This is a genomic window from Micromonospora sp. WMMD1076 (genome assembly GCF_029581475.1).
Classification (GTDB): Bacteria; Actinomycetota; Actinomycetes; order Mycobacteriales; family Micromonosporaceae; genus Micromonospora; species Micromonospora aurantiaca.
This window is the reverse complement of sequence record NZ_CP120862.1, coordinates 1,625,556-1,682,740: the sequence shown is the minus strand read 5'-3', so window position 1 is coordinate 1,682,740 and position 57,185 is coordinate 1,625,556. Positions and strand designations below refer to the sequence as shown.

At 72.9% G+C, this 57,185-nt stretch carries 54 protein-coding genes (2 of these 54 cut by a window edge); 31 read left to right on the top strand and 23 right to left on the bottom strand.

The genetic code is table 11. The annotated features are described in order from the left end of the window. Positions 1-93 carry the 3' end of an acyl-CoA carboxylase subunit beta gene (locus O7622_RS08340; RefSeq protein WP_282312697.1) on the top strand. The gene continues 1,491 nt to the left of window position 1, outside the view, so 93 of the gene's 1,584 nt are visible here — the last part of the coding sequence; its start codon lies off the left edge, out of view; it ends in the stop codon at positions 91-93. A 43-nt stretch (positions 94-136) separates the two neighbouring features. Here the strand turns inward: O7622_RS08340 and O7622_RS08335 are convergent, their stop codons facing one another. The 4 genes from O7622_RS08335 to O7622_RS08320 form a co-directional block, all read right to left on the bottom strand. Further along, complete coding sequence (locus O7622_RS08335) at positions 137-1,009, bottom strand: hypothetical protein (RefSeq protein WP_282312696.1); 873 nt, start codon at positions 1,007-1,009, stop codon at positions 137-139. Then, positions 1,002-1,502, bottom strand: a complete 501-nt coding sequence (locus O7622_RS08330; RefSeq protein WP_282312695.1) for a SigE family RNA polymerase sigma factor — start codon at positions 1,500-1,502, stop codon at positions 1,002-1,004. The genes O7622_RS08335 and O7622_RS08330 overlap by 8 nt, the downstream gene beginning before the upstream one ends. 62 nt (positions 1,503-1,564) lie before the next feature. Continuing rightward, positions 1,565-2,548 carry a 2-dehydropantoate 2-reductase N-terminal domain-containing protein gene (locus tag O7622_RS08325; RefSeq protein ID WP_282312694.1) on the bottom strand — a complete coding sequence of 328 codons (984 nt, stop codon included), beginning with the start codon at positions 2,546-2,548 and terminating at the stop codon, positions 1,565-1,567. A 56-nt stretch (positions 2,549-2,604) separates the two neighbouring features. Beyond that, positions 2,605-3,348 (bottom strand): M50 family metallopeptidase, encoded by a 744-nt coding sequence (locus O7622_RS08320; protein ID WP_282312693.1) that lies wholly within the window; start codon positions 3,346-3,348, stop codon positions 2,605-2,607. A 223-nt stretch (positions 3,349-3,571) separates the two neighbouring features. Here O7622_RS08320 and O7622_RS08315 point away from each other — a divergent pair, with 223 nt between their 5' ends. Beyond that, on the top strand, positions 3,572-4,324 hold the full coding sequence (locus tag O7622_RS08315; protein WP_282312692.1) for a GH25 family lysozyme: 753 nt from the start codon (positions 3,572-3,574) through the stop codon (positions 4,322-4,324). A gap of 64 nt (positions 4,325-4,388) precedes the next feature. Here the strand turns inward: O7622_RS08315 and O7622_RS08310 are convergent, their stop codons facing one another. Beyond that, positions 4,389-4,601 carry a hypothetical protein gene (locus O7622_RS08310; RefSeq protein ID WP_282312691.1) on the bottom strand — a complete coding sequence of 71 codons (213 nt, stop codon included), beginning with the start codon at positions 4,599-4,601 and terminating at the stop codon, positions 4,389-4,391. Between the two features lie 87 nt (positions 4,602-4,688). Continuing rightward, on the bottom strand, positions 4,689-6,656 hold the full coding sequence (locus O7622_RS08305) for a serine/threonine-protein kinase (RefSeq protein WP_282312690.1): 1,968 nt from the start codon (positions 6,654-6,656) through the stop codon (positions 4,689-4,691). Between the two features lie 91 nt (positions 6,657-6,747). On the opposite strand from O7622_RS08305, the gene O7622_RS08300 reads away from it, so the two are divergent. From O7622_RS08300 to O7622_RS08275, 5 genes are all read left to right on the top strand, one after another. Next, positions 6,748-6,960 (top strand): acyl-CoA carboxylase subunit epsilon, encoded by a 213-nt coding sequence (locus tag O7622_RS08300; protein WP_282312689.1) that lies wholly within the window; start codon positions 6,748-6,750, stop codon positions 6,958-6,960. A gap of 99 nt (positions 6,961-7,059) precedes the next feature. Further along, positions 7,060-7,512, top strand: a complete 453-nt coding sequence (locus O7622_RS08295) for a hypothetical protein (protein ID WP_282312688.1) — start codon at positions 7,060-7,062, stop codon at positions 7,510-7,512. Positions 7,513-8,893: 1,381 nt separating this feature from the next. Beyond that, a complete protein-coding gene (gene mycP / locus O7622_RS08285; protein ID WP_282312686.1) occupies positions 8,894-9,961 on the top strand; it encodes a type VII secretion-associated serine protease mycosin in 1,068 nt (355 codons plus the stop codon). A 10-nt stretch (positions 9,962-9,971) separates the two neighbouring features. After that, complete coding sequence (locus O7622_RS08280; protein WP_282312685.1) at positions 9,972-10,628, top strand: Maf family protein; 657 nt, start codon at positions 9,972-9,974, stop codon at positions 10,626-10,628. 9 nt (positions 10,629-10,637) lie between these two features. Continuing rightward, a complete protein-coding gene (locus O7622_RS08275; protein WP_282312684.1) occupies positions 10,638-11,291 on the top strand; it encodes an O-methyltransferase in 654 nt (217 codons plus the stop codon). A gap of 77 nt (positions 11,292-11,368) precedes the next feature. Here the strand turns inward: O7622_RS08275 and O7622_RS08270 are convergent, their stop codons facing one another. The 4 genes from O7622_RS08270 to O7622_RS08255 form a co-directional block, all read right to left on the bottom strand. Beyond that, positions 11,369-12,841, bottom strand: coding sequence for an MFS transporter (locus O7622_RS08270; RefSeq protein ID WP_282312683.1), 1,473 nt, complete (start codon positions 12,839-12,841; stop codon positions 11,369-11,371). Positions 12,842-12,904: 63 nt separating this feature from the next. After that, positions 12,905-13,660, bottom strand: coding sequence for an ABC transporter permease (locus tag O7622_RS08265; protein WP_282312682.1), 756 nt, complete (start codon positions 13,658-13,660; stop codon positions 12,905-12,907). Between the two features lie 16 nt (positions 13,661-13,676). Further along, complete coding sequence (locus tag O7622_RS08260; RefSeq protein WP_282312681.1) at positions 13,677-14,636, bottom strand: ATP-binding cassette domain-containing protein; 960 nt, start codon at positions 14,634-14,636, stop codon at positions 13,677-13,679. A gap of 127 nt (positions 14,637-14,763) precedes the next feature. Further along, positions 14,764-15,354 (bottom strand): PadR family transcriptional regulator, encoded by a 591-nt coding sequence (locus O7622_RS08255; RefSeq protein ID WP_282314086.1) that lies wholly within the window; start codon positions 15,352-15,354, stop codon positions 14,764-14,766. Positions 15,355-15,486: 132 nt separating this feature from the next. Between O7622_RS08255 and O7622_RS08250 the strand changes: the two genes are divergently transcribed. Together O7622_RS08250 and O7622_RS08245 are read left to right on the top strand one after the other, a co-directional pair. Further along, entirely contained in the window at positions 15,487-17,238 is a 1,752-nt protein-coding gene (locus tag O7622_RS08250; RefSeq protein ID WP_282312680.1) for a biotin carboxylase N-terminal domain-containing protein, read from the top strand. 126 nt (positions 17,239-17,364) lie between these two features. Beyond that, entirely contained in the window at positions 17,365-18,804 is a 1,440-nt protein-coding gene (locus O7622_RS08245; protein WP_282312677.1) for a GuaB1 family IMP dehydrogenase-related protein, read from the top strand. A 13-nt stretch (positions 18,805-18,817) separates the two neighbouring features. On the opposite strand, the gene O7622_RS08240 is transcribed toward O7622_RS08245, so the two are convergent. Then, the gene (locus O7622_RS08240; protein WP_282312676.1) at positions 18,818-19,357 is read right to left on the bottom strand and encodes a TetR/AcrR family transcriptional regulator; all 540 of its coding nucleotides are present in this window, start codon (positions 19,355-19,357) and stop codon (positions 18,818-18,820) included. An 84-nt stretch (positions 19,358-19,441) separates the two neighbouring features. Here O7622_RS08240 and O7622_RS08235 point away from each other — a divergent pair, with 84 nt between their 5' ends. The 4 genes from O7622_RS08235 to O7622_RS08220 all read left to right on the top strand — a co-directional run bounded on the left by O7622_RS08235 (position 19,442) and on the right by O7622_RS08220 (position 24,332). Then, positions 19,442-19,885, top strand: coding sequence for a DoxX family membrane protein (locus O7622_RS08235; RefSeq protein ID WP_282312674.1), 444 nt, complete (start codon positions 19,442-19,444; stop codon positions 19,883-19,885). A 78-nt stretch (positions 19,886-19,963) separates the two neighbouring features. Further along, positions 19,964-20,527: a MarR family transcriptional regulator gene (locus O7622_RS08230; protein WP_282312673.1), complete on the top strand. Its 564-nt coding sequence runs from the start codon at positions 19,964-19,966 to the stop codon at positions 20,525-20,527. Next, positions 20,521-22,254 (top strand): ABC transporter ATP-binding protein, encoded by a 1,734-nt coding sequence (locus O7622_RS08225; RefSeq protein WP_282312672.1) that lies wholly within the window; start codon positions 20,521-20,523, stop codon positions 22,252-22,254. The genes O7622_RS08230 and O7622_RS08225 overlap by 7 nt, the downstream gene beginning before the upstream one ends. 107 nt (positions 22,255-22,361) lie before the next feature. Beyond that, positions 22,362-24,332, top strand: coding sequence for an ABC transporter ATP-binding protein (locus O7622_RS08220; protein ID WP_282314085.1), 1,971 nt, complete (start codon positions 22,362-22,364; stop codon positions 24,330-24,332). Between the two features lie 70 nt (positions 24,333-24,402). Here O7622_RS08220 and thrS read toward each other — a convergent pair whose 3' ends face one another. Together thrS and O7622_RS08210 are read right to left on the bottom strand one after the other, a co-directional pair. After that, positions 24,403-25,632: a threonine--tRNA ligase gene (thrS, locus tag O7622_RS08215; protein ID WP_348774070.1), complete on the bottom strand. Its 1,230-nt coding sequence runs from the start codon at positions 25,630-25,632 to the stop codon at positions 24,403-24,405. A gap of 204 nt (positions 25,633-25,836) precedes the next feature. Continuing rightward, positions 25,837-26,115 carry an excalibur calcium-binding domain-containing protein gene (locus O7622_RS08210; RefSeq protein ID WP_282312671.1) on the bottom strand — a complete coding sequence of 93 codons (279 nt, stop codon included), beginning with the start codon at positions 26,113-26,115 and terminating at the stop codon, positions 25,837-25,839. 391 nt (positions 26,116-26,506) lie between these two features. On the opposite strand from O7622_RS08210, the gene O7622_RS08205 reads away from it, so the two are divergent. Together O7622_RS08205 and O7622_RS08200 are read left to right on the top strand one after the other, a co-directional pair. Continuing rightward, positions 26,507-27,130 (top strand): DedA family protein, encoded by a 624-nt coding sequence (locus tag O7622_RS08205; RefSeq protein ID WP_282312670.1) that lies wholly within the window; start codon positions 26,507-26,509, stop codon positions 27,128-27,130. Between the two features lie 127 nt (positions 27,131-27,257). Continuing rightward, complete coding sequence (locus O7622_RS08200; RefSeq protein ID WP_282312669.1) at positions 27,258-27,929, top strand: DUF998 domain-containing protein; 672 nt, start codon at positions 27,258-27,260, stop codon at positions 27,927-27,929. Positions 27,930-27,955: 26 nt separating this feature from the next. On the opposite strand, the gene O7622_RS08195 is transcribed toward O7622_RS08200, so the two are convergent. Next, complete coding sequence (locus O7622_RS08195; RefSeq protein ID WP_282312667.1) at positions 27,956-29,359, bottom strand: NAD(P)H-quinone dehydrogenase; 1,404 nt, start codon at positions 29,357-29,359, stop codon at positions 27,956-27,958. Between the two features lie 106 nt (positions 29,360-29,465). Between O7622_RS08195 and O7622_RS08190 the strand changes: the two genes are divergently transcribed. Beyond that, entirely contained in the window at positions 29,466-29,921 is a 456-nt protein-coding gene (locus O7622_RS08190; protein WP_013284020.1) for a gamma-glutamylcyclotransferase, read from the top strand. Positions 29,922-29,995: 74 nt separating this feature from the next. On the opposite strand, the gene O7622_RS08185 is transcribed toward O7622_RS08190, so the two are convergent. Genes O7622_RS08185 through O7622_RS08170 form a run of 4 tightly spaced genes read right to left on the bottom strand, consistent with a single transcriptional unit; the run spans position 29,996 to position 33,355 of the window. After that, positions 29,996-30,970 (bottom strand): GNAT family N-acetyltransferase, encoded by a 975-nt coding sequence (locus tag O7622_RS08185; RefSeq protein WP_282312664.1) that lies wholly within the window; start codon positions 30,968-30,970, stop codon positions 29,996-29,998. A 42-nt stretch (positions 30,971-31,012) separates the two neighbouring features. Next, positions 31,013-31,753: a hypothetical protein gene (locus O7622_RS08180; protein WP_282312663.1), complete on the bottom strand. Its 741-nt coding sequence runs from the start codon at positions 31,751-31,753 to the stop codon at positions 31,013-31,015. Between the two features lie 43 nt (positions 31,754-31,796). Beyond that, positions 31,797-32,723: a hypothetical protein gene (locus O7622_RS08175; protein ID WP_282312662.1), complete on the bottom strand. Its 927-nt coding sequence runs from the start codon at positions 32,721-32,723 to the stop codon at positions 31,797-31,799. Positions 32,724-32,725: 2 nt separating this feature from the next. Further along, entirely contained in the window at positions 32,726-33,355 is a 630-nt protein-coding gene (locus O7622_RS08170) for an MBL fold metallo-hydrolase (RefSeq protein ID WP_282312661.1), read from the bottom strand. Between the two features lie 124 nt (positions 33,356-33,479). Between O7622_RS08170 and O7622_RS08165 the strand changes: the two genes are divergently transcribed. Next, on the top strand, positions 33,480-34,457 hold the full coding sequence (locus O7622_RS08165) for a DUF4349 domain-containing protein (protein ID WP_282312660.1): 978 nt from the start codon (positions 33,480-33,482) through the stop codon (positions 34,455-34,457). On the opposite strand, the gene O7622_RS08160 is transcribed toward O7622_RS08165, so the two are convergent. Then, positions 34,414-35,673 (bottom strand): amidohydrolase, encoded by a 1,260-nt coding sequence (locus O7622_RS08160; RefSeq protein ID WP_282312659.1) that lies wholly within the window; start codon positions 35,671-35,673, stop codon positions 34,414-34,416. The two genes, O7622_RS08165 and O7622_RS08160, sit on opposite strands and share 44 nt — an antisense overlap. 470 nt (positions 35,674-36,143) lie before the next feature. Next, complete coding sequence (locus O7622_RS08155) at positions 36,144-37,727, bottom strand: methylmalonyl-CoA mutase family protein (protein WP_282312658.1); 1,584 nt, start codon at positions 37,725-37,727, stop codon at positions 36,144-36,146. Positions 37,728-37,927: 200 nt separating this feature from the next. Between O7622_RS08155 and O7622_RS08150 the strand changes: the two genes are divergently transcribed. Together O7622_RS08150 and O7622_RS08145 are read left to right on the top strand one after the other, a co-directional pair. Beyond that, positions 37,928-39,949, top strand: coding sequence for a serine/threonine-protein kinase (locus O7622_RS08150; RefSeq protein ID WP_282312657.1), 2,022 nt, complete (start codon positions 37,928-37,930; stop codon positions 39,947-39,949). Between the two features lie 49 nt (positions 39,950-39,998). Then, positions 39,999-41,663, top strand: a complete 1,665-nt coding sequence (locus tag O7622_RS08145) for a phospho-sugar mutase (RefSeq protein WP_282312655.1) — start codon at positions 39,999-40,001, stop codon at positions 41,661-41,663. An 87-nt stretch (positions 41,664-41,750) separates the two neighbouring features. Here O7622_RS08145 and O7622_RS08140 read toward each other — a convergent pair whose 3' ends face one another. Together O7622_RS08140 and upp are read right to left on the bottom strand one after the other, a co-directional pair. Next, complete coding sequence (locus O7622_RS08140; protein WP_282312653.1) at positions 41,751-42,425, bottom strand: GPP34 family phosphoprotein; 675 nt, start codon at positions 42,423-42,425, stop codon at positions 41,751-41,753. Between the two features lie 109 nt (positions 42,426-42,534). Beyond that, positions 42,535-43,167, bottom strand: a complete 633-nt coding sequence (gene upp, locus O7622_RS08135) for a uracil phosphoribosyltransferase (RefSeq protein WP_013284009.1) — start codon at positions 43,165-43,167, stop codon at positions 42,535-42,537. A gap of 136 nt (positions 43,168-43,303) precedes the next feature. Here upp and deoC point away from each other — a divergent pair, with 136 nt between their 5' ends. From deoC to O7622_RS08085, 10 genes are all read left to right on the top strand, one after another. Continuing rightward, positions 43,304-44,263 (top strand): deoxyribose-phosphate aldolase, encoded by a 960-nt coding sequence (gene deoC, locus O7622_RS08130; protein WP_282312652.1) that lies wholly within the window; start codon positions 43,304-43,306, stop codon positions 44,261-44,263. A gap of 5 nt (positions 44,264-44,268) precedes the next feature. After that, positions 44,269-45,699, top strand: coding sequence for an aldehyde dehydrogenase family protein (locus O7622_RS08125; protein WP_282312651.1), 1,431 nt, complete (start codon positions 44,269-44,271; stop codon positions 45,697-45,699). Next, the gene (locus tag O7622_RS08120; RefSeq protein WP_282312650.1) at positions 45,692-46,516 is read left to right on the top strand and encodes an aldehyde dehydrogenase family protein; all 825 of its coding nucleotides are present in this window, start codon (positions 45,692-45,694) and stop codon (positions 46,514-46,516) included. Before O7622_RS08125 ends, O7622_RS08120 begins: the two co-directional genes overlap by 8 nt. Before the next feature lie 726 nt (positions 46,517-47,242). Next, positions 47,243-47,689, top strand: coding sequence for a BlaI/MecI/CopY family transcriptional regulator (locus O7622_RS08115; protein WP_282312649.1), 447 nt, complete (start codon positions 47,243-47,245; stop codon positions 47,687-47,689). Between the two features lie 10 nt (positions 47,690-47,699). After that, positions 47,700-48,605: a M56 family metallopeptidase gene (locus O7622_RS08110; RefSeq protein ID WP_282312648.1), complete on the top strand. Its 906-nt coding sequence runs from the start codon at positions 47,700-47,702 to the stop codon at positions 48,603-48,605. Between the two features lie 103 nt (positions 48,606-48,708). Then, positions 48,709-49,956, top strand: a complete 1,248-nt coding sequence (locus O7622_RS08105) for a cytochrome ubiquinol oxidase subunit I (RefSeq protein ID WP_282312647.1) — start codon at positions 48,709-48,711, stop codon at positions 49,954-49,956. Between the two features lie 11 nt (positions 49,957-49,967). After that, on the top strand, positions 49,968-50,975 hold the full coding sequence (locus tag O7622_RS08100) for a cytochrome d ubiquinol oxidase subunit II (protein WP_282312646.1): 1,008 nt from the start codon (positions 49,968-49,970) through the stop codon (positions 50,973-50,975). Continuing rightward, on the top strand, positions 50,972-52,651 hold the full coding sequence (gene cydD, locus O7622_RS08095) for a thiol reductant ABC exporter subunit CydD (protein ID WP_282312645.1): 1,680 nt from the start codon (positions 50,972-50,974) through the stop codon (positions 52,649-52,651). The genes O7622_RS08100 and cydD overlap by 4 nt, the downstream gene beginning before the upstream one ends. 97 nt (positions 52,652-52,748) lie before the next feature. Beyond that, positions 52,749-54,524, top strand: a complete 1,776-nt coding sequence (cydC, locus tag O7622_RS08090; RefSeq protein ID WP_282314083.1) for a thiol reductant ABC exporter subunit CydC — start codon at positions 52,749-52,751, stop codon at positions 54,522-54,524. A gap of 61 nt (positions 54,525-54,585) precedes the next feature. Continuing rightward, positions 54,586-55,269, top strand: a complete 684-nt coding sequence (locus O7622_RS08085) for a permease prefix domain 1-containing protein (RefSeq protein WP_282312644.1) — start codon at positions 54,586-54,588, stop codon at positions 55,267-55,269. Positions 55,270-55,348: 79 nt separating this feature from the next. Here O7622_RS08085 and O7622_RS08080 read toward each other — a convergent pair whose 3' ends face one another. Further along, complete coding sequence (locus tag O7622_RS08080) at positions 55,349-55,690, bottom strand: helix-turn-helix transcriptional regulator (protein ID WP_013473973.1); 342 nt, start codon at positions 55,688-55,690, stop codon at positions 55,349-55,351. Between the two features lie 145 nt (positions 55,691-55,835). Here O7622_RS08080 and O7622_RS08075 point away from each other — a divergent pair, with 145 nt between their 5' ends. Continuing rightward, positions 55,836-56,792, top strand: a complete 957-nt coding sequence (locus O7622_RS08075; protein WP_282312643.1) for a DNA primase — start codon at positions 55,836-55,838, stop codon at positions 56,790-56,792. Between the two features lie 40 nt (positions 56,793-56,832). Further along, positions 56,833-57,185 carry the start of a transposase gene (locus tag O7622_RS08070; RefSeq protein WP_282312642.1) on the top strand. 2,053 nt of this gene lie beyond the right edge of the window, so the window shows 353 of its 2,406 coding nt (coding positions 1-353); the start codon lies at positions 56,833-56,835; its stop codon lies off the right edge, out of view.

Genomic DNA, 57,185 nt, shown 5'->3' with positions numbered 1-57,185 from the left:
GAGACGCGCACCCAGATCGTGCGGGCGCTGCGGGTGCTGCGCACCAAGCGCGAGACGCTGCCGCCGAAGAAGCACGGCAACATCCCGCTGTAGCGCGTCGGTTGCCCCCGCCGGGAGATCGGCGGGGGCACCGGCGTCAGCAACCCGGGTTCGCGGCCACGCACATCCGCTCGGCGGCGACCCTTGCCAGATCCCGCAGGACCACCTCGTCGCCGCCCGAGCCGGTGCGCAGCACCGTGACGAGGTCACCGACCCGCACCACCGCCTGCTCCCTCGGCGGGCTCCCGGCACCGAGCGGCGCTCCGGTGTCCAGCCGCCGGCCCTTCCCGACGGTGTGCCGCACGAGCACCGACTCGTCGCCGGCGAAGCCGCTGTCGACCGTCTGCCAGGAGTGAACTACCTCCGCCTGGATCCGCTTGCCTTTCACCTCCACCTGGCCGGCGGATCGCCACGTGCGGCAGGGCGCCAGCAGCGCGGGCAGCCCGTCGAACAGCCGCTCGCCGTCCTGCGCCGCGAGCCGGTAGACGTCCTGAAGGGCCACCGGCTGCCGGTCCGACGGGTCGCTGGTGCCCGGCCGCTGCCGCAGGAGCGTCACCGACCGCGAGTAGCGGGACTTCACCCACTCCGTCCGCAGGCCCTGATCCTGCCGGCAGACCTCCAGCAACTGGTCCAGCCGGATCTCCTCGCCGAGGCCGGCGTCGTTCCACGGCGTCGTGCCGGCCGGCCGCAGGTCGGACGGTTGCAGCAACGCTTCGGTGGGCACATCCGTGGCGCTCCACGGGGTGACCGACGGACTGGCGGCGATCGGAGCAGGTCTCGGTGAGGCGGCACGGCCGGCCGCCACGAACGCGGTCCCGGAGGTGAGCGCGAGCACCGCCACCGCCGCGGCGGCCACCGCGCGGCGGCTGCGACGCCGGGCACGTGCCCGCAGTTCGGCCGGCTCCGCCCACCGGACATTGCGCAGGTCCCGCCGCATCACGTCGATGAACGCCAGGTCGTCGTCACGCATCGGCGGGCTCCTCCAGATCCACGACCGCGAGCAGTTCGGCCAGGGCGGCTCGGCCCCGGGACAGCCGCGCCTTGACCGTGCCGACCGGCGCGTCGGTCTCCCGGGCGACCTCGGCGACCGGCATGCCGAGCAGGTAGTACAGCGCGAGGGCGACGCGTTGTTCCTCGGGCAGCCGCCGCAACGCCGCCACCACCTCGACCGTGTCGGTACTCGGGGCCGGCATGCTCTCCTCGGCGCCGTGGCGCAGGTAGGCGCGCGCCCGGCTGCGCAGGCTCCGCCAGCGGCTCACCGCGATCCGGCTCGCCACCACACGTACCCATGCCTCCGGGTCGTCGTATCCGCGCACTGTGGACCACCGCTGCCAGGCCCTGATGTACGCCTCCTGCACGGCGTCCTGCGCCTCGGCGAGGTTGCCGGTGAGCACGTAGACGAACCCGAGTAGCCGTTGCCGGCTGCCCCGGTAGAACTCGTCGAACCCGTCGACGTCCGGCACCTGCTACCTCCCGAGTGGCGGTCGCAGGGGAGACGCCTGCCGTACCGGGTGCGGTTGCCCGCTCAGCCGACCAATTTCTCCAGTTCGCCGGGCGGGAAGCCGCCGGCCGGGATCCGGTCGCGGACCGCCCGGCGGACCGCGGTCTGCACCGCCGCGTTGGCCGGGGTCGGCACGCCGTGCAGGCGTCCGAGCAGCACGATCTCGCCGTTGAGGTGGTCGGTCTCGACCGAGCCCGCACCACGGGCCAGGCTCTGCCAGGTGGAGCCGCCGGAGCGTTCCTCGCCGCCGACGGGCCGGTGCGACACCAGGCCACCGCGTTCGGCGGCCTCCTCCTCGACCGAGGTGTGGGCGATGCCGGCGGCCGCGAGCGCCGCCTCGCCCTCGGCGCGTACCCGCGTCGACAGGGCTTCCGGCACGTCCCGGCCGAGCAGCGCCTGGAGGCCGTTGCCGAGATTGGCGAGCAGCTTGCCGTACTTCCAGCGCATCACGTCGTCGCGCACCGGCGCGACGAACCCGGCTGCGGTCAGGTCGGCGGCGACCGCCCGGCTGGTGTCGTCGGCGCCGCTCGGGTAGCGGCCGATGTGCAGCATGCCCGGACGCGGATGGCCGTTGGCGACCACCACGCCCGGCTCCAGGTGGGTGGCGGGCAGCCACACGCACACCGGGTGTACGCGGGCGAAGCGCCGCAACGCGGCCGGCTCGTTCGCCACGCCGTTCTGGGCCAGCACGACCGGCAGCCGTTCCCCCGCCGTCCCGCCGCCTTCGACAGGGGCGTCCGCCCAGACGTCGAGCGCCGCCACGGTGTCCTGCGACTTCACGGTGAGCACCAGCACTGTGTCAGCCGGCAGCGGCGGCCCGTCCGGCCCGGCCACCGCCGGGAGCCGGCCGGTCACGTCACGGTCCGGCGTGCGCAGCGTCAGACCCCGCTCCCGCAGCGCGTCCAGATGGGCGCCACGGGCCACGAGCGTCACGTCGCGGCCGGCGTCGGCCAGGAGTACGCCGATGGTGCCGCCGACCGCGCCCGCTCCGATGATCACGTATCGCACGGTCCGATTCTGCCCTGCCGCGAGGCGGCCCGCTCCGCGACGCGGCGCGGCGGCGGTCAGCCGGTGAGCCCCGCGTCGGCCAGGATCGGGCCGGCCAGCAGCAGCGCTCCGGCGGCGAGCGCGCCCACGCTCACCAGCAGGAACACGCCCACCCAGAACAGCGCCGGGAACGGTGTGAGCCGGGCGAGCTGGTCGGCGTCGGACTGCGGCATCCGGCCCCGGGCGCGTTGCCGGTGCAGCTCGAACACCGGCCGTACGCCGCCGATCAGCAGGAACCAGACCGACGTCCAGGCGAACGCGGCCTGCACCTCGGGCGAGGTGTACCAGGAGACGGCGAGCACCACGCCGCCGGTGACCAGCAGCGACAGCACGCCGAACAGGTTGCGGATCATCACCAGCATGGCCAGCAGCAGCGCCACCGCGAGCCAGAGCAGCAGCGTGATCCGGTTCCCGGCCAGCAGCCACGCACCGCCGAGGCCGAGCAGCGACGGCGCGACGTACCCGGCGAGCAGCGTGAGGACCATGCCGGGCCCGGTGGGACGGCCGGCGGAGAGCGTGAGCCCGGAGGTGTCCGAGTGCAGCCGGATGCCGTGCAGCCGCCGGCCGGTGAGCAACGCGACGAGCGCGTGGCCGCCCTCGTGCGCGATGGTCACCGCGTTGCGGGCGATCCGCCAGGGCAGCCGGGCCACGACCACCGCGAGCGCTACCACGGCGGTGACCACCACGAGCAGCGGCGGCGGGTCCGGCTGGGCGCTGGTCAGCGTGTCCCAGAGCGTGGTGAGACCGTCGATCAGGGGCATGGGCGGGGAGCCTACCGCCCCGAGCCGTGTCGTTCGATACGCCGGCTGTCACCGAGCCGTTCCGCTGGGCGATGAACCCGGGCGACCCGCGCTGATCCGCAACTGCCGTGCCACCTGGGCGAACGGTCACCGTTGATGAAAATTTCCTTTCCCCCTATTGCGGTCCAGGGCACTAACCTCCAAAGATAGGCATCAATCAACGGACGTCCCTCTGGAGGCAACCATGGCCCGAACCAGACTATCCGTACGCCGGCTTCTCGCCGCCGGCCTGGCCGCCGCCGCCACCGCGGCCGTGGCCCTCGTGGCGACCGCCGGACCGGCCGCCGCCGCGACCACGCCCGGAATCGACGTCTCCCGGTACCAGGGCAGCATCAACTGGACCAGCGTGCGCAACGCGGGCATCCAGTTCGCCTTCATCAAGGCCACCGAGGGCACGACCTTCAAGGACGCGAACTTCAACGCGAACTACGTCAACGCCTACAACGCCGGGGTGATCCGCGGGGCTTACCACTTCGCCCGGCCCAACATCTCCGCCGGCTCCACCCAGGCCAACTGGCTGGCCAGCAACGGCGGCGCCTGGTCCGCCGACAGCCGCACCCTGCCGGCCGCACTCGACCTCGAGGCCAACCCGTACAGCGGCGGCTACTGCTACGGCCTGAGCACCACCGGCATGCGCAACTGGGTCCAGGACTTCCTCAACACCTACCGCTCCCGCACCGGCCGGTACGCGGTCATCTACACCACCACGAGCTGGTGGAACCAGTGCACCGGAAGCTGGACCGCCCCCTGGGCCAACCACCCCCTCTGGATCGCCCGCTGGTCCAGCTCCGTCGGCGCCCTGCCGGCCGGCGCCCCGTTCTGGAGCTTCTGGCAGTACACGAGCACCGGCCGCGTCTCCGGGATCAGCGGCAACGTCGACCGCAACTACTGGAACGGTGACCGCAGCCGGCTCATCGCCCTGGCCAACAACACCTGACGTACGTGCGACACAAGTGGGACCGCCTCGTCACGAGGCGGTCCCGCTGTCGTCGTACCCGAGGTCAGGCTCTGCGGCGCGCGGCGGCCGGGACGGGCACCGGCGTGCGGCGCGTCAGGCGCCACGCCGTCACACCCAGGACCGTGAGCGTCAGCACGCCGAGGACCGCGACCGGCGCGGACAGTCCGGCGCTGATCAGGAGCAGTACGACGTCGCCGAGCGCAACGAGCATCCACAGTGCCAGCCGCGGGCCGGTGTACCTCCGTCGGTAACCCATGTCGCGCCTCCTTCCGTCGTCGGAGGAGTCATACCCCCGAGGACGGAAAGCCATGCGAGCGAGTTTCGTGACGGGCGGGATTCCCGGTCAGTTCCTGCGGTCCGGCACGAAGCCCTTGGTGATGATCTCCCAGTTGGCCAGGTTGGCGTCCCAGTCCTTCGCGGGCACCTCCCAGCGCAACGCGAAACCCCTGTTGCCGGCCGTCGCCACACCACGGTTGCGCACGTGGAAGCGGGTGTCGCCGTTGCGCGTCTCCAGCCAGTCCCAGTCGGCGCAGGTGCGGAAGTAGGGGTCGCACTTGGTGATGCCGACCAGCTTGTAGTCCCGAACGCGCGACGCGCGGTACTTCTCCTGGCCCTTCCAGTCGGCGTACGCGTCGGGCTTCGGCGACGACGTCCACTGGATGAACAGCACCCGCCGGCTGCCGCCGACCTCGTAGAGCACGACGTTGTCCCCGCCGACCCGCGCCTGGAAGTTCTCCGGGATCGGCACCTTGAAGCCGTTCGGGCCGGTGAAGAGGCGCCAGCCGGCCGGCAACGCGGCCCCGGACGCCGACGGGCTGGCCGACGGCGTGGGGCTGGCCGACGCACTGGTCGCCGGTGCGCTCGGCGACGCGCTCTCGCTCGGCGCGGGCGGCGGAGCCGCCGAAGCCGAGCTTCCCGCCGTCGGCTCACCGCCGTCGTCGTCACCGTTGTTCAGCAGCGGCACGGCCACCACCAGGCCGACGAGCAGCAGCAGGACCAGCGCGCCGATCAGCAGGTTGCGCCGGTTCGGCGCGGACTTCTCGACCGGCAGCACCGTCGCCCGGCCGGTCGACGGCGCGGAATCGGCTGAAGCCGGAGCCGGGCTGACCGGCGCGGAGCCGGACACGGCCGGGCTCACCGGCACCGGCTCACCATCGAGCCGCGTCTCGTCCAGCGCCGGGGCGACGCCGTCCACCCGGGCCTCGTCGTCCACAAGCGTCTCGTCGGCCGAGGGCGCCGGGTCGAGCTTCGTCGTCGGGTCGGCGGGCGGCGGGGTCACCTTCGCGGTGGGCCCGGCGTCCGAGGTGGGCGCCGGCACCTTCGCCGTCGGGTCGGCGGCTGCCGCCGTACCCCCGGTTGCGGCGACCCCGGACGCGGCGCGTTCGGCCTGGTCGGCCGGGCGCGGCGCGGGCACCAGCGGCGGGCGCGGCACGCGCGGACCGTTCGGCCCGGGCCGGCGTACACCGTCCAGCAGCGAGATGCTCTTGGCTCGCCGGCCGGCGGCCTTGCGCAGCATGCGCTCGGCCACCTCGGCGGTGATCCGCTCGTCCGGGTCCTTGCGCAGCAGGCCCTGGAGCACCGGCTTGAGCGGCCCGGCGTTGCGCGGCGGCGGCATCGGCTCGGTGGCGAGCGCGGCCAGCGTGGCGATCGCCGACGGGCGCGCGTACGGCGACTTGCCCTCCACCGCCGCGTAGAGCGTGGCTCCCAGCGACCAGAGGTCGGCCTCCGGACCCGCAGTGCCGTCGCGGGCGCGCTCCGGCGAGATGTACGCGGGCGAGCCCAGCACCATGCCGGTGCGTGTCACGTTCGGGTCGCCGGGGATGGTGGCCAGACCGAAGTCGGTGAGCACCACGCGGCCGTCCTCGCCGATCAGCACGTTGCCCGGCTTGACGTCGCGGTGCATGATCCCGGCCTTGTGCGCGGCCTTCAGCGCGTTCAGCACGCCGAGGCCGATCTCGACCGCCTTCGCCACCGAGACCGGGCCGTCCTCGGCGATGGTGTCCTGCAACGACTTCGACGCCACGTACTCCATGACGATCCACGGATCGCCATCGGTGCGCAGCACGTCGAAGATGCGGACCACGTTGACGTTGTTGAGGCGGGCGATCGCCCGCGCCTCACGCAGCGAGCGCTCGCGCATCTCGCGGCGCTCCTCCGGGGTGAGGCCGGGGGGCGGGACCAGTTCCTTGATGGCCACGTCCCGGTGCAGCACCTCGTCCCGCGCCTTCCAGACGCGGCCCATGCCGCCCTGGCCGAGCGGCGTGAGAAGCCGGTATCGGTCGGCGACGAGTTGGGGGAGCGCGTTCGACATCGCAGAAACCGTACCCGGCCGCTGCGACGCCCACACCGTCGGCACGCCACTGTACGGCGAAGGTCGAATTCACGACGCGTACCCTTGGGTCATGTCTGCCGAGGAGCCCCTGTTCCGGATCGTCCGTGGCGTGCCCACAGCCGAGGAGCTGGCCGCTCTGGTCGGCGCGATCGTGGTCCGCACCCGTCCGGCCCAGGCCGCCGCGCCGGCCCCCGTGTCGCAGTGGGCGCGCAGCGCACGCCCCGCCCTGGCCGGGCCCGTGGCGGGCCCCGGCGCGTGGCGGGCCTCCGGCCTGCTCCGCTGACGTCTCCTCCACCCGCGCCGCCCGGCGGGGCTGCCGGGATCCACGTCGAGCCATTAACCTCACTCAGGGAAACCGTGTGGTGACGGGCAGGAGGCTCCGATGATCCCGGAGGACAACCAGCCAGCCGGCTGGCTGCGCGGCTACGGCGGCATCGAGGCCGACATCCGCCAGATGCGGGAGTTCGCCGACCGCCTCCAGGACGAGGTGCGGCGCAACTACTCGCCGCACCTGTCCTACATCGCCGACGACATGAAGGCACCGGTGCCCAACCCGGCCGACGCCTTCATCGAGCTGGTCCAGTTCCTCCAGGCCCACCACGACACCCAGACCGCCGCGGTGAGCGCGGTGTGGGATCTCGCACCGGCGACCGGCCGGCTCGCCGACGCGGCCGGACGGATCGCCGCCCACTACGGCGACGCCGACGCGTTCTCCTCCGCCCGAGTGGCCGACGTCGAACGAGCGCTCGCCGGGCCGTCGAGCACCGTCGCCCGTCCGATGCCGCCACTGGCCGACCCCACCGCCCCCGAACAGAGCCGGGTGATCCTGCCGTGATCGAACGGGGCAGCGGACGCACCTCCGGACTGACCGACTGGCGGTTGATGGACGTCCTCAGCATGTGGGCGTGCGTGCAGGACCAGGACACCGCCGGCCAGTGGAAGCAGGTCGCCGGGTGGCGCAAGGTCTGCGACCTCGCCCTGGCCCACCTGAGCCGCCTTCGGGAATACCGGCGCGGCCTGGCCGAGGCGTGGCCGCCGGAGACCAACGCCGCCGCCCGGGCGTACATCGTCGAACTCGACCAGCTCATCGACCGCGTGCAGCGCACCCACGACGCCGCCGCCGCGAACTACGACGCGCTGGCAGCCGCCGCCCGCGCCATCGGCAGCGCGCGGGCCGAACTGCAGCCGCTGCACGAGGAGTACGCGAAGAAGCTGCGGCAGAAGCAGGCGTACGAAGCGACGATCGCCGACCCGAAGGCGGTTGCGGGCAGCCGGTTGCCGGAACGGCCCCCGGTGACGGACGACGACCTGGAGCAGTTGAACGTACGGGCACGCGGGTTGATGACGGGGTTGAGCGGCGAACTCCAGCACGCCCAGGTCATGCTCCGCCAGCCGCCACCGAAGTCGGTACCGAAGGTAGATGACATTTCCGCGCGGCCTGGGGCAGAGGTTGTCGCACCCGTGATCCCACCGATCGTTGCGGTACCACTACCAGCAACCCCTGCTGCTAGGACGAACCCGCCGCGCACTGCCACCCAGATCACGCCCATGGTTCCAGCGCCCAGCACTGGTCCGATATTGGGCGGCGTGGGAAGCGCAGTGAGTCCACCACCTCCATCTCCGGCCTTGCCAAGCCCTCAAACTGCTCTGCCAAGCACTCCATCGGCCACAGGCATCAACCCTGTGCTGCCTCCTTCGGCAAGGCCAGGGCCTCCGCGCCCAAATCAGATGCAAGGAAGTCCGATATCTGGATCCGTCTCACCTGCCAGCCCTACACGCTCAACACCAATAGGAGGGCTGATAGGCGGCAACATTCCTCCGAGCTTGGCTCAGCCGACCAGCAGCGGTCCTCGTAGGGTAAATCCCGTGGGCGGCGTCATTGGCGGCGGAGCAGCCGGGACAGCTCCCACTGGAGGAGCGGGATCCCGACCGGGGGCGGGGCGGAATGCCCAGCACTTCAACGCTACAAATCTGCACCCACTCGGCGGCAGTCCCACTACAGTAGGATCCGGCAGCTTCGGGCCTCTAAACAGGGCATCCAGGAAGCCTGACGAGGAAGGCACCTGGGACTCCGATAATCCATGGAGGACTAACGAGGGGGTCGATCCTGTTGTACGGGCACCCGAAGACGAAGGGCCGATAGACCCGGGTCCGGCAATCGGCCTTCCTCGTTGAACATGCCAGGACTCCAAGCTGTGGCGTCTGCCGTCCTGCTAATGGCCAGCTCGCTCAATATAGGCGGCAACCCTCCTGGAGGGCAGTCAAGTCAGTGGCACCTGCAATACTTGCAAGCATCCAAAGCACACACCATCAGTCGCGGCGAGGGCATTGTTGTTGCTGTTCCTGACAGCGGAGTGACCCCACATCCAGACCTTGCACACAACTTGATGTCAGGCACCGACATTATTCCGGGCGGCTCCGGGAACGGGCAACAGGATAAGGATGGGCACGGCACTGGCATGGCCGGGCTAATAGCGGCCAACGGACGGAACACCCACGGCGCCCTCGGCATAGCCCCGCAGGCGAAGATATTGCCGATCTACACGTCTCCAGCTCACGAGGACGGCACATCCGCCGCCCTCGCAATGGCCATACGCTACGCGATCGAGAACCATGCTCAGGTAATCAGCGTATCACTGACAGCCGGGGCTGATGTTGAGCTACAGCAAGCAGTCAGGGCTGCACTTAGCGCCAACATCGTTGTCGTCGCGGCAGCCGGCAACACTTCCGAGTCTCCGCTCGTTGGCTACCCTGCTCGCGAGCCAGGCGTAATCGCTGTGGGCGGAATTGATCGACAGGGAAACCATGCTGACATCTCAGTCACCGGGCCGGAAGTTGATGTCGTAGCGCCGGCCGTCGACATCTACAGCACCGGGCTCAACGGGAGCTATCGAGTCGGCACCGGCACGTCGGATGCGACCGCGATCGTTGCCGGGGCTGCTGCTCTCATCCGCTCCAAATACCCCAACCTGCCCGCCCAGGAAGTCGCCCACCGGCTGACCGCCACCGCCGTCGACAAGGGACCACCCGGCCGCGACGACCAGTACGGTTACGGCGTCATCGACCTCGTCGCCGCGCTCACCGCCGACGTGCCCCCGCTCGGCTTCGAGTCCTCCAACGTCACGCCACCGGCGTCGGCGGAGGCAGCACCCGACAAGGGCGACAGCGCCGGCACGGTACGCGGGCTCGCCACCCTCGGTGTGCTGGTGGCGACGGGAGGCGGCTACCTGTTCTGGCGTCGGCGTCGACGTGCCGACGACCCGCCGCCGAGGGTCAGCCGGTAGCGTCGGCGGGGTGTCGACCTCCGTACCGGTGCGCCTCGTGCTCGCTTCGCAGTCTCCCGCCCGCCGCAAGTTGCTCCAGGCCGCAGGCATCGAGCCCGACGTGCTGGTCAGCGGTGTGGACGAGTCGCAGGTGGTGAGCGATCGGGCCGAGGATCTGTGCCTGGAACTGGCCCGGCTGAAGACGCAGGCGGTACGCGACCGGCTGCGGCCCTCACCGGACGAGCGCACGCTGGTGCTCGGCTGCGACTCGGTGCTCGCCTTCGACGGCGAGATCCTCGGCAAGCCTGATGACGCGGCGGACGCCACCCGGCGGTGGCAGCGGATGCGCGGGCGCAGCGGCGTCCTGCACACCGGGCACTGCCTGATCGACGTGACGCACGAGTCACGCGCCGAGGCCGTCGCCTCGACCACTGTGCACTTCGCCGACATCAGCGACGAGGAGATCGCCGCGTACGTGGCGACGGGCGAGCCGCTGGCTGTGGCCGGCGCGTTCACCATCGACGGGCTGGGCGGGGCGTTCCTGACCGGGATCGAGGGCGACCCCGGCACGGTGGTGGGGTTGTCCCTGCCGCTGCTGCGCCGGCTGCTCGCCGAGGTGGAGCTGAGCATCGTCGACCTGTGGACGAAGGTCGCGCCCGGGGGCCAGGAGATCGAACATCTCGGCTAACGTCCGGACATGACCACGAAGCCGCTGCCACTCACCCCGGAACTGCACGCCTACCTGGTGGCCCACGGGTCAGCCCCGGACGAGATCGTCCAGGAGCTGGCCGAGGAGACCCTGGCGGCCCTGCCCGCCGAGGCGGTCATGCAGGTCGCGCCCGAGCAGGCCGCGTTCCTGACCTTCCTGACCCGGCTGCTCGGCGTACGGCAGGCGGTCGAGGTCGGCACGTTCACCGGCCTCTCCTCGCTGGCGATCGCTCGGGGGCTGGCCGAGGGCGGGCGGCTGACCTGCTTCGACATCTCCGAGGACTACACGGGCGTGGCCCGGCGCTACTGGCAGCGCGCCGGTGTGCAGGACCGCATCGAGCTGCGCATCGGCCCGGCCTCCCAGACGCTGCGCGAGCTGCCCCGCGAGCGTTACCTGGATTTCGCCTTCATCGACGCGGACAAGGTCGGCTACCCGATCTACTGGGACGAGTTGGTGCCCCGCATGCGTCCCGGCGCGGTGATCGCAGTCGACAACACGCTGCGGGACGGCCGGGTGCTCGCCCCGCGCAACGCCGACGACCGGGCGATCGCCGCGTTCAACGACGCGGTCATCGCTGACGTCCGCGTCGAGGCGGTCATGCTGCCGATCGCCGACGGTGTCACGCTCGCCCGGGTGCTCTGAGCCGGCCGAACACAACCTCGCCGAGGTGGCGGTATCCCTGAGCACCGGATGCCGCCACCTCGCCGAAGTGGAGTCGATCAAGCCGCGCGGACCGGCGCGCGCAGGGCATGGCCCAGCCGCACGGTCAGCAGCACCGCCACCGCGATGAACGCGGGCAGCAGCAGGAACGCCGGGTGCGGGCCGACGCCGTCGGCCACCCACCCGAGCGTCACCGGCGCGATCCCGAAACCCACACCCATCGAGTACGCGGACCAGCCCGCCGCCTTGTCCGCGGCCGGACCGGCGACGGCCAGCGCGATCGAGATCGCCAACGGGTAGTGCAGCGCGTTGCCGAGCCCCAGCACGACCAGCCCGGTGACCGCGAGCCAGCCGATGGTACTGCCCCAGAACAGCGCGAACCCGGCCATCGAGACGGTGAGCGCGCCGAGCAGCAGCGGCACCGGCGCCCAGCGCAGCGCGGCCCGGCCACCGGCGATCCGGCCGGCGAACATGCCGCAGACGATCGCGGCGACCGCCGCCGACGCCCCGCCCGCGCTCAGCCCGGCGTGGGTCCGCAGCACGTCTGCGGTCCACAGCGACAGGCAGACCTCGATCGACCCGGTGACGGACATCAAGACCCAGGCGATCCAGTACGCACGCGGCAGCCGCCCCGCCGCACCGGAGGCGGAGGAAACGGGCTCGCCGGAGGCGGGAGCGGCCGAGGCCGGGACGGAGTGAGCGGACGCAGCGGCCTCGGCCGCACCGGAGGCGGGCACGACCGAAGCGGGCACGACCGAAGCGGGCACGGCAGAAGCGGGCACGGCGGCCTCGGCCGCACCGGGGGCGGGGACGGCAGAAGCGGGCACGACCGAAGCAGGCACGACGGGGGCGGGCACGACGGGGGCGGGCACGACGGCCTCGTCCGCATCGGGGGCGGGGACGGCGGGCACCCGGGTGGAGGCGGCCACCGAGACGGGTGTGCCGGCAGCCGCGTCAGCGGGGGCGCGTCGCGGCCCGCGTACCCGGAAGGTCAGGGCGGCGAGCGCGACGAGCGTGATCAGCCCGACCTCGACGGCCATCAGCGGTCGCCAGCCGAGACCGGCGTCGACGCTCGCGCCGATGGTCAGCGGCGCCAGGACGCCCATGCCGGCGCAGGCCGCGTTCGCCTCGGTGAGCGCGGCCGGGGCGGCGGGTCCGTGCCGGGCGGTGAGCACCACGCTGACGCCGCTGACGACCATCATGCCGAAGGTGGCGATGACCGCGACGGCGGCGAGCGTGGCCGGCAGCGGACGGAGCAGGCCGAGCGCGGTGACGCCCGCGGCGACGCCGGCGAGGCCGAGCCAGATGGCCGGGCTGCGGCCGAGGCGGCGGGCGACAGGGGCGAACAGCGCGCCGCCGGCGAGCGCGCCCACGGCGATGCCGGTGCTGTGCAGGCCGGCGACGGCGGCGCTGGTGCCCTGTTCGTCGCGGAGCAGGGGTACGACCGGGCCGAACCCGTAGAGGAAGAAGCCCCACAGACCGAGCTGGGCGTAGGTCAGCCAGGTGATCCGGTCACGGGTGAGGCGGGGCACCGGCCTTACGCTACGCGCGCCCGGCCGGTGCCCCGCCCCTGCTGAGAGGTAGGTCTCCCCTGCTCAGCGCACGCTGCGGGCGAACTGGCGGGCGGCCCAGAACACGCCTGCGGCGGCGAGCACCGCGATGATGCGGAGGCCCTGCCAGACGCGGTCGTTGCCGAGGTCGCCGTTGAACAGCGCGCGGGTGCCCTCGACCGCCCAGGAGAACGGGTTCCACTTGGCCACGCCCTGGAGCCAGCCGGGGGCGAAGGTGAGCGGCAGCAGGATGCCGGAGAGCAGCAGCACCGGCTGCGCGACGGTGTTCATCAGTGGGGCGAGCGCGTCCTCGCTCTTGACCTTGAGCGCGATGCCGTAGGAGACGGCCGAGGTCATCAGCGCGATGAGGGCGAGCATCAGGTACGCCAGGAGCAGGTTGCCGATGAACACGCGCAGGTCGAACGCGAGCGCCAGCAGCGTGATGATGATCGCCTGAGCGATGAGCGAGACGACGTCGCGCAGCGAGCGGCCGAGCAGCAGGGCGAGCCGGCTGACCGGGGTGACCCGGGAGCGCTCGATCACGCCGGCGCGCAGCTCGGCGATCAGGCCGAAGCCCTGGAACAGGCCGCCGAAGATGGCCAGCAGCACGAGCAGGCCGGGCACGAAGATCTTGTACGCGGCGGCCTGGGTGGGCGCGTTCAGCGCGGGCTTGAGCAGCGGGGCGAACAGGAGCAGGTACATCACCGGCTGGAAGACGCCGACGAAGATCCACACCGGGTTGCGCAGCAGCAGTTGCGTCTGGCGCTGGAAGATCAGCCAGGTGTCGCGGGCGAGTTTCATGACAGCTCTCCGGGGGTCAGGACTCGCGCAGCGAGCGGCCGGTCTTGGTGAGGAAGACGTCGTCCAGGCTGGGGCGGTGCAGCTCGATCGAGCGCAGGTCCAGCCCGGCGTGGTCGAGACGGCGCAGCACCTGCGGGATTGCGGTGGCGCCCTCGTCGACGTAGAGGCGCAGGCCGCCCTCGTCGACGGTCTCCAGCTTGCTCACGTACGCCTCGGTGTCGAGCAACTCGGCGGCGCGCGGGGTGCTCTGCGCGTCCAGGCCGACGATCACCACCTCGCCGGAGATCTCCCGCTTCAGCTCGGCCGGTGTGCCCTCGGCGACCACCTCACCGTGGTCCATGATCGCGATGCGGTCGCAGAGCGCGTCCGCCTCGTCCAGGTAGTGCGTGGTGATGAAGACGGTCATCCCCTCGGTGCGCAGCCGGCGGATCTCGTCCCACATGTGCGCGCGGCTCTGCGGATCGAGGCCGGTGGTCGGCTCGTCCAGGAAGACGATCTTCGGCTCGTGGATGATGCCGAGCGCGATCTCGACGCGCCGGCGCTGACCGCCGGAGTAGGTCTTGCTCTTGCGGTCGGCGTACTCGGTGAGCTGGAACGCTTCGAGCGCGCGCTCGGCGCGGCGGTGCGCCTCGGCCTTGCCGATGCCGTAGAGGCGGGCCTGGAGGACCAGCTCCTCACGGGCGCTCGACTCGTCCCAGGTGCTGCCGCCCTGGGCGACGTAACCGATCCGGCGGCGCACCTCGGCGGGGTCCTTACGCAGGTCGGCGCCCGCCACTGTGGCCTCGCCGCCGTCCGGCTCGATGAGGGTGGCGAGCATCCGCAGCGTGGTGGTCTTGCCGGCGCCGTTGGGCCCGAGGAAGCCGAAGATCTCTCCCGCTGCGACGTCGAGGTCGACGCCGCGGACCGCGTCCACGGTCTTCGTCTCGCGACCCTCGCGGGAGCGGTACGACTTCCGCAACCCCCTGGTCTCGATCATTTCTGCTCCTGGTCGTCCGGGCGGACCTGAGCGGCCGCCGATCGTCCGCGAGGACGCACGACTCCCCCGCGATTCCCGCCGAGGCTAACGCGATATAGCTCTTTTGGTCAACGTTGATTATGTCGTGTCATCGTGATCCGTCGGACCAGCCCGACCAGCCCTCGGCCCGCTCCATCCCATCGGGCAGGTACGACACTCCCGACTCGATCCGCTCCGCGATCCGCTCGCACCAGGCCGTCTCCGCCTCGGCGCGGGTGAGCCACAGCTCGAACATCCACCCGACGTGCACCGGCTTGCGGTTGCGCACCCAGTCCGAGTCGAGCGAGGCGCGCATCGACTCCACCCCGGCACGCAACAGGTTCGCCCGGTTGCGCAGCGCCGCCGCGGCCTCCTCGCGCGGCATCGCCGGCAGGAACGAGAACGCCGCCACGAACGGATCAGGCGGCTCCTGGACCTGCCACCACTGCGCCCGCAGCAGCGTCTCGAACTCGTCCTCCCCCTTCGGCGTCACCTCGTACGTGGTGCGCGCCGGACGGGCGCCCACCTGCTCGACCGAGACGGTCCGCAGCAGGCCCTCGTCGGTGAGCTTGCGCAGCGCGTGGTAGATCGAGCCGGGCTGCACGTTCGCCCACTTGTCCGCGCTCCAACTGAGCAGCTCGCGGCGCACGTCGTAGCCGTGCACCGGCTGCATCCACCTGACCAGGCCGAGAATCATCATCCGCGTCGCCGACACGGGACAAGCGTAATAACCAAGTTTGACTACAGTGCCGCATCCCACACTGAGTGATCGTTAGGCTCCGCAGCCCGGCCGCTAAACTCCCGGCAACGACCTCCCGGGAGGAGCCACAAGGTGCGCAAGGTTCTCATCGCCAACCGCGGCGAGATCGCCGTCCGCGTCATCCGCGCCTGCCGCGACGCCGGGCTGGCCAGCGTCGCCGTCTACGCGGACTCCGACCGGGACGCCCTGCACGCCACGCTCGCCGACGAGGCGTACGCGCTCGGCGGTGACACCGCCGCCGACAGCTACCTGCGCATCGACAAGCTGATCGACGTGGCGGCCCGCTCCGGCGCCGACGCGGTGCACCCCGGCTACGGCTTCCTCTCCGAGAACGCCGACTTCGCCCAGGCCGTCATCGACGCCGGGCTGACCTGGATCGGCCCCACCCCGCAGGCGATCCGCGACCTGGGCGACAAGGTGACCGCGCGGCACATCGCGCAGCGCGCCGGCGCGCCGCTGGTGCCCGGCACCCCGGACCCGGTGGGCAACGCGGACGAGGTGATGGCGTTCGCCGTCGACCACGGCCTCCCGGTCGCCATCAAGGCCGCCTTCGGCGGTGGCGGGCGCGGCCTCAAGGTCGCCCGCACCATGGAGGAGATCCCGCACCTGTTCGAGTCGGCCACCCGCGAGGCGGTCGCCGCGTTCGGCCGGGGCGAGTGCTTCGTCGAGCGCTACCTGGACAAGCCGCGCCACGTCGAGGCGCAGGTGCTGGCCGACCAGCACGGCAACGTGATCGTGGTGGGCACCCGGGACTGCTCGCTTCAGCGCCGGCACCAGAAGCTGGTCGAGGAGGCGCCCGCGCCGTTCCTCACCGACGCCCAGCGGGCCCAGATCCACGACAGCGCCAAGGCCATCTGCCGCGAAGCCGGCTACCACGGCGCCGGCACCGTGGAATACCTGGTCGGCGTGGACGGCACGATCTCGTTCCTGGAGGTCAACACGCGCCTCCAGGTCGAGCACCCGGTGACCGAGGAGACCGCCGGCATCGACCTGGTCCGCGAGCAGTTCCGCATCGCCGACGGCGAGAAGCTGCGCTTCACCGAGGACCCGGCGCCGCGCGGGCACGCCATCGAGTTCCGCATCAACGGCGAGGATCCGGGCCGCAACTTCCTGCCCGCACCGGGCACCGTCACCGCCCTGCGCCTGCCCTCCGGGCCGGGCGTCCGGGTGGACACCGGCATCTCGGCCGGCGACGTGATCGGCGGCAACTTCGACTCGCTGCTGGCCAAGGTGATCATCGTCGGCGAGACGCGTACCGAGGCGCTGGAGCGGGCCCGCCGGGCGCTCGACGAGATGGTGGTCGACGGCATGGCCACCGCGCTGCCCTTCCACCGCCTGGTGATCCGCGACGAGGCGTTCACCGCCGAGCCGTTCACAGTGCACACCCGGTGGATCGAGACCGAGTGGGACAACACCGTACCGGCCTTCACCGCCACCGCCGGCGCCGCCGACGAGCCGGCCGGGCGCGAGACCGTCGTGGTCGAGGTGGGCGGCAAGCGGCTGGAGGTCGTCCTCCCCGCCGGGCTCGGCGCGGGTACGGCGGCAGCGGCGCCCGCCGCGAAGAAGCCGGCCCGCCGGGGTGGCGGAGGCAAGGCGGGTGCCGCGGTCAGCGGTGACACGCTCACCTCCCCGATGCAGGGCACGATCGTGAAGATCGCCGTCGCCGACGGCGACGAGGTGGTCGAGGGCGACCTGGTCGTGGTGCTGGAGGCGATGAAGATGGAGCAGCCGCTGCACGCGCACAAAGCCGGCACTGTCAGCGGGCTCGCCGCCGAGGTCGGTGCGGTGATCACGTCCGGCGCCGCGATCTGCACCATCGCCTGAGGTGTAAGGAGGGGCCCCTTCTTAACGCCTGAGGTAGAGAAGGGGCCCCTTCTTAACAGCGCTGGGGATGGGTGGTCTGAGCCACCACCGGGGGCGGGAGCGCCGCCGGGCGGGAATGATGGCCGGGTGCGGTTCCTTCACGGCGCGGTCCCCGCGCACGACCTGACCTACAACGACGTCTTCATGGCGCCCAACCGTTCCGAGGTGGGCTCCCGACTCGACGTCGACCTGGCCGCCACCGACGGGACCGGCAGCACGATCCCGCTCGTGGTGGCGAACATGACGGCCGTCGCGGGCCGGCGGATGGCCGAGACAGTGGCCCGGCGCGGCGCGGTGGCGGTGATCCCGCAGGACATCCCGATCGAAGTCGTCGCCAACGTGGTCGGCTGGGTCAAGCAGCGGCACCTGGTGCACGACACGGCGATCACGCTCGGCCCGACCGACACCGTCGGCGACGCCATCCACCTGCTGCCCAAGCGTTCGCACGGCGCGGTGGTCGTCATCGACGCGGACGGCCGGCCGATGGGTGTGGTGACCGAGGCGGACACCGTCGGGGTGGACCGCTTCGCCCAGCTCCGGCACGTGATGTCGACCGAGTTGCACACCGTTCCGGCGGACGCGGACCCGCGTACCGGATTCGACCGGTTGTCGGCGGGCCGGCGGCGGCTCGCGCCGGTGGTGGACGGCGACGGCCGCCTGGTCGGGGTGCTGACCCGGCAGGGCGCGCTGCGCGCCACGCTCTACAAGCCCGCGGTGGACGACCGGGGGCGGCTGCGGATCGCCGCCGCGGTGGGCATCAACGGCGACGTCACGGGCAAGGCCGCCGCGCTGCTGGAGGCCGGGGTGGACACGCTCGTGGTGGACACCGCGCACGGGCACCAGGAGCGGATGCTCCAGGCGCTGCGGGCGGTCCGCCGGCTGGACCCGCCGGTGCCGGTGGCGGCCGGGAACGTGGTGACCGCCGACGGCGTACGCGACCTGGTCGACGCGGGCGCGGACATCGTGAAGGTCGGTGTCGGACCGGGTGCGATGTGCACCACCCGGATGATGACCGGCGTGGGCCGCCCGCAGTTCTCCGCGGTGCTCGACTGCGCGGCGGCGGCCCGCTCGCTGGGGCGGCACGTCTGGGCCGACGGCGGCGTACGCCACCCGCGGGACGTGGCGCTGGCGCTCGCTGCGGGCGCCTCGAACGTGATGATCGGCTCCTGGTTCGCCGGCACCTACGAGTCCCCCGGCGACCTCTACACCGACGCCGACGGGCGGCGCTACAAGGAGAGCTTCGGCATGGCGTCGTCGCGTGCGGTGAGCGCCCGTACGGCCGAGGACAGCGCGTTCGACAGGGCCCGGAAGGCGATCTTCGAGGAGGGCATCTCCTCGGCCCGGATGTACCTGGACCCGAACCGGCCCGGCGTGGAGGACCTGATCGACGAGATCATCTCCGGCGTACGCAGCGCGTTCACGTACGCGGGGGCGCGCAGCCTGGAGGAGTTCCACGAGCGAGCGCTCGTCGGCGTGCAGAGCGCCGCCGGGTACACCGAGGGGATGCCGCTGCCGACGAGCTGGTGACGCCCGGCCCGGCTCAGTCGAACAACCGCCTGATCACGGTGCGGGCGGCGACCTCCGGGTCGTCGCCCACCCGTGGTGGCAGCGCGCCGGAGAGCCAGAGTGTGGCGAACCCGTGCACGATCGACCAGGCCGCGAGCGCGTCCGCGTCCGGCTCCCGACCGGTGTGCCGGGCCACCCCGTCGCGCAGCACCTCCCCCGACCGGGCGCGGGCGGCGACCAGCTCCGGATCGTCGGCCCGGTACAGCTCGGGCCGGAACATGACGTCGAAGTGCGCGCGGTGCCGCACCGCGAACCCGACGTAGGCCACGCCGGTGTCGAGCAGGTCGTCCCCGGCCTGCCGCAGCGCGTCGGCCAGCAGGTCGAAGCCCTGCGTGGCGAGCGCGGTGAGCAGCCCGGCCCTGTCGCCGAAGTGGTGCGCGGGCGCGGCGTGCGAGACCCCGGCGCGCCGGGCCAGTTCACGCAGGCTCAGCGCGGCCGGCCCGGACTCGGCGATCGCCTCGGCCGCGGTGCTCAGCAGGACGCGGCGGAGGTCGCCGTGGTGATACGAGGCCATGCCGTCACCCTAACTTGTCATTGACAAGATGACACGCGTCACGCAATCTTGTCATCGACAAGATACTCGTCGGAGGGATCGACAATGGCACCCCTGATCGCACTCCTCGCCGGCACCGCGCTGGCCCGGCTCGCCGGCCTGCTCGGCGTGGACGCCCTGGACGGGTGGCACCCCGCGCTGCGGGCCGGACTGGCGCTGATGTTCGTGCTGACCGGCGTGGCCCACTTCGCGTCCCGCCGGGCCGACCTGATCGCGATGGTCCCGCCGTCGCTGCCCCGGCCCGGCCTGCTGGTCACAGTCACCGGCGTGCTGGAACTCGCCGGCGCGCTCGCCCTGCTGTTCCCGTCCACCGCGCGCCCGGCCGCGGCCGGGCTGGTGCTGCTGATGCTCGCCATGTTCCCGGCGAACGTTTCGGCAGCGCGGCGTCACCTCACGCTCGCCGGCCGCCCGGTGACGCCGCTCGGCGTCCGTACGGTGCTCCAGGTCGTCTTCGTGGCCGCGGCGCTGGCGGTCGCCCTCGGCGGATGAGCCGCCGGCCGGATTCACTCCGGGCCGCCGCCCCCGGGCGCGCGCCCGACCGCGGCTGAGAAGACTCTCAGAAATAGTTTGGGCCCTGATGGTTCGGAAGCTAATCTGACGCTCGTGAACATGGGCCCGCTCGTACGCTTCCCCGACGCGTTGCACCACGCGCCACTCGGCCGGCTGATCTCGATCGCCGGTCACGTCGTCGAGCAGCACTGGGGGCGCTACCTGGCCGAACACCACGGGCTCACGTCCGCCGGCATGCGGGTCCTGATGATCCTCCTCCGCTCCGGCGACGTGAGCCACCGGGAAATGGCCGAGCTGTGCTTCGTCCGGCCCGCCACGCTCACCGGCATCGTGGACACGCTGGAACGCGACGGCTTCGTCAGCCGCCGTCGCGCCCCCGAGGATCGCCGCACGGTCCGGCTCACGCTGACCGACAAGGGCGGCGAGCACGCCCGCGCCATCATCGACATGATCCACAGCGACCGGCCGTTGACGTCGGTCGACGCCGACCCGGCCAACCGGGCGGTGATCCGCGAGTTCCTGATCGAAATCATCACCGGCATGTCCGACGGGGACCTCCGTCGGTTGAACCGGGACAGCGAGTCCGACACCGAGCCGCCAACGGGGAGCCATCCGTGTTGATCCGCCTGCTCCGCACACATCTGCACCCGTACCGACGATGGCTGGCCGCCGTGGTGGCGTTCCAGTTCGTCGGCACCATCGCCTCGCTCTACCTGCCCAGCCTGAACGCCGACATCATCGACCGGGGCGTCGCCGTCGGCGACACCGACCAGATCCTGCGTACGGGCGGGTGGATGCTGCTGGTCAGCCTGCTCCAGATCGCCTGCTCGATCGCCGCCGTCTACTTCGGCGCGAAGACCGCGATGGCGTTCGGCCGCGACGTACGCGGCTCGATCTTCCGCCGCGTCAACAGCTTCTCCGCTCGCGAGGTCGCCCGGTTCGGAGCGCCGTCACTGATCACCCGCAACACCAACGACGTCCAGCAGGTGCAGATGCTGGTGCTGCTGAGCTGCACCATGCTGGTGGCCGCGCCGATCATGAGCGTCGGCGGCGTGGTGATGGCGCTGCGCGAGGACGTCGGACTGTCCTGGCTGATGCTGGTCTGCGTACCGGTGCTCGCAGTCGCGCTGGGCCTGATCATCCGCCGGATGGTGCCGGGCTTCCGGCTCATGCAGACCCGGATCGACACCGTCAACCGGGTGCTGCGCGAGCAGATCACCGGCATCCGGGTGGTCCGGGCGTTCGTCCGTGAGCCGTACGAGACCGACCGGTTCCGGGTCGCGAACACCGACCTGACCACCACCGCGCTGCGGATCGGACGGCTCCAGGCGCTGATCTTCCCGATCGTGATGCTGGTGCTGAACGTCTCCAGCGTCGCGGTGCTCTGGTTCGGCGCGGCACGGGTCGACTCCGGTCAGATCCAGGTCGGCGCGCTCACCGCGTTCCTGCAGTACCTGATGCAGATCCTGATGGCGGTCATGATGGCCACCTTCATGCTGATGATGGTGCCCCGGGCCGCGGTCTGCGCCGAGCGCATCGAGGAGGTGCTGGACACCGACTCGTCGGTGGTCCCGGCGGCCGACCCGGTCACCGAGGTCACCGGCCGCGGCGAGCTGGAACTACGCGGCGCCGGATTCCAGTACCCGGGCGCCAGCGCGCCGGTGCTGCACGACATCTCGTTCCGCGCCGGACCGGGCCGGACCACGGCGATCATCGGTTCCACAGGCGCCGGCAAGACCACGCTGCTCACGCTCGTCCCCCGGCTGGTCGACCCGACCGCCGGCGCGGTCCTGGTGGACGGCGTGAACGTACGGGACCTGGCCCCGGACGAGCTGTGGCGGCGGATCGGGCTGGTGCCCCAGCGGCCGTACCTGTTCACCGGCACCGTCGCCAGCAACCTGCGCTACGGAAACCCGGACGCCACCGACGCGGACCTGTGGGCCGCGCTGGAGATCGCCCAGGCGCGCGACTTCGTCGCCGAGATGCCGGGCGGGCTGGAGGCGCCGATCGCGCAGGGCGGCACCAACGTCTCCGGCGGCCAGCGGCAACGCCTGGCCATCGCCCGCGCGCTCGTCCGCAAGCCGGAGATCTATCTCTTCGACGACTCCTTCTCCGCGCTCGACCTCGGCACTGACGCCCGGCTGCGGGCCGCCCTCAAGCCGGTCACCGCGGACGCGGCGGTGGTGATCGTGGCCCAGCGGGTCTCCACGATCGTCGACGCCGACCAGATCATCGTGCTCGAGGACGGGGGTGTCGTCGGGATGGGACGACATGAGGAACTGCTGGAGAGCTGCCCCACGTACGCCGAGATCGTCGCGTCGCAGCAGACGGCGGAGGTGGCCGCGTGAGCGCGCCGACCGGGGGGAACGGCGGGCCGCCGCCGGTTCCGCAGCAGAAGAACGAGCCGACGCGGCTGCCTCCGGCCGGCCGGCGCCCCGCTGGCGGCCCGCCGCACATGAACATGGGCATGCCGGCCGAGAAGGCGATGACCTTCGGGCCCTCGGCACGCCGGCTGCTGGGGCGGCTGCGGCCGTACCGGCTCCAGCTCACCGGCGTGCTCGCGCTGGCCCTGGCCAGCGTCGGGCTCAGCGTCATCGGACCGAAGGTGCTCGGCCACGCCACCGACATCATCTTCAGCGGGGTGATCGGGCGGCAGCTCCCACCCGGCACCACCACCGAGGCGGCGGCGGAGGCGGCCCGCGCCGAGGGCAACGGCAACTTCGCCGACATGCTGGCCCGGATGGACGTGATCCCGGGGGCCGGCATCGACTTCGACGCGCTGGGCCGGGTGCTGGCGTTCGCTGTCGTGCTCTACGTCGGCGCCAGCATGCTCCAGTGGGCGCAGGGCTGGGTGCTCAACGGGGTGGTGCAGCGCACCGTGCTGACGCTGCGCGCCGACGTGGAGGACAAGCTCAACCGGCTGCCGCTGCCCTACTTCGACAAGCAGCCCCGCGGTGAACTGCTCAGCCGCGTCACCAACGACATCGACAACGTGTCGCAGACGCTCCAGCAGACGCTGAGCCAGTTGCTCACGTCGCTGCTCACCGTCGTCGGCGTACTCGCGATGATGTTCTGGATCTCGCCGTTGCTGGCTGTCGTCGCGCTCGTCGCGGTGCCGCTGTCGGTGGTGGTCACCGGTCAGATCGCCAAGCGGTCGCAGGGCAAGTTCATCGCCCAGTGGAAGCACACCGGCGAGCTGAACGGGCAGATCGAGGAGGCGTACACCGGGCACGAGCTGGTGAAGGTCTTCGGCCGGCAGAAGGAGGTCGAGGCCGCCTTCCACGCCAAGAACGAGGAGCTGTTCCGGGCCGGCTTCGGCGCGCAGTTCGTCTCCGGGCTGATCATGCCGGCGATGTTCTTCATCGGGAACCTCAGCTACGTCGCGATCGCCGTGGTCGGCGGCCTGCGGGTGGCGTCGGGCTCGATGAGCCTCGGTGACGTGCAGGCGTTCATCCAGTACTCGCGGCAGTTCACCCAGCCGCTCACCCAGGTCGCGTCGATGGCCAACCTGCTGCAGTCCGGGGTCGCCTCGGCCGAGCGGGTCTTCGCCGTGCTCGACGCCGACGAGCAGAGCCGCGACCCGGCCGAGCCGGCCCGGATCGCCGACCCGCACGGGCGGGTCGAGTTCGAGCACGTCTCCTTCCGGTACGACCCGGAGAAGCCGCTCATCGACGACCTGTCGCTGGTCGCCGAGCCGGGTCACACGGTCGCCATCGTCGGTCCCACCGGCGCCGGCAAGACCACGCTGGTCAACCTGGTCATGCGGTTCTACGAGCTGGACGCCGGGCGGATCACGCTGGACGGGGTGGACATCTCCACGATGCGCCGCGACGACCTGCGCGGCCGGATCGGCATGGTGCTCCAGGACACCTGGCTGTTCGGCGGGACCATCAGGGACAACATCGCCTACGGCCGGCCGGACGCCACCGAGGAGGAGATCCTCGCCGCCGCCCGGGCGACGTTCGTGGACCGGTTCGTCCGCAGCCTGCCGGACGGCTACGACACGGTGATCGACGAGGAGGGCAGCAACGTCAGCGCCGGGGAGAAGCAGCTCATCACCATCGCTCGGGCGTTCCTGGCAGAGCCGTCGCTGCTGATCCTGGACGAGGCGACCAGCTCGGTGGACACCCGGACCGAGGTGCTGCTCCAGCGCGCCATGGCGGCGCTGCGCTCGGACCGGACGAGCTTCGTCATCGCGCACCGGCTCTCCACCATCCGCGACGCCGACCTGATCCTGATGATGGAGCAGGGCCGGATCGTCGAGCAGGGCACCCACGACCAGCTCGTCGCCGCCGGTGGCGCGTACGCCCGGCTCTACCGGGCGCAGTTCAGCGGCGCGGTGATCTCCGACGAGGTGCCGGCGCCCGCCCCGGCCGGGCCGCCGAGCGGGGTGCGTGCCGGTGCCGGCACGCCGGTCGGGAACTGACGTGGACCCGGCCGCAGGTCCGGCACCGGTCCCCGTCCGGGTGCCTTCCCGGCACCCGGACGGGCCGGGGTCAGCCCGGAAGCAGCCCCGCCGACCGGCTCGCGACCACCGCGCCGATCAGGCCCAGCGCCTCGGCGGCGGGCATCGGGTCGAGCACCCGGCCGTCGCGCAGGCGCAGCGAGACCGAACCGTCGGCCGCCTCCCGAGGGCCGAGAACCCCGGTGTACGGGACGCGGCGGCGGGACGCGTCCCGGATCCGGGCACCAAGCGAACCGGCGTGGTCCACCTCGACCCGCAGCCCGGCCGCCTCGGCCCGGCGGGCCAGCCCGGCGGCCGCGTCGGCCTGCGCCACGTCGACCGGGAGCAGCAGCAACTGGACCGGGGCGTACCAGGCCGGGAACGCGCCCTCGTGCATCTCGATCAGGTACGCGAACAGCCGCTCCATGCTGCCGACGAGGCTGCGGTGCACCATCACCGGCCGTTTCCGGCGGCCGTCCGAGTCGGTGTACGACAGGTCGAACCGCTCCGGCTTGTCGAAGTCGAGCTGGACGGTGGAGATGGTCGACTCCCGGCCGGCCGCGTCCACGATCTGAATGTCGATCTTCGGGCCGTAGAACGCGGCCTCCCCCGGCGCCTCGACGACGTCCACCCCGTCGAGCGCGGCGCGGAGCAGGTCCTCGGCCCGCGCCCAGCCGGCGTCGTCGCCCACGTACCGCTGGTCCGGCCCGCGCAGCGACAACCGCAACCCGGCGGGACGGACGCCGAGCGCGGCGTGCGCCTCGCCGATCAGCCGCAGGATCTCGCGGACCTCGTCGCCGACCTGCTCCAGGGCGCAGAAGTTGTGCGCGTCGTTGAGCGAGATGGCCCGCACCCGGGACAGCCCGCCGAGCACCCCGGAACGCTCCGCCCGGTACATCCCGCCCAGCTCGGCGACCCGCAGCGGCAACTCGCGGTAGGACCGTCCGCGGGCGCGGAACACCAGCGCGTGGTGCGGGCAGAGCGCCGGGCGCAGCACGAACTCGTCGTCGGCGCTCAGCCGCATCGGCGGGAACATGTCGTCGGCGAAGTAGCCCAGGTGCCCGGACAGCTCGAACAGCTCCCGCTTACCGAGCGGCGGCGAGTAGACGTGCCGGTAGCCGGCCCGGCGTTCCAGCTCCCGGACGTACTCCTCGACGGCGTGCCGGGCGGCGGCGCCGGCCGGCAGCCAGATCGGCAGCCCGGCGCCCGCGAGCGGATCGGAGACGAACAGCTCCAGCTCCCGGCCGAGCCTGCGGTGGTCGATCATGTCGCTCTCCTTGATCAGGTACGACCCGGAGGCGAGCAGGCCCGGTACGCCGCGAGGCCCCGGAGCGGATCGCCCCGGGGCCTCGTCGACGGAAACGTCAGTGCGGCGCGCCGGGAACACCCGGCGTCGTGGTCACTACCGCGCTGCGCATGCTCCGACCGTACGGCTGGCGTCACGTGTGCCGCGACCGCTTTTCCGGCCGGCGCCGATCACCTGCTGTCAGCGCTTCTCGCAGGCGACGCCGTCCTTGTCCCGATCGAGGTGGGTGTTCTTCGCGTACACGCTGTTGGACACGGTGAAGTTGGTGACCGGCTTGGTGCTGCCGCGGACCTTGTCCTTCGCGCCCTTCTTGCCGACGCCGTGCTTGTACGTCTTGTTGAGCGCGGTGCAGTTCTTGTATTTCTTCGCCGCCGCCTCCGCCGGTCCGGCGACGGCTACCGCGCCGCCGCCGAATGCCAGGGTCAGGACGAGTACGCCCCGGAGCAGGGTCGAACCCATAGAGGAGCCTCCCGTGAGGGTCTGCTGGTGGAGCCCTGGATCGTATTCGGGGAATGCACTCACGGAAGCGTGCTGTCGCAGTCGCGACAACGGAGGGTGGGTGCGGGTCGCCGGCACGGGACCTGCCGGCGACCCGCGGCGGCCCGGGCATCGGGAACGGGGGACCCGACGGCTCCGGTGCCGCGTCCCGCCAACGGTACGCCGGGATTCGTCGATCCGCCGCCCCGCCCCGGCACGCCGGCCACCCGTCACTCCCGGCCGGGTCGGCTCGTTTCACACCTACGGCCCGCCGGTGTCGGCTGTCACCGCCAGGTGGGGCCGGTGGCGGTGACGCCGGGCACGGCGTCAGGCTCGATCCGGTCGAACGGAGAACTCCGGCGAGGTGGCGGTCGTGGCCGAACTCATCTCTGACGTCGCGTCGCCCATGTGGGCGTACGCGCTGCTGCTGATCCTGCTGATCGCCGACGCCTTCGTCCCGGTGGTGCCGACCCAGCTCGTCATGATCACCAGTGGGGCGCTGACCGTGTACGGCGGACTCAGCCTGCCGCTCACCATCGCGGTCGGCGCTGCCGGCGTGTTCATCGGTGACCTGGCCTGCTACCTCATCGGCCGCAGTACGCCGACCCGCCGCGCGGCGCGCGCCACGCCACCCGGACGGGCACGCCGGGCCGTCACCCGGGTCACCCGTGGACTGCGCGAACCGGGGCCACTGGTGATCCTGCTCTGCCGTTTCGTGCCCGGTGGCCGGATGGCGGCCTGCTTCTCGGCCGGGCGCAGCCGCTACCCGTACCGACTGTTCCTGCCCTACGAGGCGGCGGCGGCTCTCGCCTGGTCCAGCTACGGCACGCTCGTCGGACATCTGGGCGGTACGGCGCTGACCCACTCGGCGTGGCGGCTGCTGCTGATCGGCGGGGTGGCCGCTGCGGGGTTCGCGCTGGCCGGGTGGGCGATGACCTGGATCAGCAGCACCCGGCAGACCCGCGCCGAGGCCACCGCCGACTCCGCCGGCAGCTGACGCGCGGTCCGGAGCGTTGGCCCCCGCCTGACGCGGTTCTCGGGGGTCCGGTAGGGGACGACCCGGGTAGCGAAGTGGGTGGCGGTCCCGGATCCGTCTGGGGCGGTTGCGGCGACAGGCTGGCCGTATGCCTGGAACGCGGAGCAGCGGCCTGTTGGCCCTCGGCGGGATCGTCCTGGCGGCGGTGCTCGCGATGGTCGGTCATCTCGAGGTGAGCGACGACCTGGATCCCTGGTCGCTGACCGTCAGCGACTTCGCCGTCTCCGATCGGGGCGGCGTCATCGACACCGCGATGGCGGTGCTCGCGGCGGCCAGCCTGGTGCTGCTGCCGGCGCTGCGCCGGGCCGGAGCGGGCCGGGTGCCGCTCGCGCTGCTGACCGCCTGGTCGGCCGGGCTGCTGGCCGCCGCCGTGGTGCCCACGAACGAGCCGGGTACGCCCATGGACACCGCCGCGTACGTGCACCGGTACGCCTCGGTGCTGTCGTTCCTGGCGCTGCCGGTGGCCGGCTGGCTGCTGGGCCGTCACCCGGTCGCCGGCGCCGCCGCCTGGCTACGCGGCATGACAGTGGCCAGCCTGGTGCTGGCGGGCGCGATGATCTGGTCCGCCTACCCCGGCGACCGCGCCCTGCTCGGCCTGATCGAGCGCCTGCTCATCCTCACGGAGACAGCCGTCATAACCACCCTGGCCCTGCACGTCACCCTCCGCCGCCCTCGCCCCGGGACCAGCAACGTCGATCATGCAGTTGTGACCCCGCACAGACCGGGCATACCGGTCGGATCGGGGGCCGCAACTCCTTGATCGACGAGCAGAAGAGGGGGTGCGGGTTACTCCAGCTCGTGGAGCATGAGCTGGCGGGCGGCCTCGGTGATGGAGCCGGACAGGCTCGGGTAGATGGTGATGGTGTGGGCCAGCTCGTTGACTGTGAGGTTGTTCTCCACCGCCATCGTGATCGGCAGGATCAGCTCGCTTGCCTTCGGCGCCACCACCACGCCGCCGATCACCTGGCCGCTCGCCGGCCGACAGAACAGCTTGACGAAGCCGTCGGCCAGGTCGTCCATCTTCGCCCGGGCGTTGCCGGACAGCGGCAGCATCACCTGGCGGGCCGGGGTCTTGCCGGCGTCCACCTCGTCCTGGGAGACGCCGACGGTGGCCAGCTCCGGGTCGGTGAAGACGTTCGCCGCGACGGTGCGCAGCCGCAGCGGCCGTACCGCCTCGCCCAGCGCGTGCCACATGGCGATCCGGCCCTGCATGGCCGCGACGCTCGCGAGCGGCAGCACCCCGGTGCAGTCGCCCGCCGCGTAGATGCCCGGCACGTTGGTACGCGAGACCCGGTCGACTGTCACGTAACCGCCCCGGGCCAGCTGCACGCCGTACTCGGCCAGGCCCAGGTCGGCGGTGTTCGGGATCGAGCCGACAGCGATCAGCGCGTGCGAGCCGGCGACCTGGCGGCCGTCGGAGAGCACCACCTCCACCCCGTCGCCGACACGGCGGACCGCCTCGGCGCGGGAGTTGTTCAGGATGCTCATGCCCCGGTTGCGGAACACCCGCTCGATCGCCGACGCGGCGTCGGCGTCCTCGTGCGGCATGACCCGGTCCCGGCTGGACACGAGCGTGACCTTGACGCCCATGGCCAGGTACGCGCTGGCGAACTCGGCACCGGTCACGCCGGAGCCGACCACGATCAGGTGCTCGGGCAGCTCGGGCAGGTCGTACACCTGGCGCCAGGTCAGGATGCGCTCGCCGTCCGGCAGGGCGGTGGGCAACTGGCGGGGGGTCGCGCCGGTCGCGACGAGCACCGTCGACGCGGCGGTCGAGTATTCCGCGCCGCCGTCGGCCGGGGTGACGATCACCCGGTGGGTGTGGCCGAGCGTGTCCTCGCCGAGCCGGGCGGTGCCGGCGACGAACTCGACCCCGGCCTTGACCAGCTTGGTGTGGATGTCGGCGGACTGGGCCAGGGCGAGCCGCTTGACCCGCTCGTGCACCGCCCGCGCGTCGACGGTGACCGCCTCCAGGCCGTCGGAGTGCACCCCGAACTCCTCGGTGTCCCGGTAGCCGGTGACCACCTCGGAGCTGGCGATGAACGTCTTGGAGGGCACGCAGTCGGAGAGCACGCAGGCGCCGCCCGCGCCCTCCGCCTCGACCACTGTGACATCGGCGTCCAACTGCGCGGCGACCAGAGCCGCCTCGTACCCGGCCGGTCCGCCGCCGATGATCACGATCTGGCTCACAGCAATTGCCCCTCGTCTGTGCTCACAGTGACTTTCTTCTCCCCGTCCCGTCCGACACGCACTGTCGTATTCTCCCCCACCCGCCAGCCGGGCTATCGTCGTCGCCGTGCGTCTCTACGCTGCTTACGGCTCGAACCTGGACCCCGCCCGCATGCGCGCCTACTGCCCGCATTCGCCGATGGTGGGCACCGGCTGGCTTGAGGGGTGGCGGCTCACCTTCGCCGGCGAGGACGTCATCGGCTGGGAGGGCTCGGTCAGCACCGTGGTCGAGTCCCCCGGTGACCGGGTGTTCGTGGCGCTCTACGACATCCACCCGTACGACGCCGCGCAGCTCGACGAGATCGAGGGCGTGACCGCCGAGACGTACCGCAGGCTGACCGTCCGCGTCTCGACGCTCGACGGCGACGTGACCGCGTGGGTCTACGTGTTCGACGGGTACGAGGGCGGGCTGCCCACGGCGTGGTACCTCTCGGAGATCGCGAACGCGGCGGAGAAGGCGGGCGCGCCGGACGACTACGTCACCGAGCTGCGGTCCCGCCCCACCGGCACCGCGTCCGCGTAGCGCGTCTCCCACACCGACAGTCTGCGCCGCCTGGCCCTACGGGCGCTCGGCGACCCCGGTACGCGGGTGCCGGGTCACACCCGCGAGGCGGGCACACTCCGCTCGTACATGTCGGTCCAGCGCTCCTCCACCAGCCCGACTGAGCGGTAGAGCGTGACCGGCGCGGTCGGGTTGGCCAGGTCGACGCCCAGCCCGGCCCCGGCGCGGCCCTTCGCCGCGTAGACCGCGAAGGCCCGGCGCAGCAGCGCCGCGCCCACCCCGCGACGCCGGTACGCGGGCAGCACCGACAGCGTCCGCACCCACCCCAGGCCCTGGTCGAGCGCCTGGTCGGAGGACTGGAGCGCACCGGCCGACTCGCCGTCGACCTCGGCCAGGAACCACTCGTCCCAGACCTTGCCGTACGACGGCAGCAGCTCCCGCCACTGCGCGAAGCCGAGCGGGTCGTGGTCCGGGGTGTCCCGGAACGCGGTGTCGTAGATCCGGTGGAACAGCCGCAGGTCGCTCTCGTCGTCGGCGCGCAGCGGCCGCACCGTCACCCCGGGCGGGGGCGCCGGCTCGGCGGGCAGGTCGGCGAACGAGAGACTCATCCGGATGTAGCGCTTGATCCGGGTGAACCCGGCCTCGGTCAGCTCACCGGCCCAGCGGGTCTCCGGCGCGTACACCCCGGTGCGCGCGGTCAGCGCGGGCAGGCCGCGCTCGGCGGCCCGTTCGGCGACCCGTTCGGCGACCCGTTCCAGCAGCCGGGCCAGCAGCGGCGCGCGCAGGTCGGCGCCGCGGTCGGGATCGACGAGGACGTCCACCCACTCCCGGCCCACCCCGCTCGGGTTGTCCAGGATCGACCAGGCCACCGCCGTGCCGTCCGGGTCGGTGACCAGCCACGAGTCCCGGGCCGGGTCGACGAACGGCGCGGTCAGCGCGGACCGCACGTCCTCTTCGTCGAAGTCCGGGTAGCCCACGGCGAACGTGTCGGCGGCGTGTACCACCGCCAGGATGGCGGGCACGTCGTCGAGGGTCGGGCGGCGGGCCGACCAGCCGGCGGGAAGCGTCACGGCCCAGATCGTGGCAGCCGGACCGGCCGCGTCGCCTCCCATTTATCCGCCGCGGGCGCGCTGCCGCGCGGCGCCGAGCAGACCCAGCAGCTCAGCGCCCTCGGCGGTGCTCAACGCCCGGAACGCCGCCGACGCCAGCCGGTCGGTCACCGCCTCGGCCCACAGCCGGCGCCGCACCAGCGGCCCGACCGGCGGGTACGGGGGCACCCAGCCGCACGCGGCCGCTCCGGCCTCGCCCTCCGGGCCGGCCAGCACCGCCTCCAGCGACGTCAGCCCGGAGGCGCGCACCGCCAGCAGGTACGCCCCGGCGAAATGCTCGCGCAGCAGCAGCATGCCGACAGCCGCCCGCGCACCCGGGGACGGATCGGGCACGGGCATGGCCCGCCAGGCGGCGAACAGTGGCATGCCGCTGCCGTCCGCCGCGTCGACCGCCCGGCCCAGCAGCGCGGCGAGCCGCGACGACTCGGCGCCGTCGCCCAGCCGGGCGTTGCCCCACCGGCAGCACTCGGCCAGGTTGGCGGCGGCCACCTCCAGCGGCGGGACGGTCCGCGCGGCGGCGTCCCAGCCGTCGGTGACCGCCTCCGGCGCGATGAAGCCGAGCGCCGCGGCCACCGTCTCGGCGCGGACGTCGCCGAGCGCACCGGCCCGCCCGGTGATGTAGAAGGCCCATCCGGAGATGCCGAGCAGCCGCGCCCGGCGCAGCGTGGACGGGCAGCGGGCGAACGCCTCCCCGAGTTCGAGCACCAGCGGTTTGGAGGCGGCGGCGAGCTGTTCCGGAGTCATCGGCCGCCCGTCACCGTCACTCCACCGAAGCCATTCATCACGCTCAGTCTGCCGCGTGATCACCGGTGTCGGCATCCTCCTCTTCGGCGTCCAGCGCCTCCAACACGGCCTCCACCTCGCCGGCCCGGCGCCGGGCCGCTGTGACCGCCCGTTCCGCGCCCCGGCGGGCCAGCCGAGACCGGCTCAGCTCCTGCTCGGCGACGGCCCGCCGACGCTCCAGCTCGGCCAGCTCGGTCTCGATCCGGTCCAGCGTCACGGCCCCGTCCCGCTCGGCCTCGTCGGCCGTCGCCAGCTCCTTCTCGGCCCGGTCCAGGTCCGCCCGGGCCCGGGTCAGCTCCCGGGTCGCGGTCCGCCGCCGCCCGGTCCGTTCGGCCCGCGCCGCCCGCTCGTCGCGGGCCCGGCGCGCGTCGGCCCGCTCGGCCGCCCGATCCGGTACGACAGGCGCCTCCTCGCCCCCTGTCACGAGCCGGAGCTGGGGGCGGGGCACCTCGCCGAACCCGGCGTAGTGGCTGGCCCGCAGCAGGCGTCCGGCGCGTACCTGCTCGGCCACCTCGGCGTCCGACAGCGCGGCGTTGAGTGTCGCCTCGACCTCGCCCAGCGGCAGCTTCCCGGCCGGGGGCGCGGCGGGCTCGGCGGCTGCGAGCCGGCGTACCTCCGCCACCAGCGCGCCCACGACGGCGCGGCGCTGCGCGGACAGTTCCCGCAGCGTGCCGCCGCGCAGGTCGCGCTGCGCGGCGCGCAGCGACTCGGCCAGCTGGGTGAGGTCGGCGACCAGCTCGGGACGGCGGATCGCCAGCAGGTTGACCAGCCAGGCCGCCACTGTGGGCCGGCGCAGCTTGCCGATCTCCCGGGCGGTACGCGGGTCACCGGACCGCCGCGCCTGCGCGACGGCGGCGTCCCGGGCCGCGACGAACCGGTCCGGCGGCGTGGCGTAGAGCTGCCGGATCACCTCCGCGGGTACCTCGGCCATGCTCAGGCGTCGATCCGGGTGCCCGGCTCCAGACGGCGGTAGTCGGTGTTGGACATCGCCGTGTACTGCCGGTCCAGCACACCGAAGCCGTTGTCGTTGAGCAGCCCGTCGTGCAGCGCGTACGCCCGGCGCGGCGCGACCGCGCGGATGAAGTCGACCACCTCGGAGAACTTCGACCAGGGCGCGTGGATCGGGGCGAACAGCGTGTCCACCTGCACGTCGTCGGGCACGAACAACGCGTCGCCCGGGTGGTACACCACGTCGGCGAAGAGGTAGCCGATGTTCTGGATCACCGGGATGTCCGGGTGGATGACCGCGTGCTGCCCGCCGTACGCCCGCACCGGCACCCCGGCGACTGTGAACGACTGTCCGGGCTCGACCGTCACCAGCGCCCCGGCGGCGTCGCCGAGCACCCCGGCGAGCGAGGCGGGACCGTGCACCGGCACCGGCCGCCGTTCCAGCGCGCGGGTCAGCGCGGCGACGTCCACATGGTCCGGGTGTTCGTGGGTGATCAGCACCGCGTCCGCGCCGTCCAGCGCCGCCGGATCGCTGAAGACACCCGGGTCGACGACGAGCACCGCACCGTCGTGCTCCAGCCGGAGACAGGAGTGGGCGTATTTGGTCACCTGCATCGTGACTCCTCGATTATCGAATCGTGATGTCCTCAGCGCAGTCTGCCGGAACCGGCGCGACCACGCGCCACGTCCGAGGTATCGGTCCCGGCGGGCGGGGCCGTAGACGATCGGAGTACGGGGTATGGGCGGACGACGATTCCGGGGCGTGGCCCTGGTGGCTGTGGGTCTGATAGCGGCGCTGGGTGTGGGCGCCTGCGGCGCGGGCGGGGACTCCGGCAGCGACTCGGCCGCGCCGGCGGCCGACGGAGGCGCGGTGCGCGACCAGGCCGCCGAGCGCGGTGCGGACAGCGATCAGGCGGCTCCGGGCGGCACCGGTGGCGCGGACCTGCGGGTCGATCAGCGGTCCATCATCTACACCGGAACCATGCAGGTCCGGGTGGACGATGTGGAGGCCGCCGCGCGGGAGGCGACCACGGCGGTGACCGCGGCCGGCGGATTCGTCGGCGCGGACCGGCGGTCGAGCCGGGCCGCCGAGGCGCGGGCGGCGCTGACGCTGCGCGTGCCGGCCGACCGGTTCGCCGCGGTGATCGACCGGCTCGCCGGTCTCGGCCGGCAGGAGCGCCGGGAGATCCGCACCGAGGACGTCACCGAGCAGGTGGTCGACCTGGACGCCCGGATCGCGACCCAGCGGGCGCGGGTGGAGAGTTCCCGCAAGCTGCTCGCCCGGGCCACCTCGGTGGACGAGCTGGTCCGGCTGGAGAACGAGGTGGGCACCCGGCAGGCGGATCTGGCCGCGCTGGAGGCCCGCAAGCGCCGGCTGGCGGACCTGACCGCGCTGTCCACCATCACCGTGACGTTCCTCGGTCAGGACGCCAGCACCGCCGAGGAGGAGGCCGACCTCGGCTTCCTGACCGGGCTGGGCGGCGGCTGGACGGCGTTCCTGGCCTCGGCCCGGGTCCTGCTCACAGTGCTCGGCGCGGTGCTGCCGTTCGCGGTCGTGATCGGCGTACCGCTGTGGTTGCTGCTCCTGTGGCGGCGCCGGGTGCGGGCCCGGCGGACGCCGCCCGGTCCGAGCCCGGCGGCGCCGATGCCGCCGGGGCCGCTCGGCGGTCCGGTCAGCGCGCCGCCGCCAGTGCCCGCAGCGCGGTCTGGACCATGAGGCGTACGCCGGCCTCGATGGCGCGCTCGTCCACGTCGAACGAGGCCCGGTGCAGGTCCACGTTGGGCCCGCTGCGGCCGACGCCGAGGCGGGCGAGCGCGCCCGGCACGTGCTCCAGATACCAGGAGAAGTCCTCGCCGCCCATGCTCTGCGGGGTCTCGGCGATCCCGTCGGGGCCGAGCGCCGCGGCGGTGGCCGCGGTGAGGACGCCGATGGCCCGGGCGTCGTTCGTCACCGGGGGCCGGCCGCGCAGGTATTCCAGGTCGACTGTGGCACCGGTGGGCGCGAGCACGTCCCGCACCACCTGAGCGACGATCTTGGGCGCCTGGTCCCAGGTGTCGCGGTCCATCACGCGTAGCGTGCCGGCCGCGCACGCCTCGGACGGGATGACGTTGTAACGGGTGCCGGCCGAGGCGTGGCCGAACACCAGCAGCAGCCCGCTGTTGGCCGGCACCCGGCGGCTGATCAGCGTCGGTACCTCGGTGACCAGCCGGCCGAGCGCGTCCACCAGGTCGACGGTCAGGTGCGGGCGGGCGGTGTGCCCGCCCGGCCCGGTGAGCCGGACGGTGACGTTGTCGGCGGCGGCGGTGATCGGTCCGACCCGCAGGCCGACCTTGCCCACCGGCAGGTTCGGGTCGCAGTGCAGCGCGAAGATCTGCACCACGTCGTCCAGGCCACCGGCCTCGATGACCTCCAGCGAGCCGCAGGGCAGGATCTCCTCGGCCGGCTGGAAGATCAGCCGGACCCGGCCGTCCAGGCGGCCCGTGTCGGCGAGCTGGGCCAGCAGCATGCCGACGCCGAGCATCACCGACGTGTGCACGTCGTGGCCGCAGGCGTGGCAGACGCCCTCCACTGTCGAGCGGTACGGCACGTCCTTCGGGTCGCTCAGCGGCAGCGCGTCGATGTCGGCGCGGAGCGCGATCACCGGCCCGTCCGGGCGTCCGTCGATGTCGCAGATGACGCCGTTGCCCTTGGGCAGCAGGCGCGGCTTGAGACCGGCGAGGGACAGCTCACGGTGCACCAGCCCGGCCGTCTCGAACTCCTCGCCGGACAACTCCGGGTGGGAGTGGATGTGACGGCGCGTTTCGATGAGGCCGGGAACGCGCAGCGCGAGCAGATGGTCGAGCTCGAAGGGCAGGGGCTGGTAACCGGTCGGCGCCTCGGGCCGGGACGACGACAGCAGGCCGCCGGAAGGCAGCGTCAACGCACTCGTCACGTCGAATTCTCGATCACTAGAAGTGGATGGATCTTCGGGTCGGACAGCAGACAGCCTAGACCTCCGGCGGTGACGCTGCGCAACATCTTTCGCGTAGCGGTCGGACCGCGCAGCGTCACGAATGCCCTGGTGAGAGGGCTCGAATATCTGCGGGACAGCAGGTAGATCGCGGTCGAACGCCGTCATCCGCCTCCCACCTCCTACAACGCGTAACCGTTTCATCGGTCACAAATAACAACCCGTCGTTCCGAATTGTCGCATTAGTCGCGGCAATTAACTGCCGCTCCGACAATTGCACGACAACTGTCGGCTGCCGGAAGACTCCCGACGGTGACACGAGCGCCCGATCGCCGACCGCACAGGCTGTCCGTCCCGTTCACCCGATCCGGTTACCCGAATCGCCGAATCGCACACGCGAAAACGGCCCCGCCGGGCACTCGGGGTGCGCGGCGGGGCCGTCGTCGGACGACTCAGAACCGGTCGCTGGGCCGGTAGATCCCCCACACCTCGCGCAGCGTCCCGCAGACCTCGCCGACCGTGGCGCGGGCGCGCAGCGCCTCCTTCATCGGGTAGAGCACGTTGGTGTCCCCCTCGGCGGCGGCACGCAGCTCGGCCAGGGCCCGCTCCACCGCGCCCGAGTCCCGCTCGGCCCGCAGCCGGGCCAGCCGCTCTCCCTGTGCCGCCTCGATCGACGGGTCGACCCGCAGCGGCTCGTACGGCTCCTCCTCGTCGATCTGGAACCGGTTGAGCCCGACCACCACCCGCTCACCCGAGTCGATCTCCTGGGCGATCCGGTACGCGGACTGCTCGATCTCCCGCTTCTGGAACCCGGCCTCGATCGCGTCCACCGCCGAACCGTGGTCGAAGACCCGGTCCATCAGCCCGGTGGCGGCCGTCTCCACCTCGGCGGTCATCGCCTCCACCACGTACGACCCGGCGAACGGGTCGACGGTGGCGGTCAGGTCCGTCTCGTACGCCAGCACCTGCTGGGTCCGCAGCGCCAGCCGGGCCGCCTTCTCCGTGGGCAGCGCGATGGCCTCGTCGAAGCTGTTCGTGTGCAGCGACTGGGTGCCGCCGAGCACGGCACCGAGGCCCTGCACCGCCACCCGGACCAGGTTCACCTCCGGCTGCTGGGCGGTGAGCTGGACGCCGGCGGTCTGGGTGTGGAACCGCAGCATCATCGACTTCGGGTTCTTCGCGCCGAACTCGTCGCGCATCAGCCGGGCCCAGATCCGCCGGGCCGCCCGGAACTTCGCGACCTCCTCCAGCAGCGTGGTGCGGGTCACGAAGAAGAACGACAGCCGGGGCGCGAAGTCGTCGACGGCCAGCCCGGCGGCGAGCGCCGCGCGGACGTACTCCACGCCGTTCGCCAGCGTGAACGCGACCTCCTGCGCGGGCGACGCGCCGGCCTCGGCCATGTGGTAGCCGGAGATGGAGATGGTGTTCCACTTCGGCACCTCGGCCCGGCAGTAGGCAAAGGTGTCGGCGACCAGCCGCAGCGAGGGCTTCGGCGGGAAGATGTACGTCCCCCGGGCGATGTACTCCTTGAGGATGTCGTTCTGGATGGTGCCGTTGAGCGCCGCTCCCGGCACGCCGCTCTCCTCGGCCACGAGCTGGTAGAGCAGCAGCAGCACCGAGCCGGGCGCGTTGATGGTCATCGAGGTGGAGACCTTGTCCAGCGGGATGCCGCCGAACAGCGTGCGCATGTCCTCGATGGAGTCGACGGCTACGCCGACCTTGCCGACCTCGCCGTGCGCGATCGGGTCGTCCGAGTCGTACCCCATCTGGGTGGGCAGGTCGAACGCGACCGACAGGCCCATGGTGCCGGCACGCAGCAGCTGGTGGTAGCGCGCGTTGCTCTCGGTCGCGGTGCCGAACCCGGCGTACTGTCGCATGGTCCAGGGCCGGGACGTGTACATCGTCGGGTAGACCCCGCGGGTGTACGGGAACTCGCCCGGCTCGCCCAGCCGTGCGTCCAGGTCCGCCGGAACGTCTGCCGCCGTGTAGACGCCCCGGATCGGGAACCCCGACTCGCTTGACCGCGCATCGCTCATTACCGGATGGTAGGACGCACTGACCGCCTGGTGGGTGAGGGATACGGCACACCTCGCGGCGACCCACCGGAGGTGAGCAGCCGACCACATACCGTCGAGTAGGTAAACGCCCGCCGCGTCGGGTTTCGCATCGGGCGTCGGAACCAGCAAGATAGAGGGGTTGTGTCCCAGCCCCCTCGATATCCCCCGGTGGCTTTTCTGTGACTCAGATTCCGACGTGGAGCGGCGGACCGGCCAGTCCCCCCACTGGACGCGCGGCGCCCGGCACCACCATCGGTGGTCGCTACTCGCTGCGCTCCCCCGTGGGCAACGGAGGCATGGGCACGGTCTGGCGGGCCACAGACACGTTGCTGCGCCGTGATGTGGCGGTCAAGGAGGTCGTCCTCCCGCCGGGGCTCGCCCCGAGCGACCGCGACGCGCTCTACGAACGGACGCTGCGGGAGGCCCGTGCCGCCGCCGCGATCCAGCACCCGGCAGTGGTGCAGGTCTACGACGTGGTCACCGAGGGTGGCCGCCCGTGGATCGTGATGGAACTGCTGGACGCCCGCAGCCTGGCCGACATGGTGATCGAGGACGGGCCGGTCGCACCACGCGCCGTCGCCAAGATCGGGATCGCCCTGCTCGGCGCGCTGGAGGTGGCGCACGCGATCGGCGTGCTGCACCGCGACGTCAAGCCGGCCAACGTGCTGATCTGCACCGACGGCCGCTGCGTGCTCACCGACTTCGGCGTCGCCCGGATGCCCACCGACGTGCAGCTCACCACGCCCGGCATGGTGCTCGGCTCGCCGCACTTCATCTCGCCCGAGCGGGCCATGGGCCAGGAGTTCGGGCCGCCGAGCGACCTGTTCTCGCTCGGCGTGACGCTCTACACGGCGGTCGAGGGCCGGCCCCCGTTCGACAAGGGCGACCCGATCGAGACCATGCACGCCGTGGTCGAGGACCCGCCCGCCACGCCGCAGCGCAGCGGCCCGCTGACCGGCGTGCTGATGGGGCTGCTGGAGAAGGACCCGGCCCGCCGGATGGACGTGCACCGGGCCCGGGCCAACCTGCGCGAGCTGCTCGCCGGGCCGCTGACCAGCACCTCCACAGCCGTCAACTCGGTCACCGACCCGTACGCGGTGGTGCCGGTGCCCCGCCCGACCACGCCGCCGGCGATCGCGGCGGAGCCGAAGCCGAGCGGGCAGATCGGCGGCCGGGCGATGATCGGCCCGGACGAGTCGCTCACCGACCGGCTCGCCGCGCTGCGCCGCGGGGAGCGGGCCGCCGGCGAGAAGCCCGCGGCGGGTGCCGCCGCGCTCGACGAGACCAGCGCCGACGCGCTGGCCGGCCCGCTGCACACCCCGACCGGCGCGATGTCCGGGACCGGCCCGCCGGAGACCACCCAGCGCATCTCGCCGGACGCCACGGTGCGGCTCGGCCAGGGCGCCGCCGCGGACGCGACCCAGGCGGTGCCGACCGCCTACGGCCGCACCGTCGACGCCACCCAGCCGGTGTACGGCGGCGGCAACCAGTGGTCGGTGCCCGGCACCGGCCAGCCCTGGACCACAGCGGCCACCTCGCCACCGGCCGCCGGTGGTGGCGGCGCGGCCGGCGGCGCCAAGGGCCTGCTCGGGCGCGTGAAGGCGTGGCCGCGCAAGGTCCAGCTCGCCGCCGCCGGTGGCCTCGCCGTGGTGCTGCTGGTGAGCGTGATCGCGCTGACCAGCGGCGGCGACGACGCTCCCCCGCCGATCGTGGGCGCGCTGCCGTCGAACTCGGCCGCCGCCTCGCCGGTGGAGATGCAGGAACAGACCGTCAAGGGCGTGACCATCCAGGTGCCGAAGGGCTGGCAGCGGCAGACCGGCGGCCTCTACGTCGACTACGTCGACCCGGAGGACGAGGGCCGCAAGGTGCGGGTCATCGCCGAAGCGTGGGGCGGCACCTCGATCAGCTGGGCCGAGTTCGCCTCGCGGAACCTGAAGAAGAACAGCGCCAAGAGCAAGACCTGCCCCGCCCCCTACACCGAGGTGTCGATCTCCGAACAGCCGCTGGCCGGGCAGACCGCCGGCCAGCTCGAATACACCTGCGGCGAGGGCGAGTCCATGCGCCACGGCATCTGGCGGGGCATGGTCAAGGACGGCAAGGTCTACTCGTTCTACCTCTCCTCGACCGACGCGCGGTTCGCCGAGAGCAAGCCGATCTTCGACGCGATGGCCGGCTCGTTCCAGCTCACGGCGGCCAACTGAGTCGAGGCCGACGGCCGGTGGTGATCCGGCGCCGTGCTTTCATGAGGCAATGGCGGCGGAAACCACTGACCTTGACGACCTTCGCGTACGAGCCGAGCGCTGGCTCGCCGACGACCCGGACCCGGACGACCGCGTCGAGCTGCGCACGGTCCTTGACGGGCTGCCCGGCACGGCGGCCGACCTGGCCGACCGGTTCGCCGGTCCGCTGACCTTCGGCACCGCCGGGCTGCGCGGCCCGCTACGGGCCGGGCCGAACGGCATGAACCTCGCCGTTGTCACCCAGGCCGCCGCCGGACTGGTCGGCTGGCTCGCCGCCCAGGGCGGCGAGGGCCCGCTGGTGATCGGGTACGACGCCCGGCGCGGCTCCCGTGCCTTCGCCGAGCGCACCGCACGGGTGGCGACCGGTGCTGGCCGTCAGGCGCTGCTGCTGCCCCGGCCGCTGCCCACGCCCGTGCTGGCGTTCGCGGTCCGGCAGCTCGGCGCGGTCGCCGGCGTGATGGTCACGGCCAGTCACAACCCGCCGCAGGACAACGGCTACAAGGTCTACCTGGGCGCGCAGCTCGGCGGTGAGCTGGGCGCCGGCGCGCAGATCGTGCCGCCCGCCGACGCCGGGATCGAGGCGGCCATCCGCGCGGTGGGCCCGCTCGCGGCGGTGCCGCTCGGCCCGGCCGGTCAGGTGCTCGGCGACGACCTGGTGGCCGCGTACGTGGAGCGGGCCGCCGCCGTGGTGGACCCGGCCGGACCGCGCGACCTGAAGGTGGCGTACACGCCGCTGCACGGGGTGGGCGCCGCCGTGCTGACGGCCGCGTTCGCGCGCGCTGGATTCGGCGTTCCCGGCGTGGTGCCCGAGCAGGCCGAGCCCGACCCGGCGTTCCCGACCGTCAGCTTCCCCAACCCGGAGGAGCCGGGCGCTGTGGACCTGCTCGTCGCGCTCGCCGAGCGCACCGGCGCGGACCTCGCCGTCGCCAACGACCCGGACGCGGACCGCTGCGCGGTGGCCGTCCGCGACGCCGGGTCCTGGCGGATGCTGCGCGGCGACGAGGTGGGCGCGCTGCTCGCCGACCACCTGATGCGGCGCGGCGTGACCGGCCTGTACGCCACCACGATCGTGTCGTCGGCGCTGCTGCGGGCCATGGCGGCGGCCCGGGGCATGCCCTACGACGAGACGCTCACCGGATTCAAGTGGATCGTCCGGGCCGGCGGCGGCCGGGAGCCGCTGGTGTACGGCTACGAGGAGGCGCTCGGCTACTGCGTCGCGCCGGAGCACGTCCGGGACAAGGACGGCATCACCGCCGCGCTGACGGTCGCCGAGCTGGCCGCCGGGCTCAAGGCCGAGGGCCGTACGCTCCTCGACCGGCTGGACGAGCTGGCCGCCGAGTTCGGTGTGCACCACACCGAGCAGCTTTCGGTCCGGGTGGAGGATCTGCGGGTGATCGCGGACTCGATGGCCCGGATCCGGGCCGCCACCCCGACCGCGCTGCTCGGGCAGCCGGTGACCGAGGCGTCCGACCTGCTCCCGGACGCGGACGTGGTGATCCTGCGCACCGGCGCGGCCCGGGTGGTGATCCGGCCGTCCGGTACCGAGCCGAAGCTCAAGGCGTACCTGGAGGTGGTGGAGCCGGTGACCGGCGGCGACGTGCCCGCGGCCCGGCAGCGCGCGCGTGCCGCCATCACCGAGCTGCGCAACGAGATCGCCGCCGCCCTGGGCCTCTAGCCTCAATGCAAGGAAGGGCCCCTTGTTAACGCCAGGCGTTAACAAGGGGCCCTTCCTCTACCTGAGGCGTTAAGAGGGGGCCCTTCCTTACCGCTTGCCCAGGGCGGCGTCGACGGCCTGGCCCAGCGCGGCGATGACCAGGCTGATCGACGGGCGTACGACGCTGTCGTCCAGGCTCACCGTGCCGGAGAACCCGGCGCCGGCGGCGATCTCCTCCAGGCGCCGGCCGGCGTCCTCGGCGGCCGGGCCGGTCAGCCCGAGCGCCGGTTCCATCCGCAGCACCGCGACGAGCGTGGCGAGCGCGGCGGTCCGCTCGTCCGGGAGCTGCCCGCTGGTCAGCGCCTCGGCCAGCCGCTGCCGGATGTCCGCCTCGACGGTGGGGTCCGCCACCGGGTAGCGGTGCACGTGGATGAAGCCCAGCTCGGTCTCCTCCACGTCCCGGACCACGCCCCGCCCGCACAGGTCGGTGAGGATCCGGTCGCGCAGCCCGTGCCGCAGCCGCTGCACCCACGACGACGGCGTGTGCGGGGTCTCTGCGGCGATCTTGGCGAGTACGGCGTCCGCGATCGGCTCGCCGGTCGGGGCCGGGTCGACCACCGCCAGGTTCCCGTCCGCGTACGCGACCCGTCCGGCCAGGGCCAGCTCGACCAGCACCGCGGCGGCCATGCCCAGGTCCAGGCTGATCCGCGGCATGGTGGCCTTGCCGGTTTCGTCGTCATACGCGAGGAGCAGCAGCTCCTCGGCGAGCGCAACACCAGTCATGGCCCGGAACGCTAGCGCCTCCCCGCACCCCCGCGCACCAACTCGCCGGGGCCGCCCGGTTCCCGGTGGAGAGGGGCCGTCCGGACCGCCCTCTCCACCGGACGGTGTCTCAGAAGCGGGGCATGCCGCCGAACTGGCGGTCGCCGGCGTCACCCAGGCCGGGGACGATGAACTTCGAGTCGTTCAGTCCCTCGTCGATCGAGGCGGTGACCAGGCGCAGCGGCAGGCCGGAGCGCTCCAGCCGCTCGATGCCGACCGGCGCGGCCAGCACGCAGAGCACCGTGATGTCGGTGCAGCCGCGGTCGGCGAGCAGCCGGCAGCAGTGCTCCAGCGAGCCGCCGGTGGCGAGCATCGGGTCGAGCACCAGCACCGGCAGGCCGCTGAGATCGCGCGGCAGCGACTCCATGTACGCGCGGGGCTCGTACGTCTCCTCGTCGCGGGCCAGGCCGACGAAGCCCATCGACGACTCGGGTAGCAGGCCGAGCGCGGCGTCGGCCATGCCGAGACCGGCCCGCAGCACCGGCACCAGCAGCGGCGGGTTCGCCAGCCGGCTGCCCTCGGTGGCGGTGACCGGGGTCTGGATCGAGTACTTCTCGACCGGGAAGGAGCGCGCGGCCTCGTACACCAGCATGGTGGTGAGTTCGCGCAGCGCCGCCCGGAACGACGACGAGTCGGTCCGGGCGTCCCGCATGGCGGTCAGCCGCGTCTGGGCGAGCGGATGGTCAATGACGTGTACGTCCACGATCGCTCAACCTACCGTTTGGCGGTCCGGCGCAGGGCGGCTGCGGTACGACCAGCGACACCGCTCACGTATGACGCTCACGACCGGTCGTTCGTGAGCAAGATCACTCGGCGGGCGGGTGCGTACTATTCGGGGCATGACGGCGACAACGACGTCGGCCCGGTCGGACCTCTCCGAGCTGGGACGATCCGAGACCGCTCTGCGGACCTTCCTGCACGGCCTGCCCGGCGTGGACCAGGTCGGCGCGGAGCAGCGGGCGGCACAACTCGGCACCCGCTCCATCAAGACCACCGCCAAGGCCGAGGCGATCGACCTGGCGATCCGGATGGTCGACCTGACCACGCTCGAAGGGGCGGACACCCCGGGCAAGGTGCGGGCGCTGGCCGCGAAGGCGCTGCGCCCCGACCCGGCCGACCCGAGCTGCCCGCACGTCGGCGCCGTCTGCGTCTACCCGTCGATGGTCCTGTACGTGGCGGAGGTGCTGCGCGGCAGCGGCGTACACCTGGCGAGCGTGGCGACCGCGTTCCCGTCCGGTCAGGCGCCCCTGGAGATCAAGCTCGCCGACGTGCGGGCAGCCGTCGAGGCGGGCGCGGACGAGATCGACATGGTGATCAACCGGGGCGCGTTCCTGGCCGGGCGCTACTCCGAGGTCTACGACGAGATCGTGGCCACCAAGGAGGCGTGCGGGGACGCGCACCTCAAGGTGATCCTGGAGACCGGTGAGCTGGCCACGTACGACAACGTGCGGCGCGCCTCCTGGCTCGCCATGCTCGCGGGCGGTGACTTCATCAAGACCTCCACCGGCAAGGTCCCGGTCGCGGCGACCCTGCCGGTGACACTGGTGATGCTGGAGGCGGTCCGCGACTTCCGCGCCGCCACCGGGCGGCAGGTCGGCGTCAAGCCGGCCGGCGGCATCAAGACCACCAAGGACTCGATCAAGTACCTGGTCATGGTCAACGAGACAGTCGGCCCCGACTGGCTGAGCCCGGACTGGTTCCGGTTCGGCGCGTCGAGCCTGCTCAACGACCTGCTCATGCAGCGCACCAAGCTGACGACCGGCGTCTACGCCGGCCCCGACTACTTCACCCTGGACTGAACGCGATGTTCGAATACGCACCCGCCCCCGAGTCCCGCTCGGTGGTGGACATCAAGCCCTCGTACGGGCTCTTCGTCGACGGCGCGTTCGTCGACCCGGCCTCCGGCAGCAGCTTCAAGTCGGTGAACCCGGCCTCCGAGGAGGTGCTGGCCGAGATCGCCGAGGCCGGCGACGAGGACGTCGACCGCGCGGTCCGCGCCGCGCGCACGGCGTACGAGAGGGTCTGGGGTCCGATGCCGGGCCGGGACCGGGCCAAGTACCTCTTCCGGATCGCCCGGATCATCCAGGAGCGCTCGCGCGAGCTGGCGGTGCTGGAGTCCCTGGACAACGGCAAGCCGATCAAGGAGTCCCGCGACGTCGACCTGCCGCTGGTCGCCGCCCACTTCTTCTACTACGCGGGCTGGGCGGACAAGCTCCCCCACGCGGGCTTCGGGCCGGACCCGAAGCCTCTCGGCGTCGCCGCGCAGGTCATCCCGTGGAACTTCCCGCTGCTGATGCTGGCGTGGAAGATCGCCCCGGCGCTGGCCGCCGGCAACACGGTGGTGCTCAAGCCGGCCGAGACCACCCCGCTCACCGCGCTGCTGTTCGCCGAGATCTGCCAGCAGGCCGACCTGCCGGCCGGCGTGGTGAACATCGTCACCGGTGCGGGCGACACCGGCCGGGCGCTGGTCGAGCACCCGGGCGTGGACAAGGTGGCGTTCACCGGCTCCACCGATGTCGGCCGCGCCATCGCCCGCTCGGTCGCCGGCACCCGCAAGAAGCTCACGCTGGAGCTGGGCGGCAAGGCCGCGAACATCGTCTTCGACGACGCCCCGATCGACCAGGCCGTCGAGGGCATCGTCAACGGCATCTTCTTCAACCAGGGCCACGTCTGCTGCGCCGGCTCCCGGCTGCTGGTCCAGGAGTCGGTGGCCGACCGGGTGCTGGAGTCGCTCAAGCGCCGGATGGCCCAGCTGCGGGTCGGCGACCCGCTGGACAAGAACACCGACGTCGGGGCGATCAACTCGGCCGCGCAGCTGGCCCGCATCCGGGAGCTGTCCGACGCCGGGTCCGCCGAGGGCGCGGAGCGCTGGTCGCCGCCGTGCGAGCTGCCCGAGCGCGGCTTCTGGTTCGCCCCGACCATCTTCACCGGCGTCACCCAGGCGCACCGGATCGCCCGCGAGGAGATCTTCGGCCCGGTGCTGTCGGTGCTCACGTTCCGCACCCCGGCGGAGGCCGTCGAGAAGGCCAACAACACGCCGTACGGGCTGTCGGCCGGGATCTGGACCGACAAGGGTTCCCGGATCCTGTGGCTGGCCGACCGGCTGCGCGCGGGAGTGGTGTGGGCCAACACGTTCAACAAGTTCGACCCGACGTCGCCGTTCGGCGGCTACAAGGAGTCGGGCTACGGTCGCGAGGGCGGCCGGCACGGGCTGGAGGGGTACCTCAATGTCTGAGCGGGTCGCGGTACGCAAGACGTACAAGCTCTTCATCGGCGGGAAGTTCCCGCGCAGCGAGTCGGGACGGTCGTATCTCGTGCAATCCGCGAACGTGTCTCTTGCCTCCCGGAAGGACGCGCGGGACGCCGTCGTGGCCGCCCGCGCCGCGGTGAAGGGCTGGGCCGGGGCGACCGCGTACAACAGGGGTCAGATCGTCTACCGGGTCGCCGAGATGCTGGAGGGCCGGCGCGAGCAGTTCGTCGCCCTGGGCGTCCCGGCCGACGAGGCGGACGCGGCGATCGACCGCTGGGTCTGGTACGCCGGCTGGTCCGACAAGCTGGCCCAGGTGTACGGCGGGGCGAACCCGGTGGCCGGCCCGTACTTCAACCTGTCCGCGCCGGAGCCCACCGGCGTGGTGGCCGTGGTGGCACCCGAGGAGCCCGCGCTGCTCGGCCTGGTGAGCGTGATCGCACCGGCGATCGTCACCGGGAACACGGTGGTGGTGGCCGCCTCCCCGGCGGCGCCGCTGGCGGCGGTGACGCTGGCCGAGGTGCTCGCCACCTCCGACCTGCCCGGCGGGGTGGTCAACGTCCTCACCGGCCGGCTGACCGAGACCGTGCCGACGCTCGCCGCGCACATGGACGTCAACGCGATCGACCTGACCGGCGTCGCCGACGCCGAGCTGGCGGCCGACCTGGAGATCAAGGCCGCGGAGAACCTCAAGCGGGTGCTCCGGCCGACCCCGGCCGACCACGACTGGTACGCCGATCCCGGCATCACCCGGATGACGACCCTGCTGGAGACCAAGACGGTCTGGCACCCGAAGGGCGTCTGACCGGCGCGGCCCAGTCCGGCCCGAAGTGGCGGCACACCCCCAGCCGGGTTGCCGCCACTTTCCCTTCCACCCACCTCCCCGAGCCGGTGCCGACCTCACCCGGTGCGCCCACCCGCAGCAGCCGAGATCGACGCCGTTCCCGCGAAGTGGCCGCATCAGCCACCTTTGGACAACCCCACGTCCCCGAGCCGGTGCCGGCCTCGCCCAACGTCCACCCTCGGTCAGCAAGATCAACACCGGCACGGGAGGGGCTTCATCCACCCGCCCCAGGTGCCGCCACCTCCCCGAACTGGTGCGGACATTGCCCACGCACCCCCACCCCGGGCTTCGAGATCAACTCGAGTACGGCGAGGTGGCTGCATCAACTCACCTGGGACAGCACCACCTCCCCGAGCCGGTGTTGATCTCACCCGGAGCACTCGGAACGAGCAAGATCAACGCCAGCACGCCGAGGTGGCTGCATCGACCGACGCGGGACGGCACCATCTCCCCGAACTGGTGTTGATCTTGCCGACGGGCGCCTACCCGACCACGGCATGGTCGACACCGGTTTCCCGGGAAGCAGCCGGACCTCGGGTCGGCAAGATCGGCACCAGTGCGCCGAGGTGGCTGCACGGACCGGCCCGGGACGGCACCACCTCCCCGAGCTGGTGTTGATCTTCGGGAACGGGGGAACCGGGGAACGGGGTGACGGAGGGGATCTACTACCGGGGGTAGGATTGACGGGTGACTCGGCTGGGGGACCTTGAGCGTGCGGTGATGGACGTGCTGTGGGACGCGGCGCCCGCCTCGTCGGGCGGGGTGACGGTGCGCGAGGTCGCCGACGCCCTGGACGGCCGGGAACTCGCCTACACCACTGTGATGACGGTGCTCGACCGGCTCGCCGGCAAGGGCATGGTGCAGCGTGAGCGGGAGGGCCGCGCCTGGCGTTACCGGCCCGCCGCCACCCGCGAGGCGTACATCGCCCAGCTCATGCTCGACGCCCTCGATCTCGGCGGCAGCCGGGACGCCGCGCTCGTGCGCTTCGCCCGCTCGGTGACCGGCACGGAGGCGGACGTGCTCCGCGCCGCGCTCGGCGCCGAGGCCGGGCCGGCTGTCGAGGACGGACCGGCCGGCCGGGTCGAGAACCCCCGGCCCGGCCGGCCGGCGCTCGACGAGGCGACGGACCGGTAGGGCGGCTGCCGTGGCGTACGCCCTGCACTTCGCCGCGATCATCCTGGCCTGCTGGCTGACCGCGCAGGTCCTCGCCGCCGCGCGCTGGACCTGGCGGGCGCCCCGGGTGGCGATCATCTGCTGGCAGGCGGTCGGGCTGGCGCTCGGCCTGTCCGCCATCGGGCTGCCGATGGCGCTGGGGGTCGACGCGTACGACCGGGCGACCGGGCACGCGCTTGTGGCCCTGGCCGAGGACCTGGCCCACGGCACGCTGCCGGCCGGTGTGGGGGCGGTGCACCTCAGCCTGGTCGGCGTCGGTCTCGGCATCGGCGCGGTGCTGCTCACCACGACGGTCCGCAGCCTGCACGGCGCGGTCCGCGCCCAGCGCCGGCACCGGGAGCTGCTGCACCTGGTGGCCCGGCGTGACCCGACGGTGCCGGGCGCGCTGGTGCTCGACCACCCGAGCGCGGCGGCGTACTGCCTGCCCGGGGTGCGTCCCCGGGTGGTGGTGAGCGCGGGCACGCTCGACCTGCTCGACCCGGCCGAACTGGCGGCGGTGCTCACGCACGAGCGGGCGCACGCGCAGGAGCGGCACGATCTGGTGCTGCTGCCGTTCACCGCGCTGTGCCGGGCGCTGCCCTGGTTCCGGTGGGTGCGGGACGCGCACGCGCGGGTGGCGCTGCTGGTCGAGATGCGCGCCGACGACAAGGCCCGGGAGCTGCACGCGGACGCGCCGCTCGCCGGTGCGCTGCGCCGGTTCGCCGCCGCCGAGCACCGGGTGCAGCCGGCCGGCACGCTCGGACTCGGCGACCGCGACCTCGACGTACGCGTGCAGCGGCTGCTCGTCGCGGACCGCCCGCCGCGGGTGCTCGGCGCGGTGGCGCTGGCTGTCGCGGGCACGCTCGTCTCCCTGCCGTTCGCCCTGTTCCTGAGCTGACGTCGTCCCCTACGGGACTTCTCCGGGTTCGCGCACCCCTATAGGTAGCGGGGCTACGTGTAGGTTGGCTACGACAAGAGAGCCAACCCATGGGAGGACGACAGTGGACCCGCTGCTCCTCGCCCGCCTCCAGTTCGCCACCACCACCTCGATCCACTTCCTGTTCGTGGCGGTCACGCTCGGCCTGGTCACGCTCCTGGTCGGGTTGCAGACGGCCGGCTACCTGACCGGCAAGCCGGTGTACGAGCGGCTGACCCGGTTCTGGGGTCAGCTCTACGTGATCAACTACGTGCTCGGCATCGCCACCGGCATCGTCATGGAGTTCCAGTTCGGACTGAACTGGAGCGGGCTGTCGCGCTACGTCGGAAACGTGTTCGGCGCGCCGCTGGCCATCGAGACGCTCGTGGCGTTCTTCCTGGAGTCCACGTTCCTCGGCATGTGGATCTTCGGATGGCACCGGCTGCGGCGCGGCGTGCACCTGGCGCTGCTCTGGGGCGTGGCGATCACCGCGTACGCCTCGGCCTTCTGGATCATGGTGGCGAACGCCTGGCTGCAGAACCCGGTCGGGTACGAGGTCCGCGACGGCGTCGCCCACCTCACCGACTTCGGCGCGCTGCTCACCAACCCCACGTTCGGTATGGCGTTCGGCCACGTGATCTCGGCGAGCCTGGTCACCGGCGGCCTGCTGATGGCCGCGGTGAGCGCCTGGCACCTGCTGCGGCGTACCCCCGACTACGCGCTGTTCCGCACCTCGCTGCGGCTCGGCCTGGTCACCGCGGCGCTCTCGGTCAGCCTGCTCCAGGGCTTCGGCTTCGCCCAGTTCGGCCCGGTCGGGCGGTTCCAGCCGACCAAGTTCGGCGGCGGGCCGGACCGGGACGCGCTCGTCGCCGACTGGACCGCGCGCTTCGGCCCGGGCGACTGGGAACCGCCGGTGCTGTCGAACGTCGGCCTCGGCTTCATGATCCTGATCGGCTTCACGCTCGGCGCGCTCTGGCTCCTGCTGCCGCTGCTCTGGCGCGACTGGATCATCCGGCTGAAGGCGCCGCTCTGGCTGATCCTGCTCGGCCTGCCGCTGCCCTTCGTGGCGATGCTGCTCGGCTGGATCGCCCGCGAGGTCGGCCGCCAGCCCTGGGCCGCGTACGGGCTGCTGCCCACCGCGCAGGCCGTCTCACCGGTCTCACCGGGGCTGATGCTCACCTCGCTGATCGGGTTCAGTCTACTGCTCGGCGCGCTCGCGGTGACCAACTGGACGCTGATGGCCCGGCACGCCGCCCGCGGCGCGTACGACCCCGCGCTCGGCCGCCCGCCCGCGCCCGACAGCGACGCCCACCACCAGCCCGTGTTCGTCTGAGGGAGCCCGCCGTGGAACTCGCCTGGTACGCCCTGCTCGGCCTCTTCTTCGCCACCTACCTCGTGCTCGGCGGCTACGACTACGGCGTCGGCCTGCTGCTGGCCCGGCGCGGCCCGGTGCCGGGCAACCGGGCCACGCTCACCGCGCTCGGGCCGTTCTTCCTCGGCAACGAGGTCTGGCTGGTGGCCGCCGTCGGCATCCTGTTCGGCGCGTTCCCCCGGCTGGAGGGCGAACTGCTCTCCGGCTTCTACCCGGCCGTGCTCGCCGCGTCGGCCGGTGTGGTGCTGGTGACCGCCGGGGTGCAGTTGCGCAGCCGCCCGGTCGCCGCCGCCGCCCGCGCCCGCTGGGACCGGGTGGTGATGGTCGGCTGCCTGCTCGCCGCGCTGGGCTGGGGCGCGGTGCTCGCCGGGCTGCTCCAGGGCGTGCCGCTGAGCGCCGACGGCCACGTGGTCGGTGTCGGTCATCTCGCCACCCCGTTCGTCGCCGCCGCCGGGCTGGCGCTGCTCGCGCTGGTGGCGGTGCACGGTGCGACGTTCCTCACGCTCCGGCTGCCCGCCGCCGAGGCCCCGGCGCTCGCCCGGCTGGCGGCCGGCCTGGTGCCCGCCGCACTCGTCGCGGTCGGCGCGGCCACCGTCCTGGGTGTGCTCTCCGATCGGGTACGCGCCGCTGCGGCGCGCCCGGCTGTCGCCGTACTCCTGCCGTTGGCGCTCGTGGCGGCGCTGCTGGCGGCCCGCGCGGCGCTGCGGCGGGGCCGGGCCGGGGTGGCCTTCGCCGCCACCACGACGGCGCTGGCGCTGCCCGCGCCGCTGATCGGGGCCGCGCTCTGGCCCCGGATCCTGGTCTCCACCGCCGACCCGGCGGCGTCGCTGACAGTGGCCGAGGCGGCCGCCAGCCGCCCGACGCTGGCGCTGTTGGGATGGCTCGCGCTACCGCTCCTGCCGGCCCTACTAGGCTTTCAGGCGATGTGCTGGTGGGTGTTCCGGGGACGGATCGACGGCAGGGCACCGGTGTACTGGTGAACCGCCGCCCGTTCGACCCGCGTCTGCTGCGTCGGGTCCCCGCGGCCCGGCGCGACCTCGCCGTGCTCGCGGCGCTTGGCGGGCTCACCGCGCTGCTGGTGATCGCTCAGGCCACCGCGCTGGCGACGCTGCTGGCGACGGCGTTCGACGGGCGGCTGCACCGGCCGGCGCTCGCCGGGTTCGCGGCCGCGGTCACCGGGCGGGCGCTGGTCAGCTGGGCGCAGGGCACTGTGGCGGCGCGGGCCGCCGCCACAGTGAAGGCGGCGCTGCGCGCCGACCTGCTCGGCGCGGTCGGCCGGCACGGCCCCACCTGGGTCGCCGGGCAGCGGGCCGGGCAGCTCGCCACGCTGGCCGGACGCGGCCTGGACGCGCTCGACCCGTACTTCACCGGCTACCTGCCGCAGCTCGTGCTGAGCGTCACGGTGCCGGTGGCGGTGCTGGCCCGGATCGTGTTCGCCGACTGGAGCTCGGCGCTGATCATCGCGCTCACCATCCCGCTCATCCCGATCTTCGGCGCGCTGCTCGGCTGGCAGGCGCAGGCCGCCACCGAACGGCAGTGGCGCCGGCTGTCGCTGCTCGGCGGGCACTTCCTCGACATGGTGGCCGGGCTGCCCACGCTGCGCGCGTTCGGCCGGTCCCGGGGGCAGGTCGGCGTGGTACGCCGGATGGCCGACGGCCACCGCCAGGCCACCATGAAGACGCTGCGCATCGCGTTCCTGTCCGCGCTGGTGCTGGAACTGGTCGCCACGCTCTCCGTCGCGCTGGTCGCGGTGCCGGTCGGCATCCGGCTGCTCGGCGGCGGCCTCACGCTCTCCACCGCGCTTCTGGTGCTGCTGCTCACCCCGGAGGCGTACCTGCCGCTGCGGGCCGCGGGTAGCCGGTTCCACGCCAGCATGGAAGGACTCACCGCGCTGGACGAGGCGCTCACGCTCTCCGCCACCGACGCGCCCGCCGCCGCCCAGCCGCGCCGTCCGGCGCCGCGCGGGCGGGGCGAGATCCGCTTCGAGGGCGTCACTGTCGCGTACGACCGGACCACCGCGCTGCGCGACGTCACGCTGACCATCCGGCCCGGCGACCGGGTGGCGATCATCGGACCCAGCGGCGCGGGCAAGAGCACGCTGCTCAACCTGCTGCTCGGTTTCGTCACACCGACCTCGGGCCGCGTCGCGGTCGACGGGGTCGACCTGGCCGGAGTCGACCTCGACGCCTGGCGGCGCGAGCTGGCCTGGGTGCCGCAGCGGGCGCACCTGTTCGCCGGGTCGCTCGCCGACAACATCCGCCTCGGCGCACCGGACACCCCTGACGCCGCGCTCGCCACGGCGGTCACCGGCGCCGCGCTGGACGAGGTGGTCGACGCCCTGCCCGACGGGCTGGGCACCCGCCTCGGCGAGCGCGGCCACGGCCTGTCCAGCGGTCAGCGGCAGCGCGTCGCCCTGGCTCGTGCGTTCCTGCGGGACGCGCCGATCGTGCTGCTCGACGAGCCGACCGCGCGGCTGGACAGCGCCAGCGAGGCGGTCGTGCTGGACGCGACCCGGCGGCTGGTCGCCGGACGTACCGCGCTGCTCGTCGCGCACCGGCCCGCGCTGCTCGCCGACGCCGACCGGATCCTGCGCGTCGAGGACGGCCAGGTCACCGAACTGCACCCGACCACCACCGGACCGGCGGTGCCGCGATGATCCCCGTCCACCCCGCCCGCCCGATGGTGACCCGGTGACCGCCGCCGACGGCGTGACGCCGGTCGGCCGCGAACCCGCCGGGCCGACCGGGGTGCCGGTGACACCCTCCGGCTCGCCCGAGCCGTCCGCACCTGCCCGGCCCGGCGCCGAGCGGGCGGTGCTGCGCCTGGCCCGGCCGTACCTGAGCCGGCTGCTCGGCGCCGGACTGCTCGCCGCCGCGACCGAGTTCGCCGGCCTGGCGCTGATGGCCACCGCCACCTGGCTGCTGATGAGCGCCGCCGGCCGGCCTCCGCTGGACCGGCTGACGGTGGCCATCGTCGCGGTCCGGGCACTGGCGGTCAGCCGGGGCGTGTTCCGGTACACCGAACGGCTCGCCGGGCACGACGCCGTCCTCCGCATGATCACCGACGTACGGGCCCGCGTCTTCGCCACGCTCGCCGCCCGCCGGGAGACCGGCCGGCGTACCGGGGACGCGCTGAGCCGGCTGGTCTCCGACGTGGAAGCAGCCCAGGACCTGCTCCTGCGCGTCCTCGTACCGGGAGCGGCGGCGGCACTGGTCGGCGTGCTCGCGGCCGGCGTCGCCGCGCTGATCTCACCGCCGGCCGCCGGTGTGCTCGCGATCGGCCTGCTCGTGGCGGGCGTGGCGCTCCCAGCCCTCGCCTCCCGGATCACCCGCCGCGCCGCCGACGAGGTGGCCCCGCTGCGGGGCGCGCTCGCCGTCGACGCGGTCGACCTCACCCACGGCGCCGCCGACTTGGCCGCGTTCGGGGCGACCGGCGCCGCGCTCGCAGCCGCCGACGAGCGGGCCGGACGGCTGGCCCGGCTGGAGCGCCGGCTCGCCGCGACCGGCTTCGCAGTGGACGCGATCGGCGTCCTCGTGGCCGGTCTCACAGCCGCCGCCGTGGTGCTCGTGGCGCTGCGCGCCGAGGTCGGCGGCGTGCTCGTCGGCGTCCTCGCGGTCGGTTCGCTCGCCGCCGTGGAGGTGGCGCTCGCGCTCGTCGCGGCGGCCCGCCAGCGCACCCAGCTGCGCGCCGGGCTGGCCCGGGTCGCGGACCTGCTCACCGAGGCCGCCACGGCGGCGCCGCAGACCGCTCCGAAGCCCGGGATCGACGGCCACGACGTGCGGTTCGCCGACGTGACGGTCCGCTACCGGGCCGGCACCGCTCCCGCCCTGGCCGGGTTCGGCCTCGACCTGCCGGCCGGCCGCCGGGTGGCTGTGGTCGGGCCGAGCGGTGCCGGCAAGAGCACGCTCGCCGCCGTGCTCACCGGCACGGTACGCCCCGACGCCGGCCAGGTCACCGCCGGCGGCGTACCGGTGTCCGAGATCCCGGCCGAGCACCTGCCCCGGGTGGTCGGCGGTCTGCTCGCCGAGGCGTACGTCTTCCACGCCACGGTCAAGGAGAACCTGCTCCTCGGCCGTCCGGACGCCACCGAGGCGGACCTGGTCGCCGCGACCCGGGCGGCCGGCCTGCTCGACTGGGTACGCGAGCAGCCCGACGGCTGGGGCACGGTGGTCGGCGAGCAGGGCGGGCAGCTCTCCGGCGGGCAGCGGCAGCGGCTCGCGCTGGCCCGGGCGCTGCTGGCCGCCCCGCCGGTGCTGGTGCTCGACGAACCGACCGAAGGGCTCGACCCGGCGGCCGCCGACGCGGTGCTGGACTCCACGCTCGCCGCCACCCCGGCCGGGCACTCGGTGCTGCTGATCAGCCACCGGCTCAGCGGCCTGGCCGGGCTGGACGAGATCGTGGTGCTCGAAGGCGGCCGGGTCGTGCAGCGCGGCCGGCACGACGAGCTGGTGGCACGCCCCGGCTGGTACCGGGAGCAGTGGCTGCGCCAGGAGGCGGCCGAGCGCGGCTACCTGGCGATCACGCCCTGACGCCCGGCCGATCGGGGTTTTCCCTGACGCGGGTGTCGCCGGGCGGTGGCAGGCTTACCCCATGCGGGTGCATGAGGAGGCAGTGGTCGACCGCCGGCTGCACGAGTTGTCCACGCGGTTGCACGGGCCGAACCGGCTCAAGGCCGACCTGCTGACCGAGGCGCGGCACGCGCTGGAGGACGCCGTCGAGGCGTACCGGGACGGGGGCCTGCCGCGGGCGGAGGCGCAGCGGCGGGCGGTCGCCGAGTTCGGCAGCGACGCCCAGCTCGTGCCGGGTTTCCAGGCCGAGCTGGCCGTCGGCGCGCTGCGCGGGCTGGCGCTGCGCACGCTCGTGGTGGCTGTGGTGCTCATCGCCGCCGGTGACCTGACCTGGCAGGGGTCGAGCTGGAGCAGCGGTCCGCCGCCGCCGCAGAGCTACCTGCTGCTCTCCGCCGCGTTGAACGGCATCTGGGGCGTGGTCGCCGCGCTGGCGCTGGTCGCGCTGCTGGTCGGCCCGCTGGTCGCCCGGTGGGGATCACCGCGGCTCGTCCGCCCGGCGCGGCTGATCGGTTTCGGTCTGACCGGCAGCCTGCTGCTCGGCGCGGCCGCCGGGGGCGCGCTGTTCGGCTGGTCGATCGGGCTGTGGGACGCCGCGCTCACCTGGCCGCCCCTGGTCATCGGGATGGTGGTGGTCTCGGCGGCCTGGTTCGCGCTGGCCCGGGCGGCCCGGTGCTGGGTGCTCGCCGACCGCCGGTTGGCCGGCTGAGCGGCCGCCCCTCGGGCTTGCTGCTCGGGCGTCCCGGGCCGCCCGCTCGGGCCGGGTCGGGCCGCCCGCCCGGGCGCGGTCAGGCCGGCGCGGTGGGTGGCTCGTCCGCGCCGAGGAACCGCCCGACGGTGGCGCTGAACTCGCGCCAGCCGGCCCGCTCCCCCGCCAGCGCCCGGCCGCCGGCATCGGTCAGCTCGTAGGTGCGGCGTTCCCGGCCGTTCACGGTGCTCCAGGTGCTCGCCACCAGCCCGGCCCGCTCCAGCCGGCGCAGCGCCGGATAGATGGTGCCGGTGGGCAGATCCAGCGTGCCGCCGCTGCGGGCACGCAACGCCTCGATGATCGCGTAGCCGTGCAGCGCGCCCCGCTCCAGCACGGCGAGCAGCAGCGCGTCCAGGTGTCCGTGCAGCGCCTGCGCCTTCATGCGTAGCAACGCTACTTGTCGCGCCGCCGCGACGCCAAGGGGTGCGACTCCCGGTCGGAACCGTCGCCCACTAGGGTATGTGCGCAGAGTCACTCGGCGGCGCGACGCCGCCGGGTGGGCAACCCGAACGCACACGGAGGTCAGCGTGGCCCGCCAGTCGCCCCAACGGCCCGACGCCGACGAGCCCGAGCTCGACGACACCGACGCCGCCGCCGCGGCCGACGAGGTCGAGGAGGACCGCCCGCCGGCCGACCGCGCGCTCTGGGACGAGGTGCGGATCGACCCGGTGGAGATCGCCCTGCCCGCCGGCACCGGCTTCACGCTGCGGGCGTACCGGCAGGCACGCGAGCTGACCCCGACCGACGTCGCCGAGCGCGACCAGGACGACCCGTTCCTGGCCCGCCGCCAGGTCGTCGAGACCGAGGAGGACGAGGAGGTGGTGATCCTCGACGAGGAGTTCGCCGCCCTCTCCGCCGAGGAGGACGACGAGGACGAGGAGAAGGACGCCAAGGCCCGCCGCAAGGGCAAGGCCGACGCCTCGGACGACGAGAAGGCCGAGGCCGAGGCCGACGAGGACGACGCCGAGGACGAGGACGACGAGGACGAGGCGGGCGACGAGGAGGTGCCGGTCTTCCTCACCCACAAGGGCCGGCTCCTGCTGTTCAAGACGCCGGAGTCATTGGTCACTTTCATCCGTTCCGGTGCGCCCAACGACCTGTCCCAGCTGGACAGTTGGAATGAACTGTCCGAACGGCTGGAGCCGGCCGACATCGCCCCGCTGGACGAGGACACGTACGAGCTCGACCTGGTGGTGGAGAACCTGCGCGGCGGCCACGACGCGTGGGACCACGAGCTGCTCATCGAAGCCGGTGAGATCGCCCGTGACCTGGCGTACGCCCTGCGACTACCCGCCGTGCTGGACATGCTCTCGGCCGGCTCCAGCCTGGACGACCTGGACGAGGCGCTGCGCGCTTCCGTCAACGGAGGTGTCGGTGGTTTCCTGGGGCGGCGCAGGCTGAAGAAAATCGGGGCACAAACCGCAAGTTTGGGTTGGCGCACCATTGTCGGCAAGATCTCTGCGGTTGTGGACTGGCGCGACTGACCCGGAGCGGGGAGCATCAGTCTCTGGCAGAGCAAGACCTGTGTCCCGGGAGGAGGACGACGCCGTGGCGCTCGTGCGCGTGTACTGCGGTCTGGCCTCGGCAGATCCGGCCGACCGAACGGCTTCGGCCGGAACGACGCTGACGTCCGCTGTGGTCGACGACGCAGGCCGTCTGCTGCACGTCTGCGAGATCGGTGACGATCCCGCCGGTTACGCCCGACTGGTCGCGCTGCTGGTGGAGCGGTCCGGCGGTCCGAGCGGCGCGGCCATCGCCGCGGACAGCGACGACCACATCGTCGCCTCGCTGCTGAGCGCCGCCGGCCGGCCGCTGGCGATCGCTGACGACGACTCGGTCGACGACTTCGCCGAGCGCTTCGCCGACGACGACTCCCT

Excerpts from the sequence above, each read along its gene's own strand:
- O7622_RS08165 (WP_282312660.1), top strand. The coding sequence starts at position 33,480 with ATGGGCGGACGACGATTCCGGGGCGTGGCCCTGGTGGCTGTGGGTCTG.
- mycP (WP_282312686.1), top strand. The coding sequence starts at position 8,894 with ATGGCCAGCTCGCTCAATATAGGCGGCAACCCTCCTGGAGGGCAGTCA.
- O7622_RS08335 (WP_282312696.1), bottom strand. The coding sequence starts at position 1,009 with ATGCGTGACGACGACCTGGCGTTCATCGACGTGATGCGGCGGGACCTG.
- O7622_RS08080 (WP_013473973.1), bottom strand. The coding sequence starts at position 55,690 with ATGAAGGCGCAGGCGCTGCACGGACACCTGGACGCGCTGCTGCTCGCC.
- O7622_RS08300 (WP_282312689.1), top strand. The coding sequence starts at position 6,748 with ATGTCTGCCGAGGAGCCCCTGTTCCGGATCGTCCGTGGCGTGCCCACA.
- O7622_RS08295 (WP_282312688.1), top strand. The coding sequence starts at position 7,060 with ATGATCCCGGAGGACAACCAGCCAGCCGGCTGGCTGCGCGGCTACGGC.
- O7622_RS08175 (WP_282312662.1), bottom strand. The coding sequence starts at position 32,723 with ATGGCCGAGGTACCCGCGGAGGTGATCCGGCAGCTCTACGCCACGCCG.
- O7622_RS08170 (WP_282312661.1), bottom strand. The coding sequence starts at position 33,355 with ATGCAGGTGACCAAATACGCCCACTCCTGTCTCCGGCTGGAGCACGAC.
- O7622_RS08310 (WP_282312691.1), bottom strand. The coding sequence starts at position 4,601 with ATGGGTTACCGACGGAGGTACACCGGCCCGCGGCTGGCACTGTGGATG.
- O7622_RS08140 (WP_282312653.1), bottom strand. The coding sequence starts at position 42,425 with ATGACTGGTGTTGCGCTCGCCGAGGAGCTGCTGCTCCTCGCGTATGAC.
- O7622_RS08265 (WP_282312682.1), bottom strand. The coding sequence starts at position 13,660 with ATGAAACTCGCCCGCGACACCTGGCTGATCTTCCAGCGCCAGACGCAA.
- O7622_RS08155 (WP_282312658.1), bottom strand. The coding sequence starts at position 37,727 with ATGAGCGATGCGCGGTCAAGCGAGTCGGGGTTCCCGATCCGGGGCGTC.
- O7622_RS08180 (WP_282312663.1), bottom strand. The coding sequence starts at position 31,753 with ATGACTCCGGAACAGCTCGCCGCCGCCTCCAAACCGCTGGTGCTCGAA.
- O7622_RS08275 (WP_282312684.1), top strand. The coding sequence starts at position 10,638 with ATGACCACGAAGCCGCTGCCACTCACCCCGGAACTGCACGCCTACCTG.
- O7622_RS08200 (WP_282312669.1), top strand. The coding sequence starts at position 27,258 with ATGCCTGGAACGCGGAGCAGCGGCCTGTTGGCCCTCGGCGGGATCGTC.
- O7622_RS08145 (WP_282312655.1), top strand. The coding sequence starts at position 39,999 with ATGGCGGCGGAAACCACTGACCTTGACGACCTTCGCGTACGAGCCGAG.
- O7622_RS08305 (WP_282312690.1), bottom strand. The coding sequence starts at position 6,656 with ATGTCGAACGCGCTCCCCCAACTCGTCGCCGACCGATACCGGCTTCTC.
- O7622_RS08220 (WP_282314085.1), top strand. The coding sequence starts at position 22,362 with ATGAACATGGGCATGCCGGCCGAGAAGGCGATGACCTTCGGGCCCTCG.
- O7622_RS08255 (WP_282314086.1), bottom strand. The coding sequence starts at position 15,354 with ATGATGATTCTCGGCCTGGTCAGGTGGATGCAGCCGGTGCACGGCTAC.
- O7622_RS08240 (WP_282312676.1), bottom strand. The coding sequence starts at position 19,357 with ATGGCCTCGTATCACCACGGCGACCTCCGCCGCGTCCTGCTGAGCACC.
- deoC (WP_282312652.1), top strand. The coding sequence starts at position 43,304 with ATGACGGCGACAACGACGTCGGCCCGGTCGGACCTCTCCGAGCTGGGA.
- O7622_RS08315 (WP_282312692.1), top strand. The coding sequence starts at position 3,572 with ATGGCCCGAACCAGACTATCCGTACGCCGGCTTCTCGCCGCCGGCCTG.
- O7622_RS08210 (WP_282312671.1), bottom strand. The coding sequence starts at position 26,115 with ATGGGTTCGACCCTGCTCCGGGGCGTACTCGTCCTGACCCTGGCATTC.
- O7622_RS08125 (WP_282312651.1), top strand. The coding sequence starts at position 44,269 with ATGTTCGAATACGCACCCGCCCCCGAGTCCCGCTCGGTGGTGGACATC.
- O7622_RS08085 (WP_282312644.1), top strand. The coding sequence starts at position 54,586 with ATGCGGGTGCATGAGGAGGCAGTGGTCGACCGCCGGCTGCACGAGTTG.
- O7622_RS08120 (WP_282312650.1), top strand. The coding sequence starts at position 45,692 with ATGTCTGAGCGGGTCGCGGTACGCAAGACGTACAAGCTCTTCATCGGC.
- O7622_RS08260 (WP_282312681.1), bottom strand. The coding sequence starts at position 14,636 with ATGATCGAGACCAGGGGGTTGCGGAAGTCGTACCGCTCCCGCGAGGGT.
- O7622_RS08235 (WP_282312674.1), top strand. The coding sequence starts at position 19,442 with ATGGCACCCCTGATCGCACTCCTCGCCGGCACCGCGCTGGCCCGGCTC.
- O7622_RS08320 (WP_282312693.1), bottom strand. The coding sequence starts at position 3,348 with ATGCCCCTGATCGACGGTCTCACCACGCTCTGGGACACGCTGACCAGC.